Origin of the sequence: Streptomyces sp. NPDC059832 (assembly GCF_042731715.1) — a bacterium.
GTDB lineage: Bacteria > Actinomycetota > Actinomycetes > Streptomycetales > Streptomycetaceae > Streptomyces.
This window is the reverse complement of record NZ_JBHWIY010000013.1, coordinates 208588-253710: the sequence shown is the minus strand read 5'-3', so window position 1 is coordinate 253710 and position 45123 is coordinate 208588. Positions and strand designations below refer to the sequence as shown.

Annotated in this window: 33 protein-coding genes and 5 pseudogenes (1 of these 38 only partly in view); 11 read left to right on the top strand and 27 right to left on the bottom strand. The window is 69.4% G+C overall.

The features are described 5' to 3' along the window. Positions 1-863: condensation domain-containing protein (locus ACFV8T_RS24335; protein ID WP_385330993.1), on the bottom strand; the 863-nt coding region annotated here is incomplete at its 3' end. Positions 864-1308: 445 nt separating this feature from the next. Here ACFV8T_RS24335 and ACFV8T_RS24330 point away from each other — a divergent pair. After that, complete coding sequence (locus ACFV8T_RS24330) at positions 1309-6762, top strand: amino acid adenylation domain-containing protein (protein ID WP_385330990.1); 5454 nt, start codon at positions 1309-1311, stop codon at positions 6760-6762. Between the two features lie 85 nt (positions 6763-6847). Here the strand turns inward: ACFV8T_RS24330 and glyA are convergent, their stop codons facing one another. The 6 genes from glyA to ACFV8T_RS24300 form a co-directional block, all read right to left on the bottom strand. Further along, a complete protein-coding gene (gene glyA, locus ACFV8T_RS24325) occupies positions 6848-8218 on the bottom strand; it encodes a serine hydroxymethyltransferase (RefSeq protein ID WP_385330987.1) in 1371 nt (456 codons plus the stop codon). Positions 8219-8336: 118 nt separating this feature from the next. Continuing rightward, positions 8337-10313, bottom strand: a complete 1977-nt coding sequence (locus ACFV8T_RS24320) for a B12-binding domain-containing radical SAM protein (protein ID WP_385330984.1) — start codon at positions 10311-10313, stop codon at positions 8337-8339. Positions 10314-10325: 12 nt separating this feature from the next. Continuing rightward, the gene (locus ACFV8T_RS24315) at positions 10326-11096 is read right to left on the bottom strand and encodes a thioesterase II family protein (protein ID WP_385330981.1); all 771 of its coding nucleotides are present in this window, start codon (positions 11094-11096) and stop codon (positions 10326-10328) included. After that, positions 11093-11371, bottom strand: a complete 279-nt coding sequence (locus ACFV8T_RS24310) for a phosphopantetheine-binding protein (RefSeq protein ID WP_385330978.1) — start codon at positions 11369-11371, stop codon at positions 11093-11095. The genes ACFV8T_RS24315 and ACFV8T_RS24310 overlap by 4 nt, the downstream gene beginning before the upstream one ends. A 65-nt stretch (positions 11372-11436) precedes the next feature. Then, positions 11437-13041: an AMP-binding protein gene (locus tag ACFV8T_RS24305; protein ID WP_385330975.1), complete on the bottom strand. Its 1605-nt coding sequence runs from the start codon at positions 13039-13041 to the stop codon at positions 11437-11439. A 92-nt stretch (positions 13042-13133) separates the two neighbouring features. Continuing rightward, a complete protein-coding gene (locus ACFV8T_RS24300) occupies positions 13134-14483 on the bottom strand; it encodes a lysine N(6)-hydroxylase/L-ornithine N(5)-oxygenase family protein (protein WP_385330973.1) in 1350 nt (449 codons plus the stop codon). 293 nt (positions 14484-14776) lie between these two features. Between ACFV8T_RS24300 and ACFV8T_RS24295 the strand changes: the two genes are divergently transcribed. Further along, entirely contained in the window at positions 14777-15424 is a 648-nt protein-coding gene (locus ACFV8T_RS24295) for an FMN-binding negative transcriptional regulator (protein WP_385330970.1), read from the top strand. Positions 15425-15518: 94 nt separating this feature from the next. Here the strand turns inward: ACFV8T_RS24295 and ACFV8T_RS24290 are convergent, their stop codons facing one another. Then, positions 15519-16070, bottom strand: coding sequence for an LmbU family transcriptional regulator (locus ACFV8T_RS24290; RefSeq protein WP_256088826.1), 552 nt, complete (start codon positions 16068-16070; stop codon positions 15519-15521). Positions 16071-17027: 957 nt separating this feature from the next. Then, a pseudogene (locus tag ACFV8T_RS24285) lies at positions 17028-17175 on the bottom strand (transposase); the annotation flags it as partial. Positions 17176-17638: 463 nt separating this feature from the next. Between ACFV8T_RS24285 and ACFV8T_RS24280 the strand changes: the two are divergent. Then, positions 17639-18919 carry a hypothetical protein gene (locus ACFV8T_RS24280; RefSeq protein ID WP_385330965.1) on the top strand — a complete coding sequence of 427 codons (1281 nt, stop codon included), beginning with the start codon at positions 17639-17641 and terminating at the stop codon, positions 18917-18919. 373 nt (positions 18920-19292) lie between these two features. On the opposite strand, the gene ACFV8T_RS24275 is transcribed toward ACFV8T_RS24280, so the two are convergent. The 5 genes from ACFV8T_RS24275 to ACFV8T_RS24255 all read right to left on the bottom strand — a co-directional run bounded on the left by ACFV8T_RS24275 (position 19293) and on the right by ACFV8T_RS24255 (position 23847). Next, complete coding sequence (locus tag ACFV8T_RS24275; RefSeq protein ID WP_385330963.1) at positions 19293-20303, bottom strand: 3-oxoacyl-ACP synthase III family protein; 1011 nt, start codon at positions 20301-20303, stop codon at positions 19293-19295. Continuing rightward, positions 20288-22414 (bottom strand): 2-oxo acid dehydrogenase subunit E2, encoded by a 2127-nt coding sequence (locus ACFV8T_RS24270; RefSeq protein ID WP_385330960.1) that lies wholly within the window; start codon positions 22412-22414, stop codon positions 20288-20290. Before ACFV8T_RS24270 ends, ACFV8T_RS24275 begins: the two co-directional genes overlap by 16 nt. Next, entirely contained in the window at positions 22411-22641 is a 231-nt protein-coding gene (locus tag ACFV8T_RS24265) for an acyl carrier protein (protein WP_385330957.1), read from the bottom strand. The genes ACFV8T_RS24270 and ACFV8T_RS24265 overlap by 4 nt, the downstream gene beginning before the upstream one ends. Further along, the gene (locus tag ACFV8T_RS24260; protein WP_385330955.1) at positions 22638-23564 is read right to left on the bottom strand and encodes a thiamine pyrophosphate-dependent dehydrogenase E1 component subunit alpha; all 927 of its coding nucleotides are present in this window, start codon (positions 23562-23564) and stop codon (positions 22638-22640) included. The genes ACFV8T_RS24265 and ACFV8T_RS24260 overlap by 4 nt, the downstream gene beginning before the upstream one ends. Positions 23565-23628: 64 nt before the next feature. Beyond that, positions 23629-23847 carry an MbtH family protein gene (locus ACFV8T_RS24255; protein WP_385330952.1) on the bottom strand — a complete coding sequence of 73 codons (219 nt, stop codon included), beginning with the start codon at positions 23845-23847 and terminating at the stop codon, positions 23629-23631. Positions 23848-24339: 492 nt separating this feature from the next. Between ACFV8T_RS24255 and ACFV8T_RS24250 the strand changes: the two genes are divergently transcribed. The 4 genes from ACFV8T_RS24250 to ACFV8T_RS24235 are packed head-to-tail and all read left to right on the top strand — an operon-like array spanning position 24340 to position 27677. After that, entirely contained in the window at positions 24340-24627 is a 288-nt protein-coding gene (locus ACFV8T_RS24250) for an acyl carrier protein (protein ID WP_385330949.1), read from the top strand. A 12-nt stretch (positions 24628-24639) separates the two neighbouring features. Beyond that, positions 24640-25596 (top strand): chlorinating enzyme, encoded by a 957-nt coding sequence (locus tag ACFV8T_RS24245; protein ID WP_385330946.1) that lies wholly within the window; start codon positions 24640-24642, stop codon positions 25594-25596. Positions 25597-25624: 28 nt separating this feature from the next. Further along, on the top strand, positions 25625-26410 hold the full coding sequence (locus ACFV8T_RS24240) for a thioesterase II family protein (protein ID WP_385330944.1): 786 nt from the start codon (positions 25625-25627) through the stop codon (positions 26408-26410). Continuing rightward, positions 26370-27677 carry a cation:proton antiporter gene (locus tag ACFV8T_RS24235; protein ID WP_385330941.1) on the top strand — a complete coding sequence of 436 codons (1308 nt, stop codon included), beginning with the start codon at positions 26370-26372 and terminating at the stop codon, positions 27675-27677. Before ACFV8T_RS24240 ends, ACFV8T_RS24235 begins: the two co-directional genes overlap by 41 nt. A 110-nt stretch (positions 27678-27787) precedes the next feature. Here ACFV8T_RS24235 and ACFV8T_RS24230 read toward each other — a convergent pair whose 3' ends face one another. The 5 genes from ACFV8T_RS24230 to ACFV8T_RS24210 all read right to left on the bottom strand — a co-directional run bounded on the left by ACFV8T_RS24230 (position 27788) and on the right by ACFV8T_RS24210 (position 33430). Then, entirely contained in the window at positions 27788-28438 is a 651-nt protein-coding gene (locus ACFV8T_RS24230) for a PaaX family transcriptional regulator C-terminal domain-containing protein (protein ID WP_385330939.1), read from the bottom strand. A gap of 66 nt (positions 28439-28504) precedes the next feature. Further along, entirely contained in the window at positions 28505-30019 is a 1515-nt protein-coding gene (locus ACFV8T_RS24225) for an ABC transporter ATP-binding protein (RefSeq protein WP_385330936.1), read from the bottom strand. After that, entirely contained in the window at positions 30016-30867 is an 852-nt protein-coding gene (locus ACFV8T_RS24220; RefSeq protein WP_385330934.1) for an ABC transporter permease, read from the bottom strand. Before ACFV8T_RS24220 ends, ACFV8T_RS24225 begins: the two co-directional genes overlap by 4 nt. Next, positions 30864-31754 carry an ABC transporter permease gene (locus tag ACFV8T_RS24215; protein ID WP_385331019.1) on the bottom strand — a complete coding sequence of 297 codons (891 nt, stop codon included), beginning with the start codon at positions 31752-31754 and terminating at the stop codon, positions 30864-30866. Before ACFV8T_RS24215 ends, ACFV8T_RS24220 begins: the two co-directional genes overlap by 4 nt. Before the next feature lie 125 nt (positions 31755-31879). Beyond that, complete coding sequence (locus ACFV8T_RS24210) at positions 31880-33430, bottom strand: ABC transporter substrate-binding protein (protein WP_385330931.1); 1551 nt, start codon at positions 33428-33430, stop codon at positions 31880-31882. Between the two features lie 518 nt (positions 33431-33948). On the opposite strand from ACFV8T_RS24210, the gene ACFV8T_RS24205 reads away from it, so the two are divergent. Next, on the top strand, positions 33949-35343 hold the full coding sequence (locus tag ACFV8T_RS24205) for an MATE family efflux transporter (protein WP_385330929.1): 1395 nt from the start codon (positions 33949-33951) through the stop codon (positions 35341-35343). Between the two features lie 65 nt (positions 35344-35408). Here the strand turns inward: ACFV8T_RS24205 and ACFV8T_RS24200 are convergent. Together ACFV8T_RS24200 and ACFV8T_RS24195 are read right to left on the bottom strand one after the other, a co-directional pair. After that, a pseudogene (locus ACFV8T_RS24200) lies at positions 35409-35609 on the bottom strand (transposase family protein); the annotation flags it as partial. Positions 35610-35669: 60 nt separating this feature from the next. After that, positions 35670-35891 (bottom strand): annotated as a pseudogene (locus ACFV8T_RS24195) (hypothetical protein); the annotation flags it as partial. A gap of 168 nt (positions 35892-36059) precedes the next feature. Between ACFV8T_RS24195 and ACFV8T_RS24190 the strand changes: the two are divergent. The 3 genes and pseudogenes from ACFV8T_RS24190 to ACFV8T_RS24180 form a co-directional block, all read left to right on the top strand. After that, positions 36060-36218: pseudogene (locus ACFV8T_RS24190) on the top strand (MerR family transcriptional regulator); the annotation flags it as partial. A 28-nt stretch (positions 36219-36246) separates the two neighbouring features. Next, positions 36247-36456, top strand: a pseudogene (locus tag ACFV8T_RS24185) (IS982 family transposase); the annotation flags it as partial. Between the two features lie 405 nt (positions 36457-36861). Beyond that, positions 36862-37608 (top strand): DUF4118 domain-containing protein, encoded by a 747-nt coding sequence (locus ACFV8T_RS24180; RefSeq protein WP_385330927.1) that lies wholly within the window; start codon positions 36862-36864, stop codon positions 37606-37608. 77 nt (positions 37609-37685) lie between these two features. On the opposite strand, the gene ACFV8T_RS24175 is transcribed toward ACFV8T_RS24180, so the two are convergent. The 6 genes from ACFV8T_RS24175 to ACFV8T_RS24150 all read right to left on the bottom strand — a co-directional run. Beyond that, complete coding sequence (locus ACFV8T_RS24175; protein WP_385331016.1) at positions 37686-38096, bottom strand: DUF3592 domain-containing protein; 411 nt, start codon at positions 38094-38096, stop codon at positions 37686-37688. An 82-nt stretch (positions 38097-38178) separates the two neighbouring features. Next, positions 38179-38808 (bottom strand): potassium-transporting ATPase subunit KdpC, encoded by a 630-nt coding sequence (gene kdpC, locus ACFV8T_RS24170; RefSeq protein WP_385330924.1) that lies wholly within the window; start codon positions 38806-38808, stop codon positions 38179-38181. A gap of 35 nt (positions 38809-38843) precedes the next feature. Next, on the bottom strand, positions 38844-40973 hold the full coding sequence (gene kdpB / locus ACFV8T_RS24165) for a potassium-transporting ATPase subunit KdpB (RefSeq protein ID WP_385330922.1): 2130 nt from the start codon (positions 40971-40973) through the stop codon (positions 38844-38846). Beyond that, the gene (gene kdpA, locus ACFV8T_RS24160; RefSeq protein WP_385330919.1) at positions 40973-42637 is read right to left on the bottom strand and encodes a potassium-transporting ATPase subunit KdpA; all 1665 of its coding nucleotides are present in this window, start codon (positions 42635-42637) and stop codon (positions 40973-40975) included. The genes kdpB and kdpA overlap by 1 nt, the downstream gene beginning before the upstream one ends. 12 nt (positions 42638-42649) lie before the next feature. Further along, positions 42650-42739, bottom strand: a complete 90-nt coding sequence (kdpF, locus tag ACFV8T_RS24155) for a K(+)-transporting ATPase subunit F (RefSeq protein ID WP_266423019.1) — start codon at positions 42737-42739, stop codon at positions 42650-42652. A 250-nt stretch (positions 42740-42989) separates the two neighbouring features. Next, a protein-coding gene (locus ACFV8T_RS24150; RefSeq protein ID WP_385330917.1) for a DUF4118 domain-containing protein crosses the window boundary here: on the bottom strand, positions 42990-45123 show its 3' portion. The gene runs 386 nt beyond the window's last position; 2134 of the gene's 2520 nt are visible here — the last part of the coding sequence; the start codon falls outside the window, past its right edge; the stop codon is at positions 42990-42992.

Genomic DNA, 45123 nt, shown 5'->3' with positions numbered 1-45123 from the left:
ACCAGGTCGGTCAGGGCCTCGTCGGTGCGCCCGGCGACCGGCGAGCCGATCGAGACGTCGTCACCGCAGCCCAGCCGCGACAGCAGCACCGCGAGGACGGATTGCAGCACCATGGGCGCCGACGCATCGTGGGCCCGCGCCAGCTCTTCGACGGCCGCCCAGACCGCGGGCCCGACCGCGAACTCCACGAGGCCGCCCTCATGGCTGGGCACGGGCGGCCGCACGCGGTCCGTCGGCAGCGGCAGAGGCTGCGGAGATCCAGCCAATTCCCTTCGCCAGTAAGCGAGTTGTACGGAGAGCTCGCTGCGGGGGTCGTTCTCGTCGCCCAGTACTTCCCGCTGCCACAGGGTGTAGTCGGCGTACTGGACCGGCAGCTCCTCCCACCGCGGCTCACGCCCTGCGAGGCGCGCGGTGTACGCGGTCGACAGGTCCCGTACGAGCGGGCCCATCGACTCGCCGTCGGCGGCACTGTGGTGCATCACCAGCGCCAGGACGTGCTCGTCGGCGCCGCACCGGAACAGTGCCGCACGGATCGGCACCTGCGCGGACAGGTCGAACCGATGGCCCGCCACCCGGGCCACCGCGTCGTCCACCTCGTCCGGCGCAATCTCGGAGACCGGTACGTCGAACTCCAACTCATCTACGGGTACGACCTGTTGGAAGGGGCTTCCGTCGGCGTCCTGGACGAAAAGCGTCCGCAGGCTCTCGTGCCGCGCCATCACATCCCGTACGGAGGCCACCAGCACAGCCGGGTCCAGCGCGCCCGCGAAGCGCAACGCCACCGGAATGTTGTACGTCGCGGACGGCCCCTCCAACTGGTGAAGGAACCAAAGGCGGCGCTGCGCAAACGACAACGGGATCATTCGTCTCTACTCCCCTGGTCATCTCTTCGCGGACTGGAGCACCCGATGTGGGGAGCGGCGGCGCCCGGTCCTGCGGGCGAGGCTCTTACCCGAATCCTTCAATTCACCGCAGAACCCGTTGGGAATTCGCTGTCTCAGCAGGCGAACGAAATACTCGTGAAAGCGATTGGTTATGGGATCCGGCGTGCGGCCGAAACCGGCTCCACGCACCGTAGCAGCCGGTCAGCGGGGTCAATCCGTCCCGTCGACGGGACACTTCACCGTCCGCGGCAAAGCCCCGTTGGCCACTGCCGAACAGTACGGTATAACGACCAGTGAATCCATACTGAATGCCCTTTCCCAACTCCCCGATCGCCCAGCTCCGGGAGTCTCCTGGAAATCAGGAGCTTGATCTGATGAACGTCGGCGCGCTTGTGCACGTCCCGTTCGCGAGAGGAACAGGAAAGTGAACCGTGCCCCCCGCCAGGACACCCCCGACACCGCCCGCCCGGAACTTCCGCCGGTACTGGTGCCGACCGACCGACCACGCGGGACGGGGACACCACCCCGGTGCTCGGCAGTGGAGCGCACCGAACTTGCGGCCGACACGGCGCCCGTCGGCACCGCCCGGGACGACATGCTGCTCGCCGGCTTCGCGGCACTCCTGTACCGCTTCACGGGCCAGGAGCGGATCGGCGTCGACCGGATGGACCGCGCGGGCCGCACCCAGCACGTCCTGCTGACGGTCACAGGCGGTGCGACGCTGCGGGACGTGGCGCACGGCGCCGAACTCGGGCACGCCCCGAGGGCCGCCCCGGTCGGCATGCGGTTCGCACCGCCGGGGAAGTCCTCGTCCGACACGACGGTACCGATGGAGTTCCAGCTGGTCCTGCACCCGGCCACGTGCGGACACAACACGCTGGAACTCCACTACGACGCCGCTCTGTTCGACCGGTCGACGGCCGCGCGGCTGCTCGCCCACTACCGGACGCTGATCGAGGACGCGACCCGGTCCCCGGACCGCCCCGTGGAGTTGCTGCGGCTGCTCACCGACGCGCAGCGGCGACGCATCCTCGTGGAGTGGAACCGCACGGGGGCCGATCTGCCGCACAACACCTGTCTGCACGATGCGTTCGAGGCCCGCGCGGAGCAGTCGCCCGACGCCGTCGCCGTCGTGCACGGCACCGAGCGGTGGACCTACCGCCGGGTCGACGCCGAGGCGAACCGCCTCGCCCACCACCTGCGCTCGCTCGGGGTCGGCCCGGACGTGCGGGTCGGCCTGTGCCTCGACCGCTCGCCCGGTCTGCTGGTCGCGGTGCTGGGCATCCTGAAGGCGGGCGGCGCGTACGTGCCGCTGGACCCGGACTATCCGGCGCAGCGGATCACCGCCATGGCCGAGGGGACCTCGTGCGCCGTGACGGTCAGCCGCGAGGCGCTCGCCGCGCACCTCCCCGAGGGAGGTACGGGCGCGCACCTGGTGCTGCTCGACCGGGACGCCGACTTGATCGCCGCCCGGCCTTCGCAGGCCCTCGGCACCACCGCCGGTCCCGACCAACTCTGCTACATCATCCACACCTCGGGTTCCACGGGCACGCCCAAGCCGATCGCGCTGCGCCACCGCGGGGTGATGAACAACCTCGCGGACCTCAACACCCGCTTCGGCGTGGGTCCGGGGGACTCGGTACTGGCCCTGTCGTCGCCGAGCTTCGACATGTCCGTCTACGAGTTCCTGGGCATGACCGTCGCAGGCGGCACCGTGGTGGTCCCCGAGCAGGGCCGAGCCAAGGACCCCACGCACTGGGCGGAGTTGCTGACCGCTCACGGCGTCACTGTGTGGAACTCCGCACCGGCCCTCCTGGGGCTCCTGACCGACCATCTGGAACAGTCCGGCGCCCGGCGGCTGCCCCGGCTGCGACTGGCGATGCTCGGCGGCGACTGGGTGCCGGTCCGGCTGCCCGACCGGGTCCGCGCGCTCGCGCCGGGGCTGCGCTTCATCGTGATGGGCGGGGCCACGGAGGCCTCCATCCATTCGACGATCTACGAGGTCGGCACGGTCGATCCCGGCTGGTCGAGCATCCCGTACGGCCGTCCGATGGCCAACCAGCGCACGTACATACTCGACGAGGCCCACCAGCCGGTGCCACCCGGTGTGCCCGGCGAGCTGTACCTCGCCGGGACCGGCCTGGCCCGCGGCTATCTGGACCAGCCGGAGCGCACCGCCGAGCGGTTCGTCGACTGGTCGCACGGCGAGGTGACCGAACGTCTGTACCGCACGGGGGACCTGGCCCGGTTCGGCGCGGACGGCCTGATCGAGCTGCTGGGCCGGATGGACTTCCAGGTCAAGGTCAACGGGCTGCGGGTGGAGCTGGGCGAGATCGAGACCGTGCTGCGCGGCCACCCGGCGATCCGGCAGGTCGCGGTGGTGGCCCGCGAGGGACGGTTGATCGCGTACGCGGTGCCCGTCGGACCCGGCGGGGACCCCGACGCCCACGACGCCGCGGCCATCGGTGACGAGCTGCGCGCCCTCGCGGCCGACCGGCTGCCGGAGTACATGGTCCCGCGGGCGTTCGTGACGCTGGACGCGCTGCCGCTGACGCCCAACGGCAAACTGGACCGCGCGAACCTGCCCGAGCCGGTCTTCACCGGCGCCGACTACCGGGCGCCGGGAACAGCGGCGGAGCGGGTCCTGGCCGAAGTCTTCGCGGACGTGCTGGGCCGGGACCTGGTCGGCGTCGACGACGACTTCCTCGCGGTGGGCGGCGACAGCGTGCGCGCCATCCAGGTGGTGACGCGGTCCCGGGCCAGAGGCTTCGAGATCACCGCACGCCAGCTGCTGGAGCGGCGGACCGTCGCCGCGCTCGCCGGGGTCGCCGCCGCGACGGACCGGGCCGCGGCCCGGGACGAGAACGCGTCCGCTCCGCTGGTCACCGTGGACCCGGCCGATATCGAGGCGTGGCGGCGACGCCACCCGCGCCTGTCCGACGTGTGGCCGCTCACCGCTATGCAGTCCGGGATGCTGTTCGAGTCGATGCTCAACGACACCGGGCACGACACCTATCAGATTCAGACGGTCTTCCACCTGTCCGGCCCGGTCGATACGGACCGGCTGCGGGCGGCGGGCCAGGCGCTGCTGGACCGGTTCGCCAATCTGCGCGTCGCCTTCGTCCGCGACTCCACCGACAACCTGGTGCAACTCGTGGTGGACGGCGTCGAACTCCCGTGGCGCGAAGCCGTCATCGGCGACCTGCCGGAGGACGAACGGGAAGGGGCGCTGCGGCGGTTCCTCGCCGAGGACCGGGCCGAGCGCTTCGACCCGGCCGCGCCGCCGCTGCTGCGAATGGCGCTGGTGCGGCTGGGCCCCGACCGCGCCGAGCTGGTCCTCACCGCCCATCACGCACTCGTCGACGGATGGTCGGAGCAAGTGCTCGCACACGACCTGCAACGGCTCTACGCCTCCGGCGGAGACGCCTCCGTCCTCGAACCGGTCCGCGGCTTCCGGGACTTCCTCGCCTGGCTGGCGCGCCGCGACACCGAGGAGGGGGACCGCGCGTGGGCCGCCGAGCTGGCCGGCGTGGACGGGCCGACCCTGCTGACGCCTCCCGGGGCGCTGCCCGACCCGCACGCCGGGGTGGGCGAGATCGCGGTGCCGCTGTCCCGGGACGAGGTGCGGCACCTGTCCCGGTGCTGCGCGGACCTGGGCGTCACGGTGAACTCGCTGGTGCAGGGCGCGTGGGCGGTGCTGCTCGGCGCGCTGACCGGCCGTACGGACGTGGTGTTCGGCGCCACCGTATCCGGGCGCCCCGGAGCGCTCGCGGGCGTGGAATCGATGGTGGGACTGTTCATCAACACCGTTCCGGTGCGGGTCCGTTGGGAACCCGGCGCGACGGCAGCCGAGCTGCTGGCCGGGCTGCGGGACCGGCAGACCGCGCTCCTGGACCATCACCACCACGGCCTGACCGAGATCCACCGGGCCACCGGCGTCGACGCGCTGTTCGACACCCTGGTGGTGTTCCAGTCCTACCCGGCGGGCCGCACTGGCGCCGGAGTAGCACCGACCCCCGCCGTCGAGGTCACGGGCGTCACGTCGGTGGGCACCGTGAACTATCCGCTGGCCCTGTTCGTCGAGCCGGACCGACTGACCGTGCAGTACCACCGCGGCCTGTACGACGAGGAGGCGGCCAAGTCCCTCACGGCCCGGTTCCGCTCGATCCTGCGCCAGCTGGCCGCGTCCCCTGGCATGCAGGTAGGTGCGGTGGACCTGCTGTCGGCGGCCGAACGCGACTGGTTCACCGGCAGGTTCGACGACAGCACCGGCACCGCCGCCGAGGCCCTGACCACCCTCTTCGAACGGCGGGCGAAGGCCGCCCCGGACGCGGTCGCCGTGGTGTGCGGGGAGCAGTCGCTGACGTACGGGGACCTCGACACCCGGTCCGAGCGACTGGCGAGCCTTCTGGCCGGGAAGGGCGTCGGAGCCGAGTCCGTGGTCGCGCTCTCCGTGCCGCGCTCCACGCACCTGGCGGTGGCGCTGCTCGGGACGCTGAAATCGGGCGCCGCCTACGCGCCCGCCGGCCCGGACGCCGTACCCGGCGCCGCCCTGACGCTCGCCCTGGCGGACATCGAAGAGGCCGGATCCACGGGCCGCCGGGAGCGGGGCGCTCCCCTCGGAGCCGGGCACCTGGCGTGTCTGCGCCGCACGCCCGGGGTCACGGGCCGCCTGGCGGTCGGCCATGACGCGCTGGTCCACGAGGTGCGGGACTTCGTGTCCCGCGCGGGCCTCGTCCCGGGAGCGCGGATGCTCGCGGCGTCGCCCGGCCCCGACGCGACGGCCTTCGAGATCCTCGCGGGACTGTGCGCGGGCGCGACGGTCGACGTGGCCGTGGACCCGGGGGCGGCGGACGGGCCCGGCGACTGGAAGGGCGCCGTGGTGAGCACCACCGCCCCCGTCCTCGCCGGAGTGCTCGACCGCTCCCCCGGCACGGTCGACGCGGGCGCGGTGGTGCTCACCGGGGACGTACCGTCGGGCCCACTCCTGCGGTACGTGCGCGAGGGCGTGCCGGGCGCGCGGACCGCGCACGCGGGCGGCGGGCGCCGCTATGTGCTGGGCGCCGCGCTCCAGCCGCTGCCCGCGGACACGACGGGCGAGCTGTACGTCGCCGGACCGGTGGCGCGCGGCTGGGCGGACGACACGGCCCTGACCGCGTCGCGGTTCGTCGCCGATCCCTACGGTCCACCCGGATCCCGGATGTATCGCACCGGCGACCTGGCCCGGTGGAACCGCGAAGGCGAGCTGGAGTACGCGGGGTGCGCGGGCGCGGGCGCACGGGTGCGCGGACGCCGGGTGCGGACGGGCGACGTCGAGTCGGTCCTCGCCGCGCACCCGGGGGTGGCGCAGGGGTTGGTCGTCGCTCACGAGGGCGCGGGCAGCGGCGGTGACGACCTGCTCGCCGGCTACGTCGTGCCGCGGCGCGACGGCGGCGGCGCCGCGGCAGTGGAGCTGCGCGCGTTCTTGGCCCGGCGCCTGCCCGACGCCCTGGTTCCCACTGCCGTGGTGATCCTCGACCGGCTGCCGCTGACGGCAGACGGCGCCGTGGACCGCGCGGCCCTGCCGGACCCGGGCACCGGCCCGGCCGAAGGCCCGTACCGGGAGGGCAGGACCCCGCGGGAGAAGGCGCTGTGCGCGATGTTCGCCGAGGTCATAGGGGTCGAGCGGATCGGTATCGACGACAACTTCCTTGCTCTCGGCGTCAATTCAATGATGGCGGGCAGGCTGGTCGGCCGTATGCACCGCACGCTCGGCATCAAATCGTCCATCCGGACGGTCTTCCGGTACCCGACGATCGCGCAGCTCTCGGGCCGGCTCGGGACCACGGCCGCCAAGAACCGGCCCCGGCTGCGCCGGATGACCGGAGACCAGGCCTGACGGGCCCGCCCGGCGGGCGCGGACGCGGAGCGGCCCCGGATGCCTGGTGCACCCGGGGCCGCCCCGTCGTTTCGCCGGCCGCCGCTCAGAGGTCCTGGTACGCCGTGGGGAAGCGGCGGCACACCTGCGCGACCCGCGAGCGGATCTCGTCCCGGTCCCGCGGTGCCAGATCGTAGGTGCGGTCGCTGGTGGGGTGGATGGTGGTCAGGACGCGGTCGACGAGGTCGGCGCAGTCGTCCATGTCGTCTTCGCGCATGCCGCGCTGGGCGGTGATGTTGGTGCCCAGTCGCAGGCCGCTGGTGACCAGGGCGGATTTGGTGTCTCCCCGGATGCGGTTCTTGTTGGCGTGGATGCCGCAGCTCTCCAGGGCGGCTTCGGCGACGGTTCCGGTGATGCCGCGCTGGTAGGTGTCGAGCAGCACGGTGTGGTTGTCGGTGCCGCCGGTCAGGACCGGCCAGCCGCGCTTGTCCAGCGCCACGGCCAGGGCGGCGGCGTTGGCGGCGATGGCCCGAGCAGTTGCGGTGAACTCCGGTTGTGTGACCAGGGCCAGCGCACGGGCTTTGGCGGCGATGGCGGAGGGGTTCGGTGTGCCCTGGGACAGCGGGAACACCCCGCGCTGCAGCAGTTTGTGCAACGGGGTGCCGTCCGGGCCCGGGTGATCGAAGTCCTTGCCACTGAGGATGATGCCGCCGCGCGGGCCACCGAGCTGTTTGTAGGTGCTGGTGGTGGTGATGTGGGCCAGGTCGATGGGGCTGGGATGCACGCCCGCCGCCACGAGGCCCGCGATGTGCGAGATGTCGGCCAGCAGATAGGCCCCTACCGAATCGCTGATTTCGCGGAAGCGGGCGTAGTCGGGGGTGCGGGGGTAGGCGCTGGCGCCGATGATGACCAGTTTGGGGCGGTGTTCGCGGGCCATGCGCGCGGCCTGGTCCTCGTCGATGTAGCCCTCGGCGTCGAGCCCGTAATGGACGACGTCGAAGTAACGGCCGGTCACGGAGGCGGTGGCGCCGTGGGTGAGGTGGCCGCCGGAGTTCAGGTCCAGGCTCAGCAGGGTCTCGCCCGGGGCGAGCAGAGCGAACAGGACGGTCAGGTTGGCCGAGGAGCACGAGTGCGGCTGGACGTTGGCGTATTGGGCGCCGAAGGCGGTCTTGGCGCGTTCCACGGCCAGGCGTTCGACTTGGTCGAACTGGGTGGCGCCGGGGTGGTAGCGGGCGCCGGGGTAGCCCTCTGCGGTGGCGTTGGCGAGTGCGGAGCCCGCGGCGGACAGGACCGAGGGCGCGGCGAGACTGGCGTGGGCGACCAGTTGCAGGGTGTCGTTCTGGTACGTGACCTCATGGTCGAGAGCGGCGGCGAGCGCCGGATCCTCGGCCCACAGCTCCTGACTGCCACGGGCCTGCAAGCACGCGTGCGAGGAGGTCGAACGGTGGATTCCCGCGCCGTTCCTGGTCGGAACCACGAGTACTCCTAACAATGGAGGTGGGAGGGGCGGCCGACGGTGTGGGGGATGCGACGACGCCGGAGCGCCGGGCGAGCGGCCGGCGCGGGGCCGGCCGGAACCGTACCGGCGCTCCGGTTCAGGCGACGGGGGCGAGGGCCCCGGCCGATTCGACCTGGATGTTGGGCAGGATCTCCCGGGACCGCAGCACCATGCCGTGGCAGTAGTTCGCGTTGTGCTCCAGACTGCGCTGCGGCATGTACGGCATCTTCTGCCGGCCCCGGTGGTCGATGTGCAGGGTGACCCGCTCAGCGTCGACGGCGTCCGCCTGGAGCATCTCCCGGCCCACCAGCAGGCGCAGCAACTCCGCAGAGACCTCGGCCATGAAGCCCTGGGCGTGCGGCTGGTCTCGGAGAACGGTCTCGGTGAACGCGTAGTCGGGCGTGCGCACCGGCTCCCGGTAGACGTAGGCTCGGGCGAGCAGGTCGATCTCGAAGGCCTGGCGCGCCAACGGGTCGGCCCACCAGTCCTGGGCGGTGACGAAGTCGGCGAGGATCCGGTCGAACTCCTCGCGGTGCGAGCTGAGGATCATGTGCGCGGTCTTGCCGGTGTTGAGCAGGTCATAGTTGGCGAGGTCGTCGGTCTGCTGGATGAGGAAGCGGCAGACCTCGGTGTCGGTGCGGGTGCGGAAGTAGCGGGACACCTGGGCGAACAGCTCGCCGTACGAGACGATCCCGGTGGAGTCGAGGTAGCCCGACAGCACGAACAGGGCCCGCATGTTGTAGAGCGTGTACAGCGCGTGGTTGACCCAGTAGCCGTCGCGGCAGTCCTGCTCGGTCACCCACTTCGTGCCGAGCACGACCTCCGCCTCGGAGACGTCGCTGGGCACTTCGGCGGTGAGGATACCGAGGGACTCGCGCTGCCCGTACATGGGCGTGTTGTGCAGGAACAGCTGCGGGTAGACGATGATCGTGTCCGCGTACGAGCGGCACAGCCGCGTCAGGCCCTCCTTGAACGATTCGATGGTCTCGCCGGGCAGCGGCCAGATCATCTCCACGTACGAGCTGATGCGTTTCTCGCGCAGCAGGCGCTGGAGCCCTATGTAGGTCTCCTCGCGGATGTTCTTCCGGTCGACCATCTCCAGCGTCGACTCGTTCATCGTCTGCAGCGAGATGGGCTGGCTGACCATGAGTCCGCCGCGCACGAAGATCTCGGTGATCTCCGCCATGCGCTCGGGCCTGTTCTTAGCGGCGGCCATGTGGATGATGAGCGGGTAGCCGTTCTCCTCGCTGCACTGGACGATGTACTCGCTCAGGGTGACGTCGCGGGGTGACAGGCCCCAGTTGGCATCGGCGATCATCAGCGCGGAGTACCGGTGCTCGCTGATCCATTTGAGCTCGGCCTTGATGCGTTCCTCTTCGAACTTGTTGACCTTGGAGTTGGTGGCCGCGCCCCAGTAGCAGAAGGTGCAGCGGAAGGGGCAGCCGCGGTTCGTCTCCATGATGGCGAAGCTGAATTCATGGTCGTCGAAGACGCCGTTCAGGAACGGCGAAGGGATGTCCATCAGGTTCTGGATGCGGGGCGCGGCTTCCGTGGTGACCAGTTCACCGCCCGACCAGAAACTCAGGCCCGGTACCTTTCTCATGTCCGGGGCGTCCGAGCCGATCTGCTTGATGAACTCCAGTGAGGTGCGCTCTCCTTCGCCGTTGCAGACGTAGACGTTCTCCGCTCCGTCGGCGAGATAGGTCGAGGCGTGGTTCATCACCTGCGGTCCGCCCAGCAGATAGTGCGCGTCGGGGCGCAGGGCGCGCAGTTCGTCGAGCACCCAGCGGACCAGCTTCATGTTCCAGATGTAGCAGCTGAACGTGTAGAGGTACGCGTCCTTCGCGGCGAGGTCCCGCACCATCTGGTGCCGGTCTTCGGAGATCGGGTAGGAGACGATCTCAAACGTGTGGACCGTGGCGACGGCCGGGTCGTCCTGCGCGTACGCCTGGATGTAGCCGGAGGCCAGCGGCAGGATGTTCTCGTAGGTGGGCAGTTCCACCAGCACGATCTTCCGGCGATCCAACACGGTCGTCCCGGCATCCGCTGTGCCGGGGGATTCTAGGCTGGACATGTTCGCGATCTCCTATTCATTCCACTCGTCTTGAACGCTCGCGAGGTGCTTGGAAATGGTGGCCGTGAAGGTCGCCATACTGTCGAGGTAATAGAAGTGCTCGCCCGGGATGAGATGGGTGGCGCAGTCCGCCGTGCTCAACTCACGCCAGTGGTCCACTTCGCAGGGGGGAACCAGCCTGTCGCGGTCGCCGCCGAATGCCACGATCGGGCTGCTCAGCCTGCGTCCGGGCCCGCCGTACGCATAGTTGTTGACGAGTTCGAGGTCGGCCCGGAGCAGTTCCAGGGCCAGGCTCATGAGGTCCGGCGAGTTCAGGACGGCGTCCGGAATTCCGCTGCACTTCTCCATGAGTTCCAGGAGGTGCTCGTCGGTTATCTCCACGCCGGGCGCCGGATACGTCCGGAGCCGGTGCGGGGGAACCGCCCCGGAGGCGTAGAGGGCGGCGGCCGGCCGCCCGTCGGACTGCCGACGCCAGCACAGCTCGAAGCCGATGTAGGCGCCCATGCTGTGGCCGAAGACGTACAGCTGCCCTTCGAAGTCCGCGAGCGCGCGGCTGAGTTCGCCGACGATTCGGTGGAGGTCGGTCTCGGCGGGCTCCCGGCCGCGCGACCCCCGCCCCGGGTACTTGGCCGCGAGGACGCGCAGGCCGTCGGGGATCCAGCCCGCCCAGGCGCCGTAGCTCTGTGCCGAGCCTCCCGCGTGGGGCAGCAGGAGCAGCGTGTCACCTCCGGCGCCCGCCGCCGACGGCCGTATCTCCCACAGGCATGTCCCGCCCTCGCTCACGTGGTCTCCCGCTCCGGCCGCCGTCCCGACCGTGCCACCAGCTCGTCGATGCGCTCGGCCAGTTCGGCGAGGACCGGGGCGGCGAGCAGGACCCTGACCGTGAACTTGACGTCCCAGACCCGGCAGGCCTTCAGGACGACCGTCGTGGCCAGCAGCGAGTCGCCGCCGATCTCGAAGAAGTCCTGGTCGCGCTTGACCTTGTCGAGCCGCAACACCTCAGCCCAGATCTCCGCGAGCCGCTGCTCGGTCGGCGTGCTGAATTCGTTGTCTTCCATGCCGCACCCCTGTTCGGGTCGATTCGGTTAAGCGGGTTTCTCCGGAACTCTTGCTCCGCGGGCGATCAGCCACCGGGCGTGCGGGCCGGGGGCGCCAGCGCGGCGGCGACGGCGTCCCGGTCCGCTTTTCCGCTGGGGGTGCGCGGCAGCTCGGGCACCACGGTGATCGAGACCGGTACGAACTGCTCGGGCAGCAGCCCGGTCAGCGCCTTGAGCACCCGCGCGCCGTCGAACCCGTCCGGGCCCGCGTCCGACGTCACCGCGGCACGCAGCTGCCGGGAGCCCTGGGCGATGTCCACCGCGACGGTGACCGCCTCCACGACCCCGGGCTGTTCCAGCAGGCAGGCGTCGACCTCCAGCGGGTTCACCCGGACACCGCGGATCTTCACCTCGTGGTCGATGCGGCTCAGCAGGCGCACGGTGTCACCCTCGATGTGCACCAGGTCGCCGGTGCGGAACGCGCGACGGTGGCCGCGGGGCGTCGGTTCGTCCAGGGTGAGGTACCGCTCGGCGTTGAGGGCGGGCTGGTTGAGGTAGCCGACCGCGAGGGGCGCACCGGCGACCAGCAGCTCGCCCACCGACGGGTCGGCCGGGTCGGCCGGTTGGACGAGGAGCTCGCAGCCGGGCAAGGGGCCGCCGATCGGGGGCAGCGTGGGCCAGCTGTCGCTGGGGCCCGTGAGCGTGTGCACGGTCACCATGGCGGACTCGCTCTGCCCGTAGTGGTTGTTCAGCCGACAGCCGGGCAGGCGGCGGAAGAGCTCCCGTACGGCCGGGGTGCACACGAGCTGTTCGCCCGCGGCGTTCACCTCCACCAGGGCGAGGTGCCCCAGCGAGTCCACGGCCTCGGCCGCCACGGCGAGCATGTGGAGGGCGACGTACGGGAGGAAGAGGCGCTCGACGCGGTGTTCGGCGAGCCAGTCCAGCAGGGCGATGGGGTCGCGCCGCAGCGACTCGGGCATGACGACGAGCGTGCCGCCGCCGCACAGCGTGCCGAGCACCTCCTGGAACCACACGTCGAAGTTGAGCGGCGCAAACTGGGCGGTGCGCAGGTCCGGACGCACCGAGTGGCGCCACTGCCAGGCCGCCATGTTGTCGACGCAGCGGTGGGGCAGGGCGACGCCCTTGGGCAGCCCGGTCGAGCCCGAGGTATAGATGACGTACACCGGCACGTCGGGCCCGCACGGCTGCCGCGTCAGCGCCGCGGCGGCCCGCGCGTCGGCCCGGTCCGGTGCGCCGGGGATGCGAACCGCATGGGTCCCGATGTCGAAGGCGGGGGCGTCGCCGCTGAACAGCAGCAGCCGCGCCGCGCTGTCGGCGGCCATGTGCTCCAGGCGTCTGACCGGATACGCGGCATCGAGCGGCACATAGGTCGCCCCCGCGCCCACGGTGGCGAGCATCGCCGCGACGACGGCGGCTCCGCGGGGGCCCGTGACGGCCACCCGGTCGCCGGGGCGCACTCCGTGACCGGCAAGGAGTTCACGGATGCGGGCGGCCCAGGTGAAGAGCAGGCCATAGGTCAGTTCGTGCTCCCCGTCGCGTACCGCGATGCCGTCCGGGCACGTGCGCGCGGTCTCGGCCAGCCGGTCCAGCAGGCACCGCGTTTCGGCGTCGCCGCCCCAGAGCGTGGGTACACCCGGGCCCGGGACCGACGCCTTCGGTTCCTCTGTCATCGCTGCCCCCAGGGCTCAGTGGTACGGGACGTTTCGTACGGCGTCGCCTGTCCCGTCGCCGGGACGGCGGACGCCCGGAGCGCACGGGCGGGTCAGCCGGTCCGGCCGGCCGTGCCGAGGGAGGCGACCGGCTCGTGCTCGTGCTCCTCCACGCGCCTGCGGACGATGGAGTCGGCGATCTCGCCGCTGCGCACGGCGACGTTGGACAGCAGGGACGACGTCAGTCCGTGGGTGTGCTCGGTGCCGCCCTGGAGGTAGATGCCGCAGGACAGTTCCGGCGTGGTGACGAGCCGGTAGTCGCGCTCCGCGCGGTGTCGCCCTGCAGCATCGCGCAGGCAGTACCGGTCGAGGTCGCCAAGGAGGCCGGTCGGTTGCATCGCACCGTAGCCGGTGGCGAAGACGAGCGCGTCCACATCGAGTGTCTGGGCCTCGACATCGATCAGGGAGCGCAGCCCGACACGAATCTCGGTGCCGATCCGCTGGACGTCGTCGACCCGCGTCAGGTTGAGGAAGTGCAGCCGACGGTCGTTGCGTACGTCCTCGTCGTACGAGCGCTGGTGCAGATCCCTGATGATCTCGTCGTCGACCACCGAGTAGTTGGTGTTGCGGTGGTAGCGCCAGAACGCCTCGCGCGTCTGCTCGGTGCCGAAGTAGTAGTCGTCCACGGCACTGGGGTCGAACACCCGGTTGGCGAAGGGCGTGTCGTCCGCGACGGAGTAGCCGTAGGAGGGGACGACGGCGAAGACCCGGGCGTGCGGCAGGGCGTCGTGCAGGAACCGGGTGATCTCAGCCGCGCTCTGTCCGGCGCCGACCACAGCGACGCTCTTGAGGGCGTTCGGGTCGACCTGGCCGTACTTCTCCAGGAACTCCGAGCTGTGCCATACGCGGTCGTCGCGCTCCACCCCGGCCGGCATGCGCGGCACCAGCCCGGTCGAGATGGCCACGTTGCGCGCGTGGACCAGCCTGCAGCCCCCGCCGATGCCGTCCCGGACCTCGATCTGGAGGCACTCGGGCTCCCCCGGGCCGGTGCCGGTCGCCCGCCGGATCGCGGTGACCTCCGAGTTGTAGGACACCCGGTCACTGAAGCTCGACTCCGCCCATTCCAGGTACTGGTGGAACTCCTGGCGCGTCGGGAAGAAGGTCTGGTTGTTGACGAACTGGACCAGCCTGTCCGCTGCGTGCAGATACGCAATGAAGCTGTACCTCGACACCGGATTGCGGAAAGTAGCCAGGTCCTTCAGGAAAGAGATCTGCATGGTGGCTGCGGGCAGCAGCATGTTGCGGTGCCAGCCGAACGACGGCTGCCGCTCGAAGAAGGCGGCACTGATCGGACGCGCCGGCACATTCGCCTCGTGTTCTTCCAGCGCGATGGCGAGCGACAGATTGGACGGGCCGAAGCCGATCCCCACCACGTCGTATGTCTCGCGTGCAGAAGGATCCATAGAAGATTCTCACCCTAGCGTCGTTGTCACAGGGACTTTCGCGGTTTCCAAAGGAATGTTCCTACACCCTCGAAAACGTTGACCCGGAATTCTACAGATTTTCATCGGGCCCATTTTTTTTGCTAGCCTCGAAATTGCCCGGCAGATGATCCGGGTGAATCGGATTCGGCTTTACGCTGGAGAGCACGTCCAGCCCAACTTAGAGCGTTCTGCCAAACCGTTCAAGAGGTCGCGTACACCGGGTACAGGGCTCTGTCCTGCCGACAGGACGGCGACGAAAGGATGAATGCCAGATGTTCGTTCCCAGCCACTACCGCGAGCCGGACGGTTCCTGGATGATCGACCTGATCCAGGCCAATCCGATGGCGCTCATGGCGATCAACGGCAGCTCCGCGGACGGCCCGTTCGCCACCCATCTGCCCGTAATTCCCGACCCCGCGGCGACCGGCGAGTGGTCCGCCGACCTTTCGGGCGCCACGCTGCTGGGACACATGAACCGGGCGAATCCGCAGTGGGCGGCGCTGGAATCGGGGGGCGTGGCCCTGCTGATATTCACCGGCCCGCACGGCTATGTCTCGCCCACGGTGTACGAAATGGCACCGGCGGCTCCAACCTGGAACTTCACTTCGGTGCACGTGCACGGCATGGTGGAAAAAATCGATTCCACCGAGGAAACTCTGGGCGTCGTGATGTCCACGGTCTCGGCCCTCGAGACCGAGTTCGGCACCGACTGGGACATGTCCGGTTCCGTGGACTACTTCCGCAAGATCGTGCCGGCGGTGGGCGCGTTCCGGTTCACTGTGTCGGGCGCCGAGGGCATGTTCAAGCTCAGCCAGGAGCAGCCTGCCGAGGTGCGCGACCGCGTGCAGAAGTCGTTCAGTTGCCGCGAGCACGGGCGCTACCGCGAGACGGCCGAGCTGATGGGCAGGCTGCCGGGCTGACCTCCCCGCTCCCGGCGGGCGGGAGCGCGGTCGGCTCCCGGGCGGCACCCTGCCCGCCGGGAGCCGGCCGCTTCCGCCCCGGCCGCGGGTGCGGTTACTCCAGTTCCGCGAGGATCTGCTCGGCCGCGCTGTCGAGCGTGGTGAGCATCCACTGCTCCAGTTCGGCCCCGGCCTGCTGGGCGGCCCTGTGCCAGCACCGGACGCGACTGTGGGGCACCGAGAGCTGACGCTTCGTCTCGACCTGCCGCTCGTCGTGCCCGTTCTCCTCACGCGCGGCACTGATCGCATTGCGCAGCTGCTTGGTGGTCCACCTGTTCCGCTCGGCGCGGTCGAACCAGAGTTCCTGCTCGGCGACCGGGAGCGACGCGACTTCGGCGTGGTGCTGGAAACTCAGCGAAGACCGCCGTCGGTGGAACTCGAACCGCCGGGACACCCACGCGTAGTTCCGCAGGGTCTGGTATTGGAGTCCGGCGGACTTGATGCCCCGCTGGTACCGGTCGGTGTAGTGCTCCTTGCCGTACACCAGCCAGTCACCCAGCCACCAGGTGGACGAATTCACCAGACCCGATATGTGTCGTCCTGCCCTCTCCCAGTCCTCGAAGGACAGGCCGGTCGGTATGTGCAGGCCTATCCGGGTTGTGAGCACCCGTTCTTGGTGCGATGCCTCACCACTGGGCCGTCGCTGCGCAGGCGCCGTCTCGTGACGTCCACGGAACAGTGGCTTCGTGACCTCTAAATCACTGGTCTCACTCGCCATTATGCCTCCACGTAAAGTGCATCCGGCGTTCACTTACGCCCCCTGCCGCGACGGAAATGCGGCTTTCTTCCGCGGCCCCCCTTCCCCGACTCGCCGGCCTCGGATTCGACTTGAGCGGGGGTCGGCTCGAACACAGTCCAATGCAGCGGAAGTCCGTTTTGAAGCCAGCCAAGGGGTCAGCTTGGTCAGCTTGGTCAGCTGGCCGGTCAGCGCTCCTTCACCTCTATTGAATGCGACCCATTGCAGCAATGTGTTCACCAATAGGGACCAACAGCCCCACGATCGAAAGATGATCGTCCGATTCTGTCGCGCCGTACCGCGAGAAGCGAAGATCCAATCTCCCGACTCCCATCTTTGGCGTCTTGTTGACGCGGCACCCGCGCGACTGTCGCCAACGGGCCGCACCCGGCCTGCCCGGCGCGGGCAAGCGGAAGGGAGCGTAAACTGGACGATTTCGCCATGCGAAACACATCAGTCCTGCTACGAGGCGTATGGGGAGCCGATACGGGGTGCCGTCGGCGTTCATCCGGGAGGCGGCCCGGCCTGTTGCGGGACAGGCGCGCGCGCCCATACTGTTTCCCGGATCTCGGCTGGGAAAGTCACGATCCTTACCTTCAGCAGGGGGACTCCCAATGAGGTTGTCAAGCGGGGTTGGTGACGCCTGGTGAGCGTGTCATGCCGCTTCGGGAGCCGGCGGGCTCGCGGTGATTCGGTTGTCGCGTATGAGAGCCCACGAGACGTTCCGAGGTCTCCTGGCGAGCTTGGCCACCGGGTCGACGGTCGGCTTCTTTCCGGGGACGGCGGTGTGCTGGGCTTCGGCGGTCCGGACGGCCGTGTCGGCGACGCCATCGACGCCGGCATGCATGGGATACAGGTCGCGGCGCATGCGAGCCTGATCGGCGATGACGAAGGCGTCCTTGGCGTCGGTCTTGCCGTTGCCGCGGTGGGAGCCGGAGGCGTGGTGAACCGTGCGGCCCGGGACGTAGAGCAGCCGCCCCTCGACATCGATCGCCACGCAGTGGTGATCAGCCTTTCCCGCATCGGTTCCGGCCCGGCTCCCGGGCACGCGCGCCTCCGTCGACGGGTCGCACATGATCCCAGCAGACGACCTCGCCGACGTGTCCTTACACCACGATCCGCCTCGCGCACCCTCATTGGCTGCCGATTCGTCACATGGTGCCGGGCGGCCAGTCCTCCTGAGCCACGAGCGGTGGAAACGTACCGGCCGCACCCGGCACTCCCTGGGTGTCGCGATCTTACGAATGACCAGAACTGACCCGAGACGAAAGGTAAGGAAACATGACTCTCGGAGAGCTCGCCACGCGGAGTCCCGGGGAAGACAGACTCACCGGTCGTATCGCGAGTACCGCCGAACGCGAACACGGTCGTCTTTTCGCCGAACCTCGACAGAACTTTTCGACTGCGTCAATTCCTTCCTTAGCCGAGGTCATCTCTTTATGAACCAGACTTCTTCGTTGCTGGCCACCTGCCTGGCCCGGCTCGAGTGGTCGCCGGAGCAGCTGGCCCGCGAGATCAACAAAAGGTACGGCAGCGGAACGATCAGCATCAAAGCCCCCTACAACTGGGTGCAAGGCGCGCTGCCGCGCAGGCAACTGCCTCACCTGGTGGCGGAGTTACTGTCCGACCGACTCGGTGAGCCCGTCACCGCCGGTGAACTGTGGCCCCGGCAGTTACCCCAGAGCTCCCGCACGCCGGTGGCGCCCGACATCCCACCGTCCGCCAAAGGCCCCGTCAACGCAGCGGTGGACTGGCTGGTGGACAGCGGCACCGCGTCGCCCGCGCGGTCGGCCGGGTCCGAGGTCCCCGACATCGCCATCCAGATGCTGACCACCCGGATCGGCCAGCTCCGCAAGGTGGACGACATCGCGAGCACGGAACTCGCGATGGAATGGGCCCTCCAGGACCTCCGGTCGGCGCGCAAACTGGCGGCAGATCACTCCTACGACACCCGCACCGGGCTGCAGTTGCACCGCAACATCGCGGAACTCGCCCAGCTCGCCGGATGGCTGGCCGCCGACCTGGGGCTGCGGCAACGCAGCCAGTCCTGCTTCCTGTACGCACTCTCCGCGGCCCGCACCGCCCAGGACCGCCCGTTGGCCGCTTACATCATTTCCTGTATGAGTTACTGCGCCACCTGGGAAACCCGTCAGGAAGAGGGACTGCGGTTGATCCGTATCGCACGCAAGGGTTCGAGCAAAGAGGACTTCGGCATCGGCCACGCCCTGCTGGCGACGCGCGAGGCGCGGGCCCGCGCGGGCCTCGGCGACGAGGTCGGCTGCATACGCTCCCTCAACGAAGCCGCGGACCTGAGCCAGGACAGCGATCCGGCGGCCGACGCGCCCTGGATCTCCTGGGTGACCATCCCCGTCATGGTGGCGGATGCCGGGCGGGCCTGGTTCGAACTGGGGCACTTCGGGCGGGCGGAGCAGTGCCTGGTGCGCGGGATCGAGCTGTTCGGGGAGAGCCAGCCCCGCAACAGGATGCTGCACTGGGCCTCGCTCGCCGAGGCACGGCTGGGGCGCCAGGAGGTCGACGGCGCAGCCGAGGCCGCCGAACAGGCGCTGTCGCTGGCCGAGGTGATGGTCTCACGGCGCGCACGGGTCCGGCTCTCGGACCTGCGGTCCAAGATAAAACGGTTCGACAGCTCCGTGGCCCGTCAGGTTGTGGGACGGGTCGACGCATTCCTGGACAACGATTCCCTGCGGGTGGCGAGTTGAGAGATCCTTGTCCCGCGCGGGCGCAAGGCCCGCACACCCGCATCCGGGCCTTGCGCCGCACGGAGTTGGGCGCGCCCGTCACCTGCCTGGCCGTCGCCGATGAGCTCGGCGTCCCGGCCGGCGACCGACCGGGTCCCGCTCGCCGATGCCACCGAGCCGGTCGTCGACGGCGTGCGCATCTCGTCGCTGCACTACACCTGGCGGCCGGCAGGGGGCGAGCGCCGCGTTCCGCAACGCGGTCGAGGTCGTGCTGGACCGGGTACTGCGGCATACGGGCGTACGGCTCACCCCCTGAGACCGGTTCCCTCGGGACGTGGAGCAGGGTGTCGTTCCTTGAACAACTCCTTTGTTCCAAGAGCCCTATGACGTCACATCAGCTCTCGATGAGGGTGCAGCCCCAGTGCATGCCGCGCCCCATTCCTGCGAGGGCGATCAGGTCGCCCTCGCCGAGGTGCCCGGAGGCCAGGTGGTGCTGGAGGTTGAGGAGGTGGTCGGCTGCCCCGAAGTGGCCCCTCTCCAGGGAGATGTCGGCGTTCGTACGCTCCAGTGGAACGCCGAGCCTGTCGGCCACCTTCGTCAGGGTGCCGATGTTGTCATTGAGCAGCACCACCCTGGACAGGTCGGAGACGGACGCGCCGATCCGTTTGCAGGCCTGTGTCACAACGTCGCGCACCCGGTCGTTCATGAGGTCGACGAACGCCTCGAAGCGGTCCGCGTCGTACTCGAAGAACTCCATCAGGTCCCAGGCGTCGCGGGCGGTCCCGGGCTGTTCTCCCCCTCGGAACGGGTCGGCTGCGCCGCCCTCCTCCAGCAGGAACAGATCGGCGTAACGGCCGTCGCTGATCACCTCGCCGGCCCGCCAGCGCAGACGGGGGTGGCCACGTCCCGCGACCGCCGCTCCGGCTCCGTCGGAGAACAGCAGCGAGTGGGTCTCCATCCGGTTCCAGTACGCCTCGCACGTCCGGTTCGCCCCGATCACCAGCGCACGCTGGTACTCGGGACGGGTGGCGAACCGGCCGGCGAGCAGGTCGAAGCAGGTGATCCCGCCGACACAGCCCTGGGAGACGAGGACCGCCTCGGCCCGGTGTGCCCCCAGCCGGGCCTGGAGGGCGGCCGCCGGGTCCCAGTACAGGTACTCGGGGATGTCGGTGATCGCGAGCACGACCAGGTCCAGCTCGCCCGGATCGGTGCCCGACTCCGCCAGGGCCGCGCGGGCGGCCTCCTCGGCGAGGTCGGTGAGGCCGACCGCGTCGGGGCACCGGTGGATGTTCCGGTAGCCGTACTCCAGCACCCGCTCGACGTCCTCGGTGTACTCCCGCACCGTGTCCGCGACGGCGGCGGGCTCGCCGAGCGCCGAGCCGAACGACATCAGTCCGTAGTCCACGCAGGTTCCCCTTCCAGCTTCCCGGGGTCTTCCAGTGCCGTCTTGATCCTGGCGAGGAACAGTACGGCGTCCCTGCCATTGACGACCCGGTGGTCGTAGGCGAGTCCGAGGTGAACGGTCCGGCGCGTCACCACGGCTCCCGACGCGTCGATCCGGCACTCGTCGCCGACCGCGCCGACGGAGACCATGCACAGCTGAGGCCACAGCACGATCGGCTGGACAAGGACCACACCGGGATCGGGGTTGAGCGAGACGGCGATGTTCCCGCCGGTCAGCTCGTGCGCGGCGAACCCCTTGTCGAGAGCCTTCAGCCGGAAGTCCATCAGCGTGTCGGCGATGTCCGCGAGGGACCGCTCGTGGGCGCGCTCGACCACGGGCACGTACAGCGACCCGTCGACGTCGACGGTGACGCCGACGTACGGGGCGTCCGCCATCGCGACGGTCCGGTCGTCGACGAGGGAGCCGAAGAACCGCGGGAAGTCCGGCTGCGCCTCGGCCACCGCCTTGACCACCACCTCCGCGAGCCCGAGCGCCGCGCCGCTCTCCTCGCTCAGCTCCTCCAGCCGGTCGAGGACGGTCTCGACCTCCGCCTTGACAACGGTGAACCCGGTCGGGATCTCGCGGTGGCTCCTGGTGACCACCGCGGCGGTGCCCTGCTGTACGCGGTCCAGGACGTGCACCCCCACCGGGGGGTCGGCGACGGGCCCAGGGGCCTTCGCCGCCGGTGCGGCCGGGGCCGCCCCCGTGTGCGGCCTGACCGGATCTCGCGCACCGTCCGGAGCCGGTTCGGGCAGCAGGCGGGCCAGGACGGCGCCGACGGCCAGCTCCTCGCCCACCGCCGCGACGCGCCGCAGGTACCCGGAGCCCTGGGCGGCGATGTCGGCCTGCGCCTTGGAGGTGTCCAGCGCGACAATCTCGGTGTCCGGCTCGATCCACGCGCCGTCGTCCACCAGCCAGTCGGCGACCAGATAGGTGGCGTCGTTGTTGTTCAGCTTGGGCACGGTGACGGGGACGCCGACCGCCGCTTCGGCGGCGGGGGACGCGGCGGACGGGGCCGAGGACGGCTCCCCGGCCCCCCATCCGGCCGCCCGCCGGATCCCGTCACGGATGTCCTCGGCCCCCAGCAGCACCTCGCGCTCCAAATGGCCTGCCGTCGGAATGATCGAGTCGCATGAGCTCAGCGGCAGTACCGGGCCGTGCAGCGAGGACCAGATCCGCTCGTGGAGCACCCGCGCCACCTCGGCGCCCCAGGTACCGCCCGCGGTGCCCTCCTCCACCACGGCGACCCGGCCGGCCGCCTTCAGTAGCGGCAGGACCGGCTCGACGTCCAGCGGGTACAGCTGCGCCGGGGTCAGCACGTGGACCGAGCGGCCGTGCGCCTCGCGCAGCTCGCGCGCCGCGTCCAGGGCCCGGTGGACGAGGCCCCCCGGGGCCAGGACGACGAAGTCGGCACCGTCCGCCTCGCCGTCGGGGAAGGCGTGGGCCCAGCCGAGTCCGGGGCCTACGACGCGGTAGCGGAAGACGTCGTCGACGCGGCCGTCCCGGTACATGCGCCGGGTGTAGAGGACCTTGTCCTCGAAGAGGACGGCGGGCGCGCCCCGGTCCAGCGCCTCGTCCAGCACCGCCTCGGCGTCGTGGAACGGCGACAGCTCGTACAGGGTGAGGTTGGGAATGCCGACGAAGTGCTTCTGCGGGCTCTGGCTGTGGGTGGGCCCGTAGCCGCGGTTGCCGCCGACCGGGCAGCGCACCACGAGCGGCACCGGCACCCGCCGACCGTACATCGACACCGATTTCGAGGCGAAGTTGAGCACCTGGTCGAAGCCGAGTGCGAGGAAGTCGCCGAACATGACCTCGACGATGACCTTGTTGCCGCACAGGGCCAGTCCGCCGCCGACGCCGAGGATGCCGCCCTCGCTCAGCGGCGTGCTCATCACGCGGTCGCCGAACCTTCCGGAGAGCCCCTTGGTGATCTTGAATGCGCCTCCGTACGGGTCGAGCAGGTCCTCGCCGAGCAGGTAGAGCCGCTTCTCGCGGTCGAAGAGCCGGTGCAGCGCGCGGTTGAGGTTCTCCGCGACGCGCGGCGCGACGGTGCTGGTCACGACCTGGGTCATGCCGAAACTCCCTCCGCTGTCAGGAGCCCCCGCAGATCGCCGACGCTGCGGCAGGAGCGGGCCTGCCGGGGGGTGATCCGCAGGCCGTACTCGCGTCCGACGGCCGAGATGATCTGCACGTGCCGCAGGCTGGTCCAACTGCCCGTGGTCGCCGGGCCCGTCTCTTCGTCCACCTCTGCCACGGGTACGCCGAGCACATCGGCGACGAGCTCCTCCAGCGCCCTCACAGCGCGGCCCCCGATCCCGCCGCGGCCGGCGAGGGCGTCCAGACCGACGGCGGCCGCGCGGAGACGTCGGCCACCAGACCGGCGACCCGCTCCCGCTGGCGCGCGTCGGCGGCGGCGAACTGGTCGCCGAACCACCGCGCGTACTCCGCGCTCCACTCCCGGGCGCGTATGTCGGACAGCTCCTCCGCGGAGCGGGTGTCGTCGCCCTTGCTGTGCGGACCGAGCCGGACGGTGTGGAACTGCACGACGGCCGGGGCCCCGCGCCGCACCTCCGCGACGACGGGGCCCAGTTCGGCACGGATCACGTTGATGTCCGCGGTGTGCAGCTCGTAGTGGTCGATACCGAACGAACCGGCGCGGTCCTCGATGGTCCCGGCCAGCTGTGCCCCGGTCGGCGTCGACTGGGCGATCCCGTTGTGCTCCACGACCACCAGCAGCGGCACGCTCCACAGCCGCGCCATGTTGAGGGCCTCGTAGACCGCTCCTTCGCCCCAGGTGCCGTCGCCGATGTGGACCACGGCGATCCGGTCCTGCCCGGTGCGCCGGTAGTGGAGGGCGACACCGACCGCGACCGGCAGACTCTGCCCCTGCACCCCGGTCGACAGATAGCCGTCGCGGTAGATGTGCTGGCTGCCGCCGACGCCCGAGCACACCGCCCCTTCGCGCCCCATGATTTCCGCGAGCAGCCCGGACGGGTCCTCGAACCTGGCCAGGTAGTGGCCGTGTCCTCGATGGTTGCTGAAGACGAAGTCCTCGCGCAGAAGCGGCGCCAGCGCCACCGGCACGTACTCCTGGCCGAGGCAGGTGTGCGTCGTGCCGTTGAGCTTCCCCGCGTCGAACAGGTCGAGCAGGGCGAGCTCGAAGTTCCTGATCAGCAGGAGGAGTTCGAGGTCCTTGTCAGCGAACTTGGTGAGGGCAGTCAACGTGCCGGGTTCCTTCCCACGTATTTCCGCTCCGCTGGGGTCACGCCTCCGACAAAGGCGGGCATCAGGCGTTGTCGGCCTCCATGGCCTCGACGAGGCTCCTCGGCCGCAGGTCGGTCCAGTTCTCGTTGACGAACGCGAGGCAGGCCTCGCGGCTGTCCTCGCCCTTGGCGACCGTCCAGCCCGCCGGCACCTCGGCGAAAGCGGGCCAAAGGGAATGCTGACCCTCGTCGTTGACCAGTACCAGATAAGAGCCGTTCTCGTCCTCAAACGGATTAGTCATCGAATTCCCATTTCCATGAGCGATTCATTCGACCAGGCATGCAGAGCCGGCGCGTAATTCGCTGCGGCACCGGAAGGCTATACGGCACCCCGGACAATTGACCACCGCCGGACGCCTCGTCGCGCGGACGAGGGACCGGGCCGATCCGGCCGCGGCTCAACTGCCCGGCAGGTGCCGGGAGAATCCGCGGCAACGCAGGTCGCCGGAGGCCGATCCGGTGTGCTGTCCCGGCGACGGGACAATTGACAGGGCATCGCACGGTCTCGCGGAGAAGCGGTCTTGAAGAGAATCCGCCAGCCGGTCTAGCTTGAGGCGGCGCGGGGTCACTTGCACAGCGCCTACGGGGTTCGGATCCGTCGCCCACACGTACGGCCACGTCAATCCGTCCGTGCCGCCACACTCCCCTGCGCCGCATTTCGCCCGCGGGCAATGCCTCACAGTCCATGCCTCACGGTCCGTGCACAACGGAAAGACCCACAGGAGGAATCTGCCATGCAGGTGTCAGGGACGGACGACGGGAGGATTCGCCCGGCCGACCCGGCCGATGTCGAGCGTTCGCTCGTCGAGTGGCTGCGCGGCGAACTGGAGGACCCGGACATCACCGGTGCCGACAACTTCCTCGACATCGGCGGTCATTCACTGACGTTCGCGAAGCTGAACCAGCACCTCAGTGACTCCTTCGGTGCCGTGCTCGACATGAAAACCACGTACGAGGAGCCGCTCGGCGTGGCCGTCACCAAGATCCAGCCGGTCGAAAGCGCTATGCCAACCACCAGGTAAGGGGCTCAGAGCATGACCAGCAGCGCCGAAAGCACCGACTTCGTCCTCTCCCCCGACGAACTGGCGTCGTTCCACCACAACGGCTACATCGGACCGCTGAACGTGTACACCCCCGAAGAGATGGACGCGATGTGGAAGACGGTCCGGCGCGAGGCGCTCGACCGGTCGTACGCCGCCTACCCCGAGGTCGATTCGAGCGTCGGGGCGCCGAACATCTTCAACTACGACCGCCACCTCGACATCGACCTGCTGGCCCAGCACGTCTGCAACCGCAGGATCGTCGACCGGGTGGCCTCCATCCTCGGCCCCGACCTGCTGTGCTGGCGCACGGAGTTCTTCCCCAAGTATCCCGGGGACGAGGGGACCGACTGGCACCAGGCCGACACCTTCGCCAACGCCAGCGGCAAGCCGCAACTGCTGTGGCCCGGCGAGTCGGAGGACGACTTCGGGGCCGGCACGCTCACCGTGTGGACCGCGTTCACGGAGTCGACGCGCGAGAACGGCTGCCTGCAGATCATCCCCGGCACGCAGAACAAAATGAACTACGACGAGACCAAGCAGATGGATTACGACGAGGGGCGCATCAACTCCGAGGTCAAGGAGGGCGTTCCGCGGGGCTTCTTCGGCTACGACTACCGCCAGCTCCAGGTCGACCCCGACTGGCGGCCGAACGAGGAGGACGCGGTCTCCCTCACCATGGAGAAGGGCCAGTGCGTGATCTTCTGGTCGACGCTGATGCACGCCTCCCTGCCGAACATCTCCACGGGCAGGAACTACCGGATGGGCTTCGCCACCCGGTACGTGCCGACGAAGGTGCGCGTCTACCCGGACACGGACCACATCGAGGAGTACGGAGGCAGCATCTCGCTGGAGAAGTGGGCCGCAGTGCTGGCCAGGGGCGAGGACTCCTTCGGGCACAACAAGATCACCGACAGGACGCTGCGCGGCACGCCCATCCGCTCGCTGTAACCGAGGCCGCTCCCGCCAGGTGGTGGATGTGAACGGCACGGGCGCAGTGGACGTGAACGGCACGGGCACGACCGCACCTCGCGACTCGGGGCGCCTTCCGACGGTGGCGTTCATCCCGCCGTCCTGCTGTGGGGCGGGCTACTTCCGCCGGCTGCGCCGGGCACTCGGCGGGCGGATCGACTTCCGCCCCGTCGAACTGCCTGGCCACGGTCGCCGCTTCGCCGAGACCCCGCTCACGTGCGCCGAACTCGCGGTGGCCGACGTGACGCGGCAGATCGGCGGGCCCGTGGACGCGGTCTACGGCGAGAGTCTCGGCGCGTACATCGGCCTGACCGTCGCCGCGGCAGCCAGGCAGCCGCCGTACCCGCTGCTGATCGCCGCGTCCAACTCCCCTCCCTCGGTACGGGAGAGGATCAGGACAGAGGAGATCCATTCCATCGACAACGCGGTCGCCGTGCTGGCGTCGATGGGCGGTGAGATCCCGGCCGACGTGGTGCGCGACCCGGTGCTCGCCGAGCAGTTCTACCCGGTGATCCGGGACGACCTGCACCTGTCCCAGTCCTTCGTCGACCTGACGCGATCCCTGACGACCGCCGGGGATGTCCGCGTCCTCGCCGGTACCGACGACGCCGCGTCGTTCCGCCTCGACGCATGGGCCGACCACACCACGGCGCGCTGCGAGGTGACGGTCCTGCCCGGTGGACACCTGCTCTCGGCCGACGCCCCGTCCGCGGTGGCCGACGCGATTCTGAATCTCCTGAAAGAGGATCTCGATGGCGACAGTCGCAGGACCACTTCCCTCGATCGGCCATGACCAGATGCTGGTCTTCCTGTTGCAGATCGGGGTGCTGCTGGCAGCCGCCACGCTGCTGGGCATGCTCGCGGTCCGCCTCGGCCTTCCCCCCTTGGTCGGTGAACTCTCCGCGGGCGTGCTGCTGGGCCCCTCGCTGTTCGGGGAGTTCCTGCCCGGCCTGTCGGACTGGCTGTTGCCGCGGGACCCGGCCCAGATGCACCTGCTCACCGCGGTCGCACAGCTCGGTGTGCTGCTGCTGGTCGCCATCACGGGCGCGCACATCGACCTCGGTCTGATCCGACGCAAGGGCCGCGCCATCGGCTGGGTGAGCGCGGGCAGCGTCCTGCTGCCGCTCGCGCTCGGCATCGGACTCGGCTTCCTCCTGCCGGGATCGCTGATCGCGCCGAGCGCGGACCGGGACACGTTCGCGCTGTTCATCGGAGTCGCGATCGCGGTCAGCGCACTGCCCGTGATCGCCAAGACGCTGCTGGACATGCGGCTGCTCCACCGCGACGTCGGCCAGCTGATCGTCGGCGCGGCGGCCATCAGCGACATCGTCGGCTGGCTGCTGCTGTCGGTCGTGTCCGCGATGGTCGTCTCGGGAGCGGGGCCCGGCATGATCCTGCAGACCGTCGGTTATCTGATCGCCGCGCTGGTGATCGCCGTCCTCGTGGTCCGGCCGATGGCCCGCAGGGTCCTGCGGCACACCGAGCGCTCGGGCCAGCCGGGGATGAGCGTCGCCGCCATCGTCGTCCTGATCACGCTGTCCGCCGCCGGGACCCAGGCACTCGACATGGAGCCCATCCTCGGTGCCTTCCTGTGCGGCATCGTCATCAGCTCGCTCGGGTCCGGGAGCCGCAAGACACTCGACACCGTACGGTCCTTCGTGATGTCGACGCTGGCACCGCTGTTCTTCGCCACCGCGGGACTCCAGGTGGACCTGGCCACCCTGGCCCGGCCCACCGTGTTGCTCGCCGGGATCGTCACGCTGCTGGTGGCCACCGTGGCCAAGTTCGCCGGGGGCTACCTCGGCGCCCGGCTCGGCCGCCTCGGCCACAGCGAGTCGCTCGCGATCGGGGCCGGACTCAACGCCCGCGGCGTCGTGGAGATCGTCATCGCCACGGCCGGGCTCCAGCTGGGCATCCTGACCACGGCCACGTACACGATCATCGTGCTGCTCGCCGTCGCCACCTCGGTGATGGCACCGCCGTTCCTGCGCCACGCGACGCTGAAGATCCCGAAGACGACGGCGGAGACGGATCGGGAGAGGAAGTTCGCCGGAACCTGAGCCGCGCGGGCACCCGAAGCACCCCCTGGCCCGCTCGGCCGACTCGCGCGGCGAGGTGGTGCGCTACCGGATGAGAGCCGGACCTGGGCTGGTGGTTGCTCCGAGCAGTATCAGCCAGGAGCGGGATCAGGCCAGGTTGCGCAGGTTATCGTCGCCGACCACCGCGGCCGAGCGGGCCAGGGCCGGGGCAGCAACTCCGGGGGGAACAGTGGATCGGGGGTCATGACACGGCTGAACTCCGCGGCGAGTTCCACGGCCAGGGTGAGCCGCTCGGCCCCGGACAGGTCCGCTCCGCGGGCCAGTCGGTCGGCGCAGGTCTCGGCAAAGGCGGCGAAATGTTCGTGCCTGGCGGCGATCTCGTCCAAGGGCCGGATGGTGGCGGCCAGTCGGCGAGGGTCGTCGATGTCTCCGATGCGCAGCTCGGTACTGGTGAAGAAGGTGACGACGCCGAGCACGTCGAGATGGCGGGCCTGGGCCTCGACCAGATCGGCAATGGGGTTGGCGGCGACGTACAGGCCGCCGATGCCGGATCCGCGATGCGCCGCAGCCACGCAGATGCCGTCCATCACCAGTTCGCCCTCGGCGGGCTTCCGGGCGAACAGGGCGAGGAGGGCGAGCCTGGGCAGTCCGCGCAGGGGGCCGTAGCAGGACAGTACGTCCCGCGCCGAGCCGCCGAGCAGGGCACGGCCCGCGAGGTCGTAGCCGGCGATGCCGATGACGCGGCCCATGCCGTCGAGCACGGTGCCACACGGCCGCCGCACCCACACCACGAGAAGGCACCCGGCGTGTTTCCTTCCACGCAGGCGTGAGGCAGGCACCACAGCAGGTCAGGTCGGCACGTGTGCCGTGGTGGGGCCATGTGCGGTGAGCCGTCCGGCTTCCAGGACGTGCACGGTGTCGGTGTAGGCGGCGACCAGGTGTGTCTCGTGGCTGACGAGGGCGATGGCCATGTTGTGTTCGGTGCGCAGACGTTGCAGGAGTTCCATGATGGCGATGGCGGTGTCGGGATCGAGCGCGGAGGTGATCTCGTCGCAGAGCAGGAAGTCCGGGTCGACGGTGAGCGCGCGGGCGATGGAGACGCGCTGGCGCTGCCCGCCGGAGAGTTCGTGCGGGTAGCGGTGGACGAAGTCGGCAGGCAGGCCGACCTGGTCGAGCAGTTCGGTGATCCGGTCTGCGGTCCGGGCCTTGGTCAGCCGGGTGTGGCGGCGCAGGGGCCTGGCCAGGGTCGCGCCTATGGTGCGGGACGGGTTGAGCGCGGCGAGCGGGTTCTGCGGGACCAGTTGGATGCGCCGATGGTGTTCGCGACGGCGCTTGCGGGCTGCATGGGCCAGCGGGTGCCCGTCAAGGACGAGAGATCCGGCGTCGGGCCGCTGCAGTCCGGCGAGGACGCGCAGCAGGGTGGTCTTGCCGGATCCGGAGGGTCCGATGATTGCGGTCGCCGAGCCGGAGGGTGCGATGAAGTCGACCTTGTCGAGTGCCGGTTGTGCGGTGCCCCGGCCGCGGAAGGTCACGCTGACGGATTGCGCTGTGATCCCGTCCGCGCCGGTGTCCGCGGATTCCGCCTTCTGTGGCAGGCGCGGTGTGCGCTGTCGGGGCAGGAGTGGGTGTGCGGTGGTGAGCTGTACGACGTGGTCGGCGCAGGCGTCGACGAGTTGGGGGTCATGGCAGGCCATGACGATGGCCAGGCCGCGCGAGGTGGCCAGGTGGCGCAGCAGACCGGCGATGTCGTCGCGCAGGGCTTCGTCGAGTCCCGCGGTCGGTTCGTCGAGGAGCAGCAGGTCGGGGGTGCGGGCGAGGGCGCGGGCGAGGGCTACGCGGCGCTGCTGGCCGCCGGAGATCGCGGTGGGTCTGCGGTCGGGGAATCCGTCGTCCGTGGGCAGCTTGCATTCGCGCAGCAGGTCCAGCACGGCCTGTTCGCTCGCAGTGGGGGCAGTTTCCGCGACGAGGTGACGGATCTTCATCCGGGGGTTGAGCGCTGAGCCGGGGTCCTGGCCGACATAGGCGACCTGGGTGCGGCGCATGGTGCGCAGTGCCGTCGCATCAAGGCCGGGGACGTGGTGGCCCAGGACGTCGAACGCGGTGCAGTGGGTGGTGGCTCGAGTGGGCAGGTGGCCGATCAGGGTGCGCAGCAAGGTGGTCTTGCCGGATCCGGAGGCTCCGGTCAGGGCGGTGATCTCACCGGCCCGGACGGTCAGGCTGGTGGGCTGGAGCAGAACGGGTCCGTCGGGGATCCGGATGCTGAGGTCGGTCACCGTCACCACTGTCGCGGATGCGCTGTCCTTGCCGACCGACGCAGGTTCGGGGGTCTCGCTGATGGTGGGCGAGGGCGGGGGGTTGTTCACGGGGTGGTCACCGCCTTGCGTGCGGAGCGGGGAGCGAGGGAGGTGGCGGCCAGGTTGACGCTGATGGCGAGGGCGGCGATGGCCAGGCTGGGGGCTGCGACCGCCCATGGGTTGAGGAGGATGCCCGAGGAGTTCTCCCGGATCATCAAGGCCCAGTCCGCGGCAGGTGGCTGGGGGCCGATCTGCAGGAACCCGGCCATGGAGATGACGTAGACGGCTTCGACGAAGCGCAGGCCGAACAGCGCGAGGATGGTGGAGCGCAGGTTCGGCAGGAGTTCGCGGGTGGCGGTGCAGGTAAGGGATTCCCCGCCGGCGAGGGCTGCTTCGACGTACCCGGCACCGGCGAGGGGAGCTGCTGCGCCGGCGACGATCCGGACGGCGTAGGGGGTGCCCAGGACGATGGCGGCGCTGATGACGGCCCATCGTCCGCCGCCGGGCCAGGCCAGTGCGATGAGCATGATGCCGAGGATCGGCGGGAGCAGGATGAAGACGTCGGCGGTGCGTTCCACGGCCCTCCCCACGACCGGGTGCAGGACGGCGAAGCAGCCCGCCAGCGCGGCGAGCGCGGTGACGACGGCGGCGACCAGGAGGGCGCTGCCGATCAGGGCGGTCCCGCCATGAAGAAGCCTGCTGAGGACGTCGCGGCCGAGCTGGTCCCCACCCAGTGGTGCACCGTCGCCGGCGGTGGCGAAGGGAGCGGTGACCGGTTTGTCGATGGGGTGCGCGGCAAGGAACGGGCCGGTGAGGGCGAGCAGGACCATCAGGACGCCCGGGACCAGACGGCGGATCACTCGTCCGCGGCCCGCGCAGGCCCTCGGCGCACGGGCTGTGGTGAGGGCGGTGCTCATGCGTGACTCCCCAGAACTCGGGCGCGGACGAGGTCGGCGGCCAGCAGGACCAGGCTGATGGCAGCACCGGCGCAGAGGACAACTCCGGCGATGAGCGGGGTGTCGCGGGTGGATACGGCGCTGGCGAGCACGCTACCGATCCCGGGGTAGTTGAAGAGTGTTTCCACGACCACGGTGCCGCCCAGGAGCATGCCGGTGGAGGTGGCGAGGCCGGTGGCGATGGCCGGAGCGGCGCCGGGCAGGGCGTGGCGCCAGATGACGCGGCGCACCGACAGGCCGTCCAGGTGGGCGGCCTCGACATGCGGTGTGCTCGCCTGGTCGGCGAGAGCGCCGCGCACGATGGTGGTGTTCCATCCGGTCTGCGGGATGACCAGGGCGAGGACCGGCATGATCAGCATGGTCCACGTGGTCGGCCTGCCGTCGGCCCCGGCCACGGTCACTGCGGGCAGCCAGCCGGTCCACAACGAGAGCAACATCAGCAGGCCGACGGAGACGACGAATTCGGGGATGGCGAATGCCGAGGTCGAGGCATGGCCGATGACACGGTCGGTGAGCCGACCGGGTCGGGCGGCGGCCCAGCACCCCAGGGCCAGAGACGCCGCCGTCGTCAGGACGAAGGCGAGGGTCGCGAGCAGCAGCGTGTTCGGAAACGGGTCGGCCAGCATCTGCGTGACCTTCTCGCCACGTGCACTGACGCCCAGGTCCCCGGTGAACAGCCCCGTCATCCAGTGCCAGAAGCGTTCCCACAACGGCCGGTCAAGTCCCAGCAGGTGGCGGCGGGCTGCGATGTCGGCGGCGCTCTCGCCGCGTTCGGAGGTCGCGGTGGCGGCGTCTCCGGGAAGCAGCTCGACGGCGGCGAACACCAGGGCGAGCAGGATGGCCAGCATGAGGACCCGCCGTCCCACGGCCGCGGCGAAGCGGCCGAGGAGCGGAATCGGCAACGGGCGGCGTCGCGCGGTGGCCGCCCCTGTGCCGACAGGAGCTGCCACCGCGCTGTCCTTGGGCGCGTGGCTCAACTCAGCCACACGTTCTCCAGCTGGACGCGGCCGTAGCCGGGCAGCTTCGGCAGGTCCTGGACCTTCGCAGCGGCCAGGTCGACACCGTCGGCCATGCCCCACAGCAGGTAGCCGGAGCGGTCGTACTCGATCTGCTGCAGTTCATGCAGGGCCTTGGCCCGCGCCTGTTCGTCCGTCGTGCCGATGACCTTGCGGTAGGTGGCGTCGAACTCCTTGTCGTCGAAGCCTGATTCGTTCTGGCCGGCGCCGCTGAGCAGGGTCTTGGACGCGAAGAACAGCACCGAGTCGTTGGTGCCCCAGTAGTTCGTGTAGAGGTCGCCTTTGAGCCAGGTCTTCTCGTAGAACGTTCCCGACTCCTGCTTGACCACCTTGATCTTGATCCCTGCCTCACGCGCCTGCGAGGCGAACAGGGTCGCGGACTCGGCGATGCCGGAGACGTCTTCGGTGGTGTACAGCTCGTAGGTCCTGGACAGGTCGAACTTGGCGTCGGTGAGGAGCTGCTTGGCCTTGGCCAGGTCGCGCTTGCGCTGCGGGATGTCCTTGGCGTAGTCGGGGTCGCCGGTCCCCATGATGTCGTTGGCGACGTTTCCGTATCCGGAGAGGGCCTGCTTGACCATTGCCTCGCGGTCCACGACCAGGCGCATGGCTTCCCGCACCCGCGGGTCGGCGAACGGGCCGTCGGCGGTGCGCATGACGATGGGCATCGACATGTCGTCGGGGCGGCGGACGACCTGGATGTCCTTGCGGGACTCCGCGGTGCGCGCGGCGATGGGGCCGGCGTTGGAGGCGACGTCGATCTGCCCGGCGAACAGGGCGTTGGCCATGGCCTGCGGCGTCTCGAACATGGTCACCTCGATCGCGTCGAGGTAGACGGTGCCCCCGAACCATGTGTCGTTGCGCACCAGACGGGCATTGCCGTTGCGGTACCAGTCCAGCTTGAACGGGCCGGTGCCCGGCGCCTTCGCCACTGCCTTGTCCGGAGTGTTCTTCTTCATGATGAACGTGGCAAATCGCGTCATGAGGGGGAAGTCGGCGTTGGCGTACTCGGAGACAACCACCACAGTGTCGGCACCGTCGGCCGTGATGCTGTCGGCGTTCTTCACTCCGGGCAGGCGGGCTGCTCCGGCCGGTGTGTTGCGCAGCCGGCGCAGTGACCAGACCACGTCGTCGGCGGTGACCGGGGTGCCGTCATGGAAGACAGCGCCCTTGGCCACCTTGAAGCGCCACGTCTTCAGGTCCGCCGAGGGCTCCCACGAGGCGAGCCGGGGCACGGTGTTGGACTTGGCACCCGGAACGGCGAGCGTGTCGAAGGTGAGCGCGAGGATCAGGTAGTCGCTCTCATTGGCCTGCGTGCCGTGCGGGTCACGGGTGATGGCGCCGGCCCGGCCGAGCGCGCCGATGCGCAGGGTGCCGCCCTTTCGGGGCTTGCCGCCCTTGCCGGTGGAGTCGGCCGCGGTGTCACCACTGCCCGAGGAGCACGCCGCCAGCAGCACGGCAGCCCCTATCGCACCGCCGGCCAACAGCACCTGACGCCTGTTGATGTCCACGTACGTCCTCGCTCCATGTTCCAGACAATCCAAAAATACCTTAGGTTTGCCTACCCTAATGGCAATAATCTCCGCAAGAGAGAGCGGGGTGACTCGCACGCGAACTCGTGCGCCCGCCCATCGGCCGATCCCGTCTCGGCGGGTTCCAGCCCGGAAGCCGTGCAACCCGCAGTGGCGGGCCAATTCGCTCTCATTGACTGCCAGTTGGCAACTGCCGCCCGCTGCGCACCGGCAGCACCCCTGCCATCCCCGCACGGGACGGATCTTCCTGAAAGGAGCATGTCGGCTGTTCCTGTCCAACGGCGGCTCCGCAGGCGGCGCGGTCCACGAGACGCCGACCTGCCCGCCGTCGCTGCCACCCGGGACGACTATGGTCGCCCTGATCAATGACGACGGGGAGAAGCCCATGGACACGGTGTTCAACGACGACTGGAGGCAGGTCCGCGGCCCCCTCGACCCCGACGCGGAACGGGGAATCGGCGAACTCCTCACCAAGCTCCGCAGAAACCGGTAACCCGATGCTCACCACCCTCCTCCGCGACAGCCGGGCCCTCGCCACCCTCGCCGTCCCGCTGATCCTTACCCAGCTCGCCCAGGTCGCCCTGACCACGACGGACACCGTCATGATGGGCTTCCTCGGCACGCAGGAACTGGCAGCCGGCGGCCTGGCCATCGTCATCTTCAACCAGCTGCGCACCATGGGCGTCGGTCTGGTCACCTCCGTCGGCAACCAGATCGCCGCCGCCGGAGCCCGCGCCGAACAAGCCGGCCAGGACGGGCAGGGACAAGGCCGCGAGGAGGTGCGGGGCATCGTCCGCGCCAGCATGGCGCTGGCCACCCTCGCGGGCATCGCCGGCGCCGTCCTCATGATCCTGATCGGTCAGGCACTGCCCTGGCTCGGACAGGACGCCGCAGTCGCCCACCGCGCGCAGACCATGATCTTCGCGCTCGCCCCCGGCCTGCTGCCCTGTCTCTGGTTCCAGGTGATCCGCCAGTTCACCGTCGGCATGCGGCGTCCCCAGGCCCTGCTGCAGATCACCATCGCCTCGGTCGCGGTCAACGCCGGTCTCAACTGGATTCTCGTCCACGGCACCTGGGGCCTGCCCCGCATGGGTCTGACCGGCGTCGGCCTCGCCACCTCCAGCGTCTACCTGCTGACCTTCGTTGCCCTCTACCTGTCGGCGAAGAGGGACACCACCCTCGCCCCGCTGCTGTCCCTGGACCTCATGAAGGCGGATCCCGCCATCCTGAAGCGGCTGCTGCGCCTGGGAATCCCGATCGCCGCCACCTACGGATCCGAAGCAGGCTTCTTCTCCCTCACCGCGCTGATGGCCGGATCCTTCGGGCCCGCCGCACTGGCCGCGCACACCGCCGTCAACCAACTGGTCTACATCGTCTTCCAAGTCGCCGTCGGCCTCTCCCACGCCGCATCCATCAACGTCAGTCGCGAACTGGCACTGGGGCGATACGACGATGCCCGACGTATCAAGAACACCGCGCTCGCCTGCGCCGGCGCCGTCATGACCGTCGTCGGCGTCCTCTACCTCGCCCTGCCCCAGCTCGTCCTGGCCCCCTTCCTGGAGTCCGGCTCGGACAAGGCACTCACCATCGCCGGCCACCTGCTGACCGTGACCGCGTTCCTGCAGTTCTTCGACTGCGCCCAGAACATCGGCGTCGGCCTGCTGCGCGGACTCGACGACACCAAGAGCGGCTTCCGTATCACCCTCATCGGCTACTGGGCCGTCGGCCTGCCCGCAGCATGGCTCCTCGCCTACGCCCTGGACCTCGAAGCCGTAGGCCTCTGGCTCGGTCTGCTCACCGGCCTCGCCACCACGGCCATCCTGCTCCTGCGCCGCTACTCCGCCTCCCTCACCGCACGAGCCGACAACCGGACATCCGTCACGGCCGCCTGAACCGGACCGACACCTACCGCACGGCGCACAGGACACAAGGAGGACGGAGGCGGGTGGCCGAACGCCCGCAGCCGTGGACCAGGACGTTCAGGGACCGCGCACCCATGCTCGGCCAGAAGAGCGCGGGTCTCTCCGATGGCGCGGCTGATGGTGGAGCGGTCGACAGCGAACAGCAGCCCCGGCACCGAGTGCGGGAGGTCGTGCCGCAGATGAGTCGACGTGGCCACCATCCGGTCGGTGAGGACCAGCCGATGCCGGGCACCGGCGAACACAGGTGCGCTCACGGCGGGTTTCGACAGGAGCCAGGCCAACGCGATCTGCGCCGCGGGCCGGCCATGTCCCGCGGCAACCGTGCGCAGGGTGTCCACGATGTCGAAGTCGGCGTCGGCGTACCTCGTGTCGGCGAGCGGGTCATTGCCGGAACGCGCCGTGCTCCCTCGGCCGCCGCGCTCGCGGGTGCCGGTGAGCAGTCCGCGTGCCAGCGGGCTGTACGCGAGGACTCCCACACCCTGGTCCAGCCGGCCGACTGGTGGGTCATCTACCGTCATCTGCGCTGCCTCGGACGCGAATGGGCGGCATACCAGGACCTGATGGCACGCTGAGTACCGGGCACGCCGCTCGACTGTCAGGCCGATTCGGAGGCGTCTCGGTCGGGGCCCAGCTGGGAAAAAAATAGCCTTGAGTCTCCAGTGACTGGAGACAGCAGAGTGGGGGACATGGACGTTACGACCCTCTACTCGATCGGGGAGCTCTCCCGGCGAACGGGCCTGCCCCTGAGGACCACCCGGTTCTACTCCGATTCGGGGGTGGTAGCACCGACCACCCGAAGTCCCGCCGGCTACCGGCTCTACGACGTCGACGCACTGCTTCGCCTGGGTGGGACGAGGCGTCCGATGCCGATGTCTGACCAACGACCTGGGCACCCTCGCAACGGCACTCCATACCCGGATCGCCGACGAGCTGAAGGCTTCCCCGTGTCCCGCGCCGTGGCGGCCTGCCGTCGGAATCACGCCCACGCCCAGTGACGCCGAGCTGATCACGCTGGCGGTCATGTCGGCGCTGCTCGGACACACCTCCGAGCGGCGCCGGCTACATCGCGTCGGACGGGACTTCGGAGAACCTGGTGCTGGGCGTACCAATGGTCAGCAACCAGTCACGGCTCGGGAACCGTGCAGGCCACGGTCACCTTGGACGCATCGCAGCGCGCAAACCGGGGGAAGCGAACCGCTGTACCACCGCGCAAGGCTCGGAGCACACTTCTTGTCGCACCCGTGAGTCCGACAGGTCGGGGCCGACGTGCGGCGCGTCCACGACACCTCCGCGCGATCACCGGCCTCGTCCTGTCCACGAGCGTTCGGCACGCTGTGCCGACCATCGCTACACGAAGTGACGGACGGGGGCTGGTCCAGTCGGTTGGGGTGCCCACCGGCGTCCGCGTCATCAAGGCCCCATCAAAGCCGGACGGAAACGAAGACGGGAGCGTCCGTCCCGGTTACACCTGAGGTGGAGGTGGGGCTCATGCTTCTGTACCTCACCAGGGGCCAGGTGGCGGTCGGGGCCGCCCTCGCGTTGCCGCCGGCCGTGTGCGCGGTGCTGGTGCCCTTCCGGGCCGACATGTCCGACACCAACACGGTCCTGGTACTCGTCGTCGCCGTGGTTGCCGTGGCCGCCCTGGGACATCGCCTGGCCGGTGTGCTCACGGCCCTGTCCGCAGCGGTGTGGTCCGACTTCCTCCTCACCCGCCCCTACCGACAGGTCACCGTCATCAAGCCCGTCGACGTCATCACCGCCCTGCTGCTCGTCGTCGTCGGCATCGCCGTCTCCCGGCTGGCGGCCCGCGCCCGGGAACTGAAGATGATCGCCCTCACCGACGACGACTACCTGGCGCAGATCCACCACACCGCCCGGCTGGCCGAGACCAGCACCAGCCCGCACACCGTGATCGACCATGTGTGTCGGCAGCTCGTGGGACTGCTCAGGCTGAGTGGCTGCCGCTTCGAATACGGCACCCTCGTAGGACGCCCGCCCCGTCTGGAGGAGGACGGCACCATCGCCTGGGGCGACCGGTGCTGGGCTGCGGACCGCGACGGCCTGCCCCGCGAGGAACTGGAACTGCGGGTCTTCCACAATGGACGCTTCCACGGCCGGTTCATGCTTCAGCCCACGCGCGGAGCGGCGCCCCCACTCGCCGCGCGTCTGGTCGCGGTGACCCTGGCCAACCAGGTCGGGGCGGAGCTCGACGCGGTCGGCCGCGCCCACGCTTGACGGCACGGGCCCGTCGGCCGAGCCGATGCCCCTGCCGCCGACCGCGAGGGGCAACCCCGAGAAGCGCTCCCGATCTGTCACCGACTCGCGATTGCGACAAGAAGCAGCGTGACCGAGAGCAGCACGACGAGGGCGCCTCCGGCGATGAACGCGCGTTCAGGACCCGAGTGGTCCCAGCCGTGGACAACGACGTCTCGCGGGTCGGCCGGATCGTAGGAGACAAGTACGTCGTCACCGTGATCGAACGGGTGTCGCCGGGTGGCGGGAACGGGAGAGACGACTTCCATCACCCTGTCGTCCTCCGTCACGAACTGCAGGAGCGGGTGCAGTGGGGCCGAATCCTCATGAGCCGCTCGCGGGCGCCGCTTGACCAGTGCCCGGACAGGCACGCCGGTCTCTCTCACTCGCCGTGTCCGGTGCAGGCCATGTGCCCCCACAAGGACGGCGAGCATGCCGCCGAACGCGGTGATCCCCGCGAGTACGGCCACGGCCCCCACGTCCACGTCACACCCCCTCGCCGGTGTATGTCCTCGCCTCGGCCGCCCTCACCTCGGCACCCCCGCATTCTGGTCACGTCAGCCTGGCCAGATCGTGGTTGAGTTCGACGACATTGACGCGTTCCTGACCCAGAAATCCGAGAACACGTCCCTGGACGTGTCGGGCGACCAGTGTCCTGACCTCGGTGGGGGCGAGGTGGCGGGCCTTCGCGACGCGGTCCACCTGCTCATAGGCGTACGCCGGGGAGATCGCCGGATCGAGTCCTGAGCCGCTGGCGGTGACGGCGTCCGCGGGGACGGACGCGGGCCGGACCCCGTCGAAGGCGGCGACGGCTGCGCGGCGGTCCTTGACGGTCCTGATCAGGTCGGTGTTGTTCGGGCCCAGATTGGAGGCACCGGAGATCGTGGGGTCGTAGCCGCCGGCGGACGGGCGGGGCTGGAACCACTTGGGGTCGGGGCGCAGCGCCTCCTTCTCGTCCCGGGGATTCTTCTTCGGCAGGGAGAAGTTCTGGCCGATCAGGCTGGAGGCCACCGGCGTGCCGTTCGTCGTCAGCAGGGAGCCGTTGGCCCGGTGGGAGAGACCGGACTGGGAGATGCCGGTGACGAGCAGCGGATACGCGATGCCGGTGATCACGGTGAAGGCCAGCAGCATCCTCAGGGCGGTCAGATGGTGCTGGAGTACGGGGGGAAGGTGGGTGCGCACCCTGGGATCGCCTTCTTCTCTCGTCGGGCCGTGTGTCAGCGCAGGCCGGGGATGAACTGAATGAAGAGATCGAGCAGCTTGATGCCCACGAAGGGCAGTACCAGCCCGCCGAGCCCGTACATCCAGATGTTGCGGCTGAGCAGTGTCGCCGCGGAGGACGGCCGGTAGCGCACGCCGCGCAGCGCCAGCGGGATCAGAGCGATGATGATCAGTGCGTTGAAAACGATCGCGGAGGCGATCGCCGAGGTCGAGCTGTGCAGTCGCATGATGTTGAGCTTGTCCAGGCCCGGGTAGACCATCGCGAACATCGCGGGGATGATCGCGAAGTACTTCGCGACGTCGTTGGCGATCGAGAAGGTGGTCAGGGCTCCGCGGGTGATGAGGAGCTGTTTGCCGATCTCGACGATCTCGATCAGCTTGGTGGGATTGGAGTCCAGGTCCACCATGTTCCCGGCCTCCTTGGCGGCCGAGGTGCCGGTGTTCATGGCCACGCCGACATCCGCCTGGGCGAGCGCCGGCGCGTCGTTGGTGCCGTCGCCGGTCATCGCGACGAGCTTGCCGCCCGCCTGCTCCCGCTTGATGAGGGCCATCTTGTCCTCGGGCGTCGCCTCGGCCAGGAAGTCGTCCACCCCTGCCTCCTGGGCGATGGCGCGCGCGGTCAGCGGGTTGTCCCCGGTGATCATGACCGTCTTGATGCCCATCCGGCGCAGCTCGTCGAACCGCTCCCGCATGCCCTCCTTGACGACGTCCTTGAGGTGGATGACACCGAGGACGCGGGCGCTGTGCGCGTCGCCGTGCCGGGTCACTTCGCCGACGACCAGCGGGGTGCCGCCGCTCGCGGAGATGCCGTCGACGATGCCGCCGACCTCTGCCGTGGGGTGGCCGCCGTTGTCACGGACCCAGCGCATCACCGCCGTCGCCGCTCCCTTGCGCAACGACAGGTTCTCCTGAGGATCGTCGAGGTCGACACCGCTCATCCGGCTCTGAGCGGTGAAGGGTACGAACCGTGCCTGGGCCAGCTCTCCTTCACTGCGGCCTCGTAGCTCGTACTGCCGCTTGGCGAGGACGACGATCGAGCGGCCCTCGGGTGTCTCGTCGGCGATCGACGACAACTGGGAGGCATCCGCAAGGTCTTCGACACTCACCCCGTCCACCGGCAGGAACTCGGCGGCCTGGCGGTTGCCGAGCGTGATGGTGCCGGTCTTGTCGAGCAGGAGGGTATTGACGTCGCCCGCGGCCTCCACCGCGCGCCCGGACATCGCCAGCACGTTGCGCTGCACGAGCCGGTCCATGCCCGCGATGCCGATCGCCGAGAGCAGCGCACCGATCGTCGTAGGGATGAGGGCCACCACGAGGGAGACAAGGATGACGATGGTCTGCTCCGCCCCGGCGAAGATGGCGAAGGGTTGCAGGGTCGTCACCGCGATCAGGAAGATGATCGTGAGGGATGCCAGCAGGATGTTGAGCGCGATCTCGTTCGGCGTCTTCTGCCTCGCGGCCCCCTCCACGAGTGCGATCATCCGGTCGATGAAGGTCTCCCCCGGCTTCGAGGTGATCTTCACGACGATCCGGTCCGAGAGCACTTTGGTACCGCCCGTGACCGCCGACCGGTCACCGCCCGACTCGCGGATCACCGGCGCCGACTCGCCCGTGATGGCCGATTCGTCGACGCTCGCGATGCCCTCGACCACGTCTCCGTCGCCGGGGATGGTCTGCCCGGCCTCGACGACGACGTGATCGCCCAGGCGGAGAGCGACGCCCGAAACCTCCTGCTCAGCGGCGTCGGTCGCGCCCGGCCGCCAGCCGGTGAGACGGCGGGCCGTCGTCGTCGTCCTGGCCCGGCGGAGAGTCTCCGCCTGGGCCTTGCCGCGTCCCTCGGCCACTGCTTCGGCGAGGTTGGCAAAGACGGATGTCAGCCACAGCCACGCCGTGATCACCCAGGCGAAGACGCTGGGCGCCCTGATGGCCGACAGCGTGGTCAGCACCGCCCCGACCTCCACCACGAACATGACAGGGTTGTGGACCATCACGCGCGGATCCAGCTTGCGCAGGGCGCCGGGGAAGGACGTCAGAAGCTGCCTGGGATCGAGCAGTCCGCCCGAGACCCGGTGCTGCTGACGCCCGGCGCCCGGCGGGCCGGGAACGGGAGTGGCGGTCGTGGACATCAGTGCAGGCCTTCCGCAAGGGGTCCGAGCGCGAGCGCGGGGAAGTAGGTCAGACCGACAACGATGAGGATCACTGCGGTCAACAGCCCGACGAACTGCGGCCGGTGAGTGGGCAGGGTGCCTGCGGTGACCGGAACGGGTTGTTGCTCCGCGAGCGAGCCGGCGAGCGCCAGGACGAACACCATCGGCAGGAACCGGCCGACGAGCATGACCACACCCAGTGTCGTGTTGTACCAGACGGTGTTCGCGCTCAGCCCTGCGAACGCCGAGCCGTTGTTGTTCGCAGCCGACGCGAAGGCGTACAGGACCTCGGAGAAACCGTGCGGACCGGAATTGAGCATGGCCGCCCTCTCCCCCGGGAGCGCCATGGCCAGCCCCGCACCCACCAGTGCGACTGCGGGTGTGGTCAGGATGTAGAGGGAGGCGAATTTCATCTCCCGGCCCCGAAGCTTCTTGCCCAGGTACTCGGGCGTACGGCCGACCATGAGTCCGGCGACGAAGACGGCGACGATCGCCAGGACCAGGATCCCGTAGAGCCCGGATCCGGTACCACCGGGCGCAATTTCCCCCAGCATCATGTTGAAGATCGTCATTCCGCCGCCGCCCGGCGTGTACGAGTCGTGGGAGGAGTTGGCCGCTCCGCACGACGTGAGGGTGGTGGACACGGCGAACAGGGCCGAGGCCCAGATCCCGAGACGCGTCTCCTTGCCCTCCATCATTCCGCCGGCCGCGTGACCGGCGGTGCTGCTGACGCTGTGCAGTTCGTTGGCGGTGACGATGGCCACCGATGCGCCCCAGATCAATGCCATCACGGCGACGATGGCGTATCCCTGGCGGTTGTCGCCGACCATCGTCCCGAAGGTCCGCGGGAGCGAGAACGCGATGACCAGCATGAGGTAGATCTCGATCAGGTTGGTGAAGGCGTTGGGGTTCTCGAAGGGGTGCGCGGAGTTCGCGTTGTAGAAACCACCGCCGTTGGTGCCCAGTTCCTTGATTGCCTCCTGGGAGGCGACGGGGCCTCCGGTCAGGCCCTGGTGCCCGCCCGCGATGGTGGTGATGTCATGGATTCCGTGGAAATTCTGAACGGTACCGGCAGCCACCAGGACGATCGCGAAGACGAAAGCCAGCGGCAGCAGGACGCGAAGCACAATCCGTGTCAGGTCCACCCAGAAATTCCCGACGCGATCGGTCTTCTTCCGGTTGAAGCCCCGGATCAGCGTGGCGACGACGGCAATACCCACGGCCGCGGAGACGAAGTTCTGCACCGCGAGGCCCGCCATCTGGACCAGATGTCCCATCGCCGACTCACCGGAATACGACTGCCAGTTGGTATTGGTGACGAAGGACGCCGCGGTGTTGAACGACTGGTCCGCGGCGACCGGCTTCATTCCCAGGGACAGCAGGAGATGGTTCTGCAGGCGCAGAAATGCGTACAGGAACAGTACCGATACGGCCGAGAAGGCCAGGATGCTCCGCAGGTAGACCGACCACTTCTGGTCGGCGTCGCCGTTCACTCCGCCTGCCCGGTAGATCAGGCGTTCGGCCCGCCAATGGTGATCGGTGGTCAGGACGCGGGCGATGTAGCCGCCCAGCGGGCGAAATGAGAGACCCAGTGCGACCACCAGGGCAAGTACCTGGAGCCAGCCCGCGAGGGTGTCGTTCATCCGGGCTTTCTCCTAGAACTTCTCGGGGAAGATCAGGCAGACGACCAGGTAGACCACAAGGCACGCGGCAACGATCAGGCCGACGATGTTGTCCACGTTCACAGGCGTCCGACCCCCTTGGCGGCCAGGACGATGAGGGCGAACACCACTGCCGTGAGGCCGATGTACGCGATGTCCGACATGCGCGAAGCACCCCGCAGAGTCATGTGGGACGGGGCTTTGGGGCCCTCCCGACCGGCATATGGAGTTGATCCGGAATACGGGATCGATTCATTCATGACGCTATATCAGTGGACATCGGGATTGCCCTGCCACTCTGTGCGCCGATGGGATGACGGTGAAGTGCGCGGATTCACTCGTTGCGGCCGGATGTCGCGCTGCCGCCGGGCGCGGAACTCGGAAGAGTGAGCATCACCGAGAAACCCGGACTCTCAGCGGCCGTCTCCAGGGCCCCGTCCATGGCCTCGGCCAAATCGCGCGACAGCCGCACAGCCAGGCTGCCGGCCCTGGGACCCGGAGCCCTGGAGGCCTCGGGGCTCGGTTCCGGACCCCGGTCGGGCCTGCCGTCCTCCACTCGAATCCTCACGTGGCCTACCTGGACCTCGGCGGTGACGACGGGAGGCCGGTCCGGCGGGCTGTGACGCAACGCATCGGCCCCCAGGGCGGTCAGGGCGCGGGTGAGGAGGGCGGCGTCGGCGATCACATCGGGCAGCTGTTCCGGCAGGCGCAGAATGATCGAGTGGCCGCCGGGCCCGAGGTCGTCCAAGGCAGCGCCCAGCATCTCGTTGAGGTCGACCGGGCGGAGGTAGAGATCGAGTGCCCCGGCGTGCAAACGACTCACGTCGTCGAGATCAGTGACCAACTGCGCCGCACGGTGCACCGCCGTGTGGGCAGCGTCCAACCACTGCGCCTCCTCCGGGACGGTCGCGCCGGCGCGTCGACGCCGCAGGCGCACGAGCGCTTCTTCGGCCGTGTGCAGCGGAGCACGCAGATCGCGTCCTGCCGCGAGAAGCAGGGATGCCCGGGTACGTTCGGCGTCGGCGAAGGTGTCCGTGCCGTCGGAACACCCGGCGATCCGCCCTCGCGCATGTGCCAGCCCCAGTTCGGCGGCGCATGCAGCGAGGACGCGTTGGTCCTCCGTACTCAGCCCTGAGCCGCGCGCGGCCAGTGTGAGATGGTCGTCGACGGGGCTCTCCACATCCGCCTCGTACGGCTTTTCCGGTGGCCGCTCCCCGGCGCTGGCGACCACGTACCAACGGGGCACGGGAGATGATTCCGGGTCCCTTTCGAGCAGGCTGATCGCACGGAGACCGAAGTTCTCCCGGATCTGCTCCACCAGTGCCGTCAGATCCTGGCCACGCATCATGGCGGCGGCCAGGCGGCTCAACGCCCTCGCCTCGGATGTCGCGCGTACCGCCTGGTGCGTGCGCTGAGCAGCCATTCCCGCTGCCGTGCCGACGAGAGCGGCCGTGGCGGTGAACACCACGAGCGCGGTGATCGCGTCAGAGCGCTCGATGGCCAGCGAGTGCACCGGTGCGATGAAGCAGTAATCGGCGAGCAGCGCCGCGGCGATGGCGGCGAGCAGCGCCGGGTAGAGCCCTCCGACCAGGGCGACCACGACGACGGCGAGCAGATAGATCACCAGGTCGCTGGAGAGGTCGAGGTGGTCACCCACGGCGGTCAGCAGGAGCGTCAGTACAGGCAGCAGCACCACGGCGCCGACCAGCGCAGCCCAATACCGTCTTGGGCCCGTGCCACGGCTCGGATGCGGAAGCCTCAGCACAGCGGCCCCTGCTGCCTCCCTGTGGGTGACGATGTGCACGTCGATGGGGCCGGACCCCTTGATCGTCCGCTCTCCCACACCTGCGCTCAGGAGGGAGGCGAGGCGACCGTGCCGGCTCGCGCCCAGCACGATCTGGGTGACGTTCTCCGCCTCGGCGAACTGGAGCAGGGCATCGACAACGTCCTCGCCCGTGGTCTGGTGGTAGCTGCCGCCGAGCGACTCCAGAAGGGTGCGCTGGGTGTCCAGTACTGCCGGGTCGACGTCGGCGAGTCCGTCCTCCGGGACCACGTGGAGGGCCAGCAACTCGGTGCCGGGTGTACGAGCGCTGATCCGCGCGGCGCGGCGGATCAGCGTCTCCCCCTCCGGCCCGCCGCTCAGGGACACAAGGATGCGTTTCCGGGTCTCCCAGGGGGCGACGATGCCATGTTCCGCGCGGTAGCGCTGCAGTCCTTCCTCCACCCGGTCGGCCAGCCACAGCAAGGCGATTTCGCGCAGGGCGGTGAGGTTGCCGACCCGGAAGTAGTGGGTGAGGGCGGACTCGATGCGGTCCGGCGCGTAGATGTCGCCATGGACCATACGGCGGCGGAGCACCTCCGGTGGCAGGTCGACCAGTTCGATCTGGTCGGCCCGCCGGGCCACCTCATCGGGCAGGGTCTCCTGTTGCGTGACCCCCGTGATCTGCCGTACCGCGTCGTTGAGGGAC

Bases quoted from the DNA above. Each gene is read 5' to 3' on its own strand.
- ACFV8T_RS24320 (WP_385330984.1), bottom strand. From the start codon at position 10,313: ATGTCCAGCCTAGAATCCCCCGGCACAGCGGATGCCGGGACGACCGTG.
- ACFV8T_RS24310 (WP_385330978.1), bottom strand. From the start codon at position 11,371: ATGGAAGACAACGAATTCAGCACGCCGACCGAGCAGCGGCTCGCGGAG.
- ACFV8T_RS24305 (WP_385330975.1), bottom strand. From the start codon at position 13,041: ATGACAGAGGAACCGAAGGCGTCGGTCCCGGGCCCGGGTGTACCCACG.
- ACFV8T_RS24300 (WP_385330973.1), bottom strand. From the start codon at position 14,483: ATGGATCCTTCTGCACGCGAGACATACGACGTGGTGGGGATCGGCTTC.
- ACFV8T_RS24295 (WP_385330970.1), top strand. From the start codon at position 14,777: ATGTTCGTTCCCAGCCACTACCGCGAGCCGGACGGTTCCTGGATGATC.
- ACFV8T_RS24280 (WP_385330965.1), top strand. From the start codon at position 17,639: ATGAACCAGACTTCTTCGTTGCTGGCCACCTGCCTGGCCCGGCTCGAG.
- ACFV8T_RS24270 (WP_385330960.1), bottom strand. From the start codon at position 22,414: ATGACCCAGGTCGTGACCAGCACCGTCGCGCCGCGCGTCGCGGAGAAC.
- ACFV8T_RS24255 (WP_385330952.1), bottom strand. From the start codon at position 23,847: ATGACTAATCCGTTTGAGGACGAGAACGGCTCTTATCTGGTACTGGTC.
- ACFV8T_RS24250 (WP_385330949.1), top strand. From the start codon at position 24,340: ATGCAGGTGTCAGGGACGGACGACGGGAGGATTCGCCCGGCCGACCCG.
- ACFV8T_RS24245 (WP_385330946.1), top strand. From the start codon at position 24,640: ATGACCAGCAGCGCCGAAAGCACCGACTTCGTCCTCTCCCCCGACGAA.
- ACFV8T_RS24235 (WP_385330941.1), top strand. From the start codon at position 26,370: ATGGCGACAGTCGCAGGACCACTTCCCTCGATCGGCCATGACCAGATG.
- ACFV8T_RS24220 (WP_385330934.1), bottom strand. From the start codon at position 30,867: ATGAGCACCGCCCTCACCACAGCCCGTGCGCCGAGGGCCTGCGCGGGC.
- ACFV8T_RS24215 (WP_385331019.1), bottom strand. From the start codon at position 31,754: ATGCTGGCCATCCTGCTCGCCCTGGTGTTCGCCGCCGTCGAGCTGCTT.
- ACFV8T_RS24205 (WP_385330929.1), top strand. From the start codon at position 33,949: ATGCTCACCACCCTCCTCCGCGACAGCCGGGCCCTCGCCACCCTCGCC.
- ACFV8T_RS24180 (WP_385330927.1), top strand. From the start codon at position 36,862: ATGCTTCTGTACCTCACCAGGGGCCAGGTGGCGGTCGGGGCCGCCCTC.
- kdpB (WP_385330922.1), bottom strand. From the start codon at position 40,973: ATGTCCACGACCGCCACTCCCGTTCCCGGCCCGCCGGGCGCCGGGCGT.
- kdpA (WP_385330919.1), bottom strand. From the start codon at position 42,637: ATGAACGACACCCTCGCGGGCTGGCTCCAGGTACTTGCCCTGGTGGTC.